This window comes from Streptomyces lasiicapitis (genome assembly GCF_014646335.1).
In the GTDB taxonomy this organism is placed as follows: Bacteria; Actinomycetota; Actinomycetes; order Streptomycetales; family Streptomycetaceae; genus Streptomyces; species Streptomyces lasiicapitis.
In genome coordinates this window covers 56,359-102,063 of record NZ_BMNG01000024.1, presented here as the reverse complement: position 1 = coordinate 102,063, position 45,705 = coordinate 56,359, and the positions used below count along the sequence as shown (strand labels likewise).

General features: G+C 71.1%; 44 protein-coding genes and 1 riboswitch (1 of these 45 only partly in view). Of the genes, 20 read left to right on the top strand and 24 right to left on the bottom strand.

Annotated features, from left to right (window positions below; genetic code table 11):
- From IEY91_RS38530 to IEY91_RS38515, 4 genes are all read right to left on the bottom strand, one after another.
- A partial coding sequence (locus IEY91_RS38530; RefSeq protein ID WP_306309953.1) for a biotin/lipoyl-containing protein occupies positions 1–208 on the bottom strand: 208 nt, incomplete at its 3' end.
- 60 nt (positions 209–268) lie between these two features.
- Positions 269–1,657, bottom strand: coding sequence for a dihydrolipoyl dehydrogenase (gene lpdA, locus IEY91_RS38525; protein ID WP_164325719.1), 1,389 nt, complete (start codon positions 1,655–1,657; stop codon positions 269–271).
- A 339-nt stretch (positions 1,658–1,996) separates the two neighbouring features.
- Entirely contained in the window at positions 1,997–3,574 is a 1,578-nt protein-coding gene (locus tag IEY91_RS38520) for a leucyl aminopeptidase (RefSeq protein WP_189177453.1), read from the bottom strand.
- Between the two features lie 102 nt (positions 3,575–3,676).
- On the bottom strand, positions 3,677–4,471 hold the full coding sequence (locus IEY91_RS38515) for an adenosylcobinamide-GDP ribazoletransferase (RefSeq protein ID WP_189177452.1): 795 nt from the start codon (positions 4,469–4,471) through the stop codon (positions 3,677–3,679).
- Between the two features lie 67 nt (positions 4,472–4,538).
- Here IEY91_RS38515 and IEY91_RS38510 point away from each other — a divergent pair, with 67 nt between their 5' ends.
- The gene (locus tag IEY91_RS38510; RefSeq protein ID WP_164325722.1) at positions 4,539–5,321 is read left to right on the top strand and encodes a G protein-coupled receptor family protein; all 783 of its coding nucleotides are present in this window, start codon (positions 4,539–4,541) and stop codon (positions 5,319–5,321) included.
- On the opposite strand, the gene IEY91_RS38505 is transcribed toward IEY91_RS38510, so the two are convergent.
- The 3 genes from IEY91_RS38505 to cobT form a co-directional block, all read right to left on the bottom strand.
- The gene (locus IEY91_RS38505) at positions 5,243–5,959 is read right to left on the bottom strand and encodes a hypothetical protein (RefSeq protein WP_164325723.1); all 717 of its coding nucleotides are present in this window, start codon (positions 5,957–5,959) and stop codon (positions 5,243–5,245) included. The two genes, IEY91_RS38510 and IEY91_RS38505, sit on opposite strands and share 79 nt — an antisense overlap.
- Positions 5,956–7,722 (bottom strand): phosphatidylglycerol lysyltransferase domain-containing protein, encoded by a 1,767-nt coding sequence (locus IEY91_RS38500; RefSeq protein WP_189177451.1) that lies wholly within the window; start codon positions 7,720–7,722, stop codon positions 5,956–5,958. The genes IEY91_RS38505 and IEY91_RS38500 overlap by 4 nt, the downstream gene beginning before the upstream one ends.
- Before the next feature lie 76 nt (positions 7,723–7,798).
- Positions 7,799–8,842 carry a nicotinate-nucleotide--dimethylbenzimidazole phosphoribosyltransferase gene (cobT, locus tag IEY91_RS38495; RefSeq protein ID WP_189177450.1) on the bottom strand — a complete coding sequence of 348 codons (1,044 nt, stop codon included), beginning with the start codon at positions 8,840–8,842 and terminating at the stop codon, positions 7,799–7,801.
- A gap of 229 nt (positions 8,843–9,071) precedes the next feature.
- Between cobT and IEY91_RS38490 the strand changes: the two genes are divergently transcribed.
- On the top strand, positions 9,072–10,157 hold the full coding sequence (locus IEY91_RS38490; protein ID WP_189177449.1) for a class I SAM-dependent methyltransferase: 1,086 nt from the start codon (positions 9,072–9,074) through the stop codon (positions 10,155–10,157).
- Positions 10,158–10,180: 23 nt separating this feature from the next.
- Here IEY91_RS38490 and IEY91_RS38485 read toward each other — a convergent pair whose 3' ends face one another.
- Positions 10,181–11,380, bottom strand: coding sequence for a bifunctional adenosylcobinamide kinase/adenosylcobinamide-phosphate guanylyltransferase (locus tag IEY91_RS38485; protein ID WP_189177448.1), 1,200 nt, complete (start codon positions 11,378–11,380; stop codon positions 10,181–10,183).
- A gap of 113 nt (positions 11,381–11,493) precedes the next feature.
- On the opposite strand from IEY91_RS38485, the gene IEY91_RS38480 reads away from it, so the two are divergent.
- Entirely contained in the window at positions 11,494–11,706 is a 213-nt protein-coding gene (locus tag IEY91_RS38480) for a hypothetical protein (protein WP_164325728.1), read from the top strand.
- A 450-nt stretch (positions 11,707–12,156) separates the two neighbouring features.
- Here IEY91_RS38480 and IEY91_RS38475 read toward each other — a convergent pair whose 3' ends face one another.
- The 3 genes from IEY91_RS38475 to IEY91_RS38465 all read right to left on the bottom strand — a co-directional run bounded on the left by IEY91_RS38475 (position 12,157) and on the right by IEY91_RS38465 (position 14,684).
- Complete coding sequence (locus IEY91_RS38475; protein ID WP_189177447.1) at positions 12,157–13,221, bottom strand: S1C family serine protease; 1,065 nt, start codon at positions 13,219–13,221, stop codon at positions 12,157–12,159.
- 87 nt (positions 13,222–13,308) lie between these two features.
- A complete protein-coding gene (locus IEY91_RS38470; protein WP_164328605.1) occupies positions 13,309–14,010 on the bottom strand; it encodes a class I SAM-dependent methyltransferase in 702 nt (233 codons plus the stop codon).
- A gap of 71 nt (positions 14,011–14,081) precedes the next feature.
- Positions 14,082–14,684: a DUF3043 domain-containing protein gene (locus IEY91_RS38465; protein WP_229697523.1), complete on the bottom strand. Its 603-nt coding sequence runs from the start codon at positions 14,682–14,684 to the stop codon at positions 14,082–14,084.
- Positions 14,685–14,960: 276 nt separating this feature from the next.
- Between IEY91_RS38465 and IEY91_RS38460 the strand changes: the two genes are divergently transcribed.
- The 4 genes from IEY91_RS38460 (at position 14,961) to IEY91_RS38445 (ending at position 18,172) form a co-directional block, all read left to right on the top strand.
- Positions 14,961–15,758 carry a PspA/IM30 family protein gene (locus IEY91_RS38460; protein WP_164325730.1) on the top strand — a complete coding sequence of 266 codons (798 nt, stop codon included), beginning with the start codon at positions 14,961–14,963 and terminating at the stop codon, positions 15,756–15,758.
- Positions 15,759–15,835: 77 nt separating this feature from the next.
- The gene (gene pspAA / locus IEY91_RS38455) at positions 15,836–16,114 is read left to right on the top strand and encodes a PspA-associated protein PspAA (RefSeq protein WP_164328607.1); all 279 of its coding nucleotides are present in this window, start codon (positions 15,836–15,838) and stop codon (positions 16,112–16,114) included.
- A gap of 124 nt (positions 16,115–16,238) precedes the next feature.
- Positions 16,239–17,495, top strand: coding sequence for a sensor histidine kinase (locus IEY91_RS38450; RefSeq protein WP_229697521.1), 1,257 nt, complete (start codon positions 16,239–16,241; stop codon positions 17,493–17,495).
- Positions 17,492–18,172, top strand: coding sequence for a response regulator (locus tag IEY91_RS38445; RefSeq protein WP_164325731.1), 681 nt, complete (start codon positions 17,492–17,494; stop codon positions 18,170–18,172). Before IEY91_RS38450 ends, IEY91_RS38445 begins: the two co-directional genes overlap by 4 nt.
- Here IEY91_RS38445 and IEY91_RS38440 read toward each other — a convergent pair.
- Complete coding sequence (locus IEY91_RS38440) at positions 18,136–19,398, bottom strand: multidrug effflux MFS transporter (RefSeq protein WP_229697520.1); 1,263 nt, start codon at positions 19,396–19,398, stop codon at positions 18,136–18,138. The two genes, IEY91_RS38445 and IEY91_RS38440, sit on opposite strands and share 37 nt — an antisense overlap.
- 79 nt (positions 19,399–19,477) lie before the next feature.
- Here IEY91_RS38440 and IEY91_RS38435 point away from each other — a divergent pair, with 79 nt between their 5' ends.
- Positions 19,478–20,014 carry a MarR family winged helix-turn-helix transcriptional regulator gene (locus tag IEY91_RS38435; protein ID WP_189177445.1) on the top strand — a complete coding sequence of 179 codons (537 nt, stop codon included), beginning with the start codon at positions 19,478–19,480 and terminating at the stop codon, positions 20,012–20,014.
- Positions 20,015–20,127: 113 nt separating this feature from the next.
- On the opposite strand, the gene nadA is transcribed toward IEY91_RS38435, so the two are convergent.
- Entirely contained in the window at positions 20,128–21,324 is a 1,197-nt protein-coding gene (gene nadA / locus IEY91_RS38430; RefSeq protein WP_164325733.1) for a quinolinate synthase NadA, read from the bottom strand.
- Positions 21,325–21,577: 253 nt separating this feature from the next.
- Here nadA and IEY91_RS38425 point away from each other — a divergent pair, with 253 nt between their 5' ends.
- The gene (locus IEY91_RS38425) at positions 21,578–21,934 is read left to right on the top strand and encodes a HesB/IscA family protein (protein WP_164325734.1); all 357 of its coding nucleotides are present in this window, start codon (positions 21,578–21,580) and stop codon (positions 21,932–21,934) included.
- Positions 21,935–22,068: 134 nt separating this feature from the next.
- Here the strand turns inward: IEY91_RS38425 and IEY91_RS38420 are convergent, their stop codons facing one another.
- Together IEY91_RS38420 and IEY91_RS38415 are read right to left on the bottom strand one after the other, a co-directional pair.
- Positions 22,069–23,673, bottom strand: coding sequence for a hypothetical protein (locus IEY91_RS38420; protein WP_189177444.1), 1,605 nt, complete (start codon positions 23,671–23,673; stop codon positions 22,069–22,071).
- A 136-nt stretch (positions 23,674–23,809) separates the two neighbouring features.
- Positions 23,810–24,034 carry a hypothetical protein gene (locus IEY91_RS38415; protein WP_373288116.1) on the bottom strand — a complete coding sequence of 75 codons (225 nt, stop codon included), beginning with the start codon at positions 24,032–24,034 and terminating at the stop codon, positions 23,810–23,812.
- A 172-nt stretch (positions 24,035–24,206) separates the two neighbouring features.
- Between IEY91_RS38415 and IEY91_RS38410 the strand changes: the two genes are divergently transcribed.
- Positions 24,207–25,181 carry a carbohydrate kinase family protein gene (locus tag IEY91_RS38410; protein WP_189177443.1) on the top strand — a complete coding sequence of 325 codons (975 nt, stop codon included), beginning with the start codon at positions 24,207–24,209 and terminating at the stop codon, positions 25,179–25,181.
- Between the two features lie 80 nt (positions 25,182–25,261).
- On the opposite strand, the gene IEY91_RS38405 is transcribed toward IEY91_RS38410, so the two are convergent.
- On the bottom strand, positions 25,262–26,641 hold the full coding sequence (locus IEY91_RS38405) for a cysteine desulfurase/sulfurtransferase TusA family protein (RefSeq protein WP_189177442.1): 1,380 nt from the start codon (positions 26,639–26,641) through the stop codon (positions 25,262–25,264).
- A 357-nt stretch (positions 26,642–26,998) separates the two neighbouring features.
- Here IEY91_RS38405 and ctaC point away from each other — a divergent pair, with 357 nt between their 5' ends.
- The 4 genes from ctaC to IEY91_RS38385 all read left to right on the top strand — a co-directional run bounded on the left by ctaC (position 26,999) and on the right by IEY91_RS38385 (position 31,490).
- Positions 26,999–27,961 (top strand): aa3-type cytochrome oxidase subunit II, encoded by a 963-nt coding sequence (ctaC, locus tag IEY91_RS38400; RefSeq protein ID WP_164325738.1) that lies wholly within the window; start codon positions 26,999–27,001, stop codon positions 27,959–27,961.
- Complete coding sequence (gene ctaD / locus IEY91_RS38395; protein WP_164325739.1) at positions 27,958–29,694, top strand: aa3-type cytochrome oxidase subunit I; 1,737 nt, start codon at positions 27,958–27,960, stop codon at positions 29,692–29,694. The genes ctaC and ctaD overlap by 4 nt, the downstream gene beginning before the upstream one ends.
- Entirely contained in the window at positions 29,691–30,089 is a 399-nt protein-coding gene (locus IEY91_RS38390) for a cytochrome c oxidase subunit 4 (RefSeq protein ID WP_164325740.1), read from the top strand. The genes ctaD and IEY91_RS38390 overlap by 4 nt, the downstream gene beginning before the upstream one ends.
- Positions 30,090–30,242: 153 nt before the next feature.
- A complete protein-coding gene (locus tag IEY91_RS38385; RefSeq protein ID WP_164325741.1) occupies positions 30,243–31,490 on the top strand; it encodes a L,D-transpeptidase in 1,248 nt (415 codons plus the stop codon).
- A gap of 18 nt (positions 31,491–31,508) precedes the next feature.
- Here IEY91_RS38385 and IEY91_RS38380 read toward each other — a convergent pair whose 3' ends face one another.
- Positions 31,509–31,913, bottom strand: coding sequence for a DNA-binding transcriptional response regulator (locus tag IEY91_RS38380; protein ID WP_164325742.1), 405 nt, complete (start codon positions 31,911–31,913; stop codon positions 31,509–31,511).
- Between the two features lie 165 nt (positions 31,914–32,078).
- On the opposite strand from IEY91_RS38380, the gene ctaE reads away from it, so the two are divergent.
- The 6 genes from ctaE to IEY91_RS38350 all read left to right on the top strand — a co-directional run bounded on the left by ctaE (position 32,079) and on the right by IEY91_RS38350 (position 39,478).
- A complete protein-coding gene (gene ctaE, locus IEY91_RS38375) occupies positions 32,079–32,699 on the top strand; it encodes an aa3-type cytochrome oxidase subunit III (protein WP_016639576.1) in 621 nt (206 codons plus the stop codon).
- 101 nt (positions 32,700–32,800) lie between these two features.
- The gene (gene qcrC / locus IEY91_RS38370; protein WP_164325743.1) at positions 32,801–33,610 is read left to right on the top strand and encodes a cytochrome bc1 complex diheme cytochrome c subunit; all 810 of its coding nucleotides are present in this window, start codon (positions 32,801–32,803) and stop codon (positions 33,608–33,610) included.
- Entirely contained in the window at positions 33,607–34,665 is a 1,059-nt protein-coding gene (gene qcrA, locus IEY91_RS38365; RefSeq protein WP_164325744.1) for a cytochrome bc1 complex Rieske iron-sulfur subunit, read from the top strand. The genes qcrC and qcrA overlap by 4 nt, the downstream gene beginning before the upstream one ends.
- Positions 34,662–36,314 carry a cytochrome bc1 complex cytochrome b subunit gene (gene qcrB, locus IEY91_RS38360; RefSeq protein ID WP_189177441.1) on the top strand — a complete coding sequence of 551 codons (1,653 nt, stop codon included), beginning with the start codon at positions 34,662–34,664 and terminating at the stop codon, positions 36,312–36,314. The genes qcrA and qcrB overlap by 4 nt, the downstream gene beginning before the upstream one ends.
- A gap of 154 nt (positions 36,315–36,468) precedes the next feature.
- Complete coding sequence (gene trpD, locus IEY91_RS38355; RefSeq protein ID WP_189177440.1) at positions 36,469–37,533, top strand: anthranilate phosphoribosyltransferase; 1,065 nt, start codon at positions 36,469–36,471, stop codon at positions 37,531–37,533.
- 161 nt (positions 37,534–37,694) lie between these two features.
- A riboswitch (SAM riboswitch) is annotated at positions 37,695–37,811 on the top strand.
- A gap of 188 nt (positions 37,812–37,999) precedes the next feature.
- Positions 38,000–39,478, top strand: a complete 1,479-nt coding sequence (locus IEY91_RS38350) for an aminotransferase class V-fold PLP-dependent enzyme (RefSeq protein ID WP_229697518.1) — start codon at positions 38,000–38,002, stop codon at positions 39,476–39,478.
- Here the strand turns inward: IEY91_RS38350 and IEY91_RS38345 are convergent.
- The 7 genes from IEY91_RS38345 to IEY91_RS38315 all read right to left on the bottom strand — a co-directional run.
- The gene (locus IEY91_RS38345) at positions 39,361–40,629 is read right to left on the bottom strand and encodes a glycerate kinase family protein (RefSeq protein ID WP_189177439.1); all 1,269 of its coding nucleotides are present in this window, start codon (positions 40,627–40,629) and stop codon (positions 39,361–39,363) included. The genes IEY91_RS38350 and IEY91_RS38345 overlap by 118 nt on opposite strands.
- Positions 40,630–40,819: 190 nt before the next feature.
- Entirely contained in the window at positions 40,820–42,244 is a 1,425-nt protein-coding gene (locus tag IEY91_RS38340; protein ID WP_164325749.1) for an SLC13 family permease, read from the bottom strand.
- 125 nt (positions 42,245–42,369) lie between these two features.
- Positions 42,370–43,032, bottom strand: coding sequence for a response regulator transcription factor (locus IEY91_RS38335; RefSeq protein WP_189177438.1), 663 nt, complete (start codon positions 43,030–43,032; stop codon positions 42,370–42,372).
- A gap of 28 nt (positions 43,033–43,060) precedes the next feature.
- Positions 43,061–44,425 (bottom strand): sensor histidine kinase, encoded by a 1,365-nt coding sequence (locus IEY91_RS38330; RefSeq protein WP_229697531.1) that lies wholly within the window; start codon positions 44,423–44,425, stop codon positions 43,061–43,063.
- A gap of 67 nt (positions 44,426–44,492) precedes the next feature.
- Positions 44,493–44,837: a small secreted hydrophilic protein gene (locus IEY91_RS38325; protein ID WP_189177437.1), complete on the bottom strand. Its 345-nt coding sequence runs from the start codon at positions 44,835–44,837 to the stop codon at positions 44,493–44,495.
- Positions 44,838–44,947: 110 nt separating this feature from the next.
- Positions 44,948–45,229, bottom strand: a complete 282-nt coding sequence (locus IEY91_RS38320) for an Lrp/AsnC family transcriptional regulator (RefSeq protein WP_164325752.1) — start codon at positions 45,227–45,229, stop codon at positions 44,948–44,950.
- Positions 45,226–45,705: the 3' portion of a rhomboid family intramembrane serine protease gene (locus tag IEY91_RS38315; protein WP_189177436.1), read on the bottom strand. It continues 252 nt past the right edge of the window; 480 of the gene's 732 nt are visible here — the last part of the coding sequence; its start codon lies beyond the right edge, outside the window — the gene reads right to left on this strand; it ends in the stop codon at positions 45,226–45,228. The genes IEY91_RS38320 and IEY91_RS38315 overlap by 4 nt, the downstream gene beginning before the upstream one ends.

The following is a 45,705-nucleotide window of genomic DNA, read 5'->3' as shown; positions in this document are numbered from 1 at the left end:
CGACCTCGACGGTCTCGTCCTCGGCGACCTTGATGGAGGCCAGGATGCCGGAGGCGGGGGAGGGGATCTCGGTGTCGACCTTGTCGGTCGACACCTCGAGCAGCGGCTCGTCGGCCTCGACGCGCTCGCCCTCGGCCTTCAGCCAACGGGTGACAGTGCCCTCGGTGACGCTCTCGCCGAGCGCCGGAAGGGATACGGAAACCGCCATGGTTTCGGTTGCTCCTTACGAATTACGAAGTCTGTGGTCGTCGCGTCCGTGGACTGAAGGTCAGTCGTGGGAGTGCAGCGGCTTGCCGGCGAGGGCGAGATGGGCCTCGCCGAGCGCCTCGTTCTGCGTCGGGTGGGCGTGGATGAGCTGGGCGACCTCGGCCGGCAGCGCTTCCCAGTTGTAGATCAGCTGGGCCTCGCCCACCTGCTCACCCATGCGGTCGCCGACCATGTGGACGCCGACCACGGCACCGTCCTTTACCTGGACGAGCTTGATCTCGCCCGCGGTCTTCAGGATCTTGCTCTTGCCGTTGCCCGCGAGGTTGTACTTGAGGGCGACGACCTTGTCCGCGCCGTAGATCTCCTTGGCCTTGGCCTCGGTGATGCCCACGGAGGCGACCTCGGGGTGGCAGTACGTCACCCGGGGCACGCCGTCGTAGTCGATCGGCACGGTCTTCAGACCGGCGAGACGCTCCGCCACCAGGATGCCCTCGGCGAAGCCGACGTGCGCGAGCTGGAGCGTCGGGACCAGGTCGCCGACGGCCGAGATCGTGGGCACGTTCGTCTGCATGTACTCGTCGACCAGGACATAGCCGCGGTCCATCGCGACGCCCTGCTCCTCGTACCCGAGGCCCTGCGAGACGGGGCCGCGGCCGATGGCGACGAGCAGCACCTCGGCGTCGAAGGTCTTGCCGTCGGCGAGGGTCACGCGCACACCGTTCTCGGTGTACTCGGCCTTGTCGAAGAAGGTGCCGAGGTTGAACTTGATGCCGCGCTTGCGGAAGGCGCGCTCAAGGAGCTTGGAGCTGTTCTCGTCCTCGACGGGCACGAGGTGCTTGAGGCCCTCGACGACCGTCACGTCGGTCCCGAAGGACTTCCAGGCGGAGGCGAACTCGACGCCGATGACGCCGCCGCCGAGGATGATCGCCGACTCCGGCACGCGGTCCAGGACCAGCGCGTGGTCGGAGGAGATGATCCGGTTGCCGTCGATCTCCAGGCCCGGGAGCGACTTCGGCACGGAGCCGGTCGCGAGGAGGATGTGGCGGCCCTGGACGCGCTGGCCGTTCACGTCCACGGAGGTCGGGGACGACAGGCGGCCCTCGCCCTCGATGTAGGTGACCTTGCGGGATGCGACCAGGCCCTGCAGGCCCTTGTACAGGCCGGCGATCACGTCGTCCTTGTACTTGTGGACGCCCTTGATGTCGATGCCCTCGAAGGTGGCCTTGACGCCGAACTGGTCGGCCTCGCGCGCCTGGTCGGCGATCTCGCCGGCGTGCAGCAGGGCCTTCGTGGGGATGCAGCCGTTGTGCAGGCAGGTGCCGCCGAGCTTGTTCTTCTCGATCAGTGCGACGTCCAGACCCAGCTGCGAGGCGCGCAGGGCCGCGGCGTACCCGCCGCTACCACCGCCGAGGATCACTAGGTCGAAAACGGTGCTGGCGTCGTTCGCCACGTCACGTCCTCCATGCATGTGCGCCGTGCGCCGGACCCCTCTTACCGGGGACGACCGGTCGGTCGGCTGGTATTCGGCCGCTCTTCTTCGGCCCTTTGGTGGGGGCCCTGTCCTGCCGAGAACCCATCTTCGCACTTGTCGGCGACAGGCGGGACGCCGGGCCGGGCGATGAGAGGGCCGATAGCCCGTCGACAGGGTCAGGACCACGTGTGGACATGCGGATTTCATTCACAGCGAAATCCGCACGTCCTTGCGTACGCGCACCGCGCTGCCGCCCGCGTACACCCATGGGTACGGCCCCGGAGCCGAGGCTTCCGGGGCCGTACCCGGCGTACGGAATCAGCCGAGGTCGCCCGCGGCCGTGCGCTCCGCGAGGCGTACCAGGGTGCGGACCGCGGAACCGGTGCCGCCCTTGGGGGTGTAGCCGAAGGGGGCGGCCTCGTTGTAGGCGGGGCCCGCGATGTCCAGGTGGGCCCAGGTGATGCCCTCGCCCACGAACTCCTTCAGGAACAGGCCCGCGACCAGGCCGCCGCCCATCCGCTCGCCCATGTTGGCGATGTCGGCGGTGGGGGAGTCCATGCCCTTGCGCAGGTGCTCCGGCATCGGCATCGGCCAGGACGGCTCGCCGACCTCCTCCGCGATCTCGTGGATCGAGGTGCGGAAGGCGTCGTCGTTGGCCAGGATGCCGAAGGTGCGGCCGCCCAGGGCCATCATCATGGCGCCGGTCAGCGTGGCCACGTCGACGATCGCGTCGGGCTTGTCCTCGGAGGCCTTCGCGAGGGCGTCGGCGAGCACCAGACGGCCTTCGGCGTCGGTGTTCAGGACCTCCACCGTCTTGCCGCTGTACATCCGCAGGACGTCGCCGGGGCGGGTGGCGGAGCCGGACGGCATGTTCTCGGCGAGCGCCAGCCAGCCGGTGACATTGACCTCCAGGCCGAGCCGGGCGGCGGAGATCACGGCCGCGAACACGGCGGCGGCGCCGCTCATGTCGCACTTCATGGTCTCGTTGTGACCGGCCGGCTTCAGCGAGATGCCGCCCGAGTCGTACGTGATGCCCTTGCCGATGTACGCGAGGTGCTTCTTGGCCTTGGTCGACGTGTACGACAGCTTGACCAGGCGCGGCGGGGCGTCGGAGCCCACGCCGACGCCGAGGATGCCGCCGAAGCCGCCCTTGGCGAGCGCCTTCTCGTCCAGGACCTGGATCTTGACGCCGTGTTCCTTGGCGGCGGCGGTCGCCACCGCCGCGAAGGCCTCGGGGTCGAGGTCGTTCGGCGGGGTGTTGATCAGGTCACGGGCGCGGTTGAGCTCTTCGGAGACGGCGATCGCGCGCTCGACGGCGGCCTTGTAGGCCTTGTCGCGCGGCTTGCCGCCGAGCAGGGCGACATCGGCGAGCGGCGCCTTGGCGGCCTTCTCGTCCTTGCCCTTGCCCTTGGCGGTCTTCGCGGCCTTGGCGTTGCCGTCGGTGGTGGCGGTCTCGCCGTTGCCCTTGTAGGCGTCGAAGGAGTACGCCCCGAGGAGCGCGCCCTCCGCGATCGCGCCCGCGTGTCCGGCGTCCTCGACGGGCAGCGCGAAGCCGGCCTTCTTGGTGCCCGTGAGGGCCCGGGCTGCGGCACCGGCGGCGCGGCGCAGCACCTCGGGGTCGTACGTCGCGTCCTTCTCGGGGACCGCGCCGAGGCCGACTGCCAGGACGACGGGCGCCTTGAAACCGGACGGGGCGGGCAGCTTCGTCACCTCGCCCTCGCCGCCCGAGGCGCCGAGGGTCTCCAGGACGGAAGCGAGCTTTCCGTCGTACGCCTTGTCCACGGACTCGGCGCCGGGGGCCACGACCGGGCCCTTGGCGCCTTTCGCGACACCGACGACGATCGCGTCGGCGCGCAGGCCGGACGCCGCGGCGGTGCTGAGAGTCAGAGCAGTCACGGTGCTGAAGTCCCTCTTTCTTTGGAGGTTTTCTTGAGTTCTTGCGGGCTTTTGGGTGGTAAGCCCGTCGCGAGCCTACGCCCGTAAGTGTTGCGGTGCGCCTCACTGTGCGTGGTGGCCGAGGGCGAGCACAAGGAGGACGGTGGTGGCGGTGGTCTCGGCGAGGCCGCCGAAGACATCGCCGGTGATGCCGCCGAAGCGGCGCACGCAGTGGCGCAGCAGGAGCCCGGCGGCGGCGCAGCCGAGCAGGACGGCGGCGGTGTGGTGGACCACGCGGGGCGCTCCGCCGGGCAGGCCCGCCGCTGCCGCCGCGACGGTGACGGCGACGAGGGCGGCGACCGCGCCCCGGGTCGGCACCGTGCCCGCGACGGCGGCGCCCAGGCCCTCCGGGCGGGCCGGGGGTACGCCCGTGCGGGCGGCGAGGGTGAGGGCGAGGCGGGCCGTGGTGGCGGCGATCAGGGCGGCCGTCGCGCCGTGCGCCCAGCTCTCGTCGTACAGCTCGGAGAGGGCCGCGACCTGCGCGAACAGCACGAGCACGAGGGTGATCACGCCGAACGGGCCGATGTCGGACTGCTTCATGACGCGCAGCGCGCCCTCGGCGGGCTTGCCGCTGCCGAGGCCGTCGGCGATGTCGGCGAGGCCGTCCAGGTGGAGGCCGCGGGTGCCCGCGGCCGGCACGGCGACCGTGGCCACGGCGGCGAGCAGCGGGCTCGCGCCGAGGGCGAGGAGCGCCGCGCCCGTCGCGGCGGCGGCCAGGCCCACGGCGAGGCCCACGAGCGGGGCGCACAGCATGCCCGCGCGGGCGGCCTCCCGGTCCCACCGCCGGACCCGCACCGGGACCACGGTCAGCGTCCCGAAGGCGAACCGGAGGCCGTCGGCGGGGGTGGGTCTGGGCATCCGGTGAGGTTACCTCCGTGCACCGCGTCCACCTGCGAAAGCCCGGGACGAAACGGAAGATGGGCCCATGAGCGACTGGTGGTACCGGAACATCGTGGAGCCGGGGAAGCTGCCCCTGCTCCTCGCCCTCGTCGCCTTCGTGGGCTCCTTCCTGGTCACCAGGACCATCACGCGCCTCATCCGCGCCGGAAAGGGCCCGTTCCGCAACATCTCGACGGGCGACGTCCACATCCACCACGTGGTGCCGGGCATCTTCCTGATGCTGGTCGGCGGCTTCTGGGCGGTCGCCGCGGGCCGGCACAGCTTCGGGTCGATGTGCGCGGCCGTCATCTTCGGCCTGGGCGCCGGCCTGGTCCTGGACGAGTTCGCGCTGATCCTGCACCTGGACGACGTGTACTGGAGCGAGCAGGGCCGCAAGAGCGTGGAGGTCGTGGTCCTCACGACGGCCCTGGTCGTGCTCATCCTCACCGGCTTCAGCCCGTTCGGCGTGAACGAGCTCTCCCCGGACGAGCGCCACGACCGCGTCGCGTTCGCCCTCAACATCACCCTGAACTGCGGCTTCGCCGTGATCGCGCTGGCCAAGGGGAAGCTGCGCGTGGCCCTGATCGGGATGGTGGTGCCGTTCGTCGCGCTCGTCGGGGCGGTCCGTCTTGCCCGGCCCGGATCGGCGTGGGCGCGGAGGTTCTACCGCAACCGCCCGCGCGCGCGGGCCCGTGCCGGACTGCGCGCGTTCCGCCACGACCGGCGCTGGGCGGGCCCCCGGCGCACGTTTCAGGACCTGATCGGCGGCAAACCGGACCCGGCGGTGCCCGAGCGTCCGGAACCGGAACGTCCGCCGCGCCCCCGGTGACGTACCGAGGACAGCAGGCACAGCACGAGAACCGCCCCGATGGCCGCCAGGTGCTCCTTGCCCGCGAGGTTGTTCTTGAAAAGCACCTCCACGACCATCAGTACGACCACCAGCGCCGCCGTGAAGTACGCCCGGTAGCGCCAGCACACGAACACCGCGAGCCCGACGACCGCCGCCGACGGGCCGGTGTCGGCGACCTGCGCGTCGGACGCGGGAAGCCCGAACCAGTTGTCGTAGCCCAACTCGATGCCCACGCGCGCGTACAGCGTGCCCGCGAGCGTCGCCACGTACCCGATGACGAGCGTGCGCCACCAGCCCAGACAGATCTCCGCGATGCCGAAGACCAGCAGGATCTGCGCGAGCGCGCCCCACACCGGCAGGTCGAGCGCGGGCACGAAGAGCGAGAGCGGCGTGCGCAGCAGGGCGAGCCACAGCGGGTCCTCCGCGCGTACGCAGCCGATGTTCTGGACGAACTGGTAGCCCCAGGACTGGTTCTGCACGAACTGGAACGCCGCCGTCAGGCAGACGGCCGCCAGCGTCATCGGGGCCGCGCGCCATCGCCGGGCGACGAGCCCGCCGCGCACGGCGGAGTACAGCGGCCCCCACTCGGCACGGGCCAGCCGGGACAGGGTGCTCATCGTCGGGACTCCAGATGTGTGCGGTGCAGCCATTTCGGCAGGCCCGGCGCCTCAAGGAAGCCTTCGGCGCGGGCGGCGGCGACGCCGATGCGCAGCAGGTCCCCGCTCTTCTCGAAGAGAAGGAAGCGGGGTTCCCAGATGGGCCGGTACTTGGCGTTGGCGCGGTACAGCGACTCGATCTGCCACCACCGGGAGAAGAAGCTGAGCAGCGAGCGCCACAGCCTGAGCACCGGGCCCGCGCCGAGCCGTGAGCCACGCTCGAAGACCGACCTGAACATCGCGAAGTTCAGTGACACCTGGGTGATCTGGATCTCTGCGGCGCGCTGGAGCAGCTCGATGACCATGAACTCCATCAGGCCGTTCTCGGAGTCGCGGTCGCGCCGCATCAGGTCGAGCGAGAGGCCCTGCGGCCCCCACGGCACGAAGGACAGCACCGCCCGCAGCTCACCTTCGCCGTCCCGGCACTCCAGCATCACGCACTCCCCGTCGGCGGGGTCGCCGAGCCGGCCGAGCGCCATGGAGAAGCCGCGCTCGGTGGCGCCGTCGCGCCAGTCGTCGGCACGCTCCAGGAGGTAGGCCATCTCGTCGGCGGGGATGTCGTGGTGGCGGCGGATGCGGACCTCGTAACCGGCGCGCTTCACGCGGTTGTAGGCCTGCCGGACGGTGCGCATGGCCCGCCCTTCCATCGTGAACTCGGCGATTTCCACGATCGCTTCGTCACCGAGCTCCAGGGCGTCCAGGCCGTGCCGGGCGTAGATGGTGCCCGCCTCCTCGCTCGCGCCCATCACGGCCGGGGTCCAGCCGTGCTCGCGGGCCTCGGCGAGCCAGGGCTCGATGGCGCCGGGCCAGGCTTCCGGGTCACCGATGGGATCGCCGGAGGCCAGCGAGACGCCGCTGACGACGCGGTACGCGACGGCCGCCTTGCCCGTCGGCGACCACACCACGCTCTTCTCGCGGCGCAGCGCGAAGTACCCGAGCGAGTCGCGCTCGCCGTGCCGGTCGAGCAGCGCGCGCAGGCGGGCCTCGTCGTCCTCCGACAGCGGGTCGACGGCCCTGCGGGAGCGGAACGCGGCGTACAGGACGGCGCAGAGGAGCACCGTGCTCAGCACGTTGATGGTGACGTTGACCCAGCCCGGCGTGGAGATCCCGGCGAACCGGGTGTCGTCGGCGGCCAGCGACACGAGCCGCATCGTGCCGTAGCGCCAGCGGTCGAGGAACGTCGAGCGGTAGTCGTCGTGGGCGTGGTTGGTGACGGTCACCAGGAACGCGGCGAGCAGGGACGTCGCGAGCAGCCCGCCGACCGCCACGGCCGCCGCCAGCTTGGGGTTCGAGCGGTCGCCCTTCGCGTAGAACTCGCGGCGGCCCACCAGGAGCGCGGCCACGAAGAGCGCGGTGAGGCCGAGCGAGACCCAGTTCTGCGCGTACTGCCTGATCTCCGCGAAGCACATCGCGAAGGCGAAGAGCAGCAGGAAGAGGCCGCTGAGCACGGAGTTGAGGATCCAGGCGGCCCGTTTCCGGCGCCGCATGGTGATCGCCAGGAACATCGTGAAGACGCCGGAGGCGAAGCCCGCGGTGAGCAGGTACGGGGTGAAGAAGTTCTCCGTGTTGTGGCGCCGCAGGTCCTGGCCGAGGGACACCCACACGGCACTGAGGAAGTTCACGAACGTGACGGCGCGCAGATACCAGACGGCCACGGCCGCCCCCCGCCGCGAGGCCACCGTGGACGCCCGAACCTGCTCTTCCCCTACCCGTGCATCTCCCATGAAACGGGATCTTATGGGGCGGTCTGGTGTGATATTGGCCTAGCGACGCTGGCGCACGCGTGCGGCGCCCCAAGCGCTACTCGGCAGGCAGTTCGGCGGACAGCGCGGCAGCCGCCCGTACCAGCGGCACCGCCAGCAGGGCGCCCGCGCCCTCCCCGACCTTCACCCCATGGGTGATCAGCGGCTCCAGAGCCATCCGGTCAAGGGCCTTCGCCTGCGCCGGCTCCCCGCTGTCGTGCCCCGCGAGCCACCAGTCCGGCGCCCGGAACGCGACCCGCTGGGCCACCAGCGCCGCGGCCGCCGACACGACCCCGTCGAGGATCACCGGCGTGCGCCGCACCGCGCACTGCAGCAGGAACCCGGTCATGGCGGCCAGATCGGCCCCGCCGACCGCCGCGAGCAACTGCGTCTGGTCGCCGAGCACCGGCCGCGCCCGCCGCAGCGAATCCCGCACGGCCGCGCACTTGCGCATCCACGCCAGGTCGTCGATCGGCGCCCCGCCCCGCCCGGTGACGACGGAGGCGTCCGTCCCGCACAGCGCCGCGATCAGCGTCGCCGCCGGTGTCGTACCGCCGACACTGACGTCGCCGAGCACGATCAGGTCCGTGCCGGAGTCGGCCTCCTCGTCGGCGAGCGCGATGCCCGCCTGGATCGCGCGCTCGGCCTCCTCCTGAGACATCGCGTCCTCGATGTCGATGCGCCCGGAGCCACGCCGTACCCGGTGCCCGGCGACCTCGGCGGGCAACTCGTCCGCGTCGCAGTCCAGCGCCATGTCGACGACCCGCACGGGCACGTCGAGCCGCCGCGCGAGCACGGCCGCGGGGCTCGCGCCGCTCAGCACGGAACGTACGAGAGCGGCCGCGCCGCCCGCCGTCCGCGCGGAGACACCGAGCTCCGCCACCCCGTGATCGCCCGCGAACAGCACGGCCTTGGGCCGCTCGATCGGCTTGACCGGGACGGTGGCCTGCGCCGCCGAGAGCCATTCGGCGAGATCGTCGAGGCGGCCGAGGGACCCGGGCGGCACGGCCTGGCGCTCCCTGCGCTCTTCGGCGTCACGGCGCACCCCGCCGTCGGGCCGCTCGATCAGGTCGGTGAAGTCGTCGAGAATCAGCGAGCTCATTCGGCGAACAGTACCGGCGGGGCCCGACGTTCGTGCGAACGGCCCCGCGCGCTCCGGCCATGCGCCGCGGGCGCGCCGCGACGTCATTGAATCGACGCGGGGCATCCCTTACGGTCCATAAAGTCTGTTTTTACCGAATTGCCGGTATCGCTTTTACGTACCGCCCCGTCCGATCGCCGATCGCCGACCGCAGGCATCCAGGAGTACGTCAAGCATCCAGGAGTACGTCATGGACCTCGCCCGGCCCGCTCCCGGCACCGGCGCCCTCCACGAGCCGCGCCGCGACGACTGCCCCTGGTGCGGCTCGCCCCGCCTGCGGGTGCGGCTGCGCACCGCCGACCTGATCCAGCGCAAGCCCGGCAGCTTCACCCTTGAGCGGTGCGCGGACTGCGCCCACACCTTCCAGAACCCCCGGCTCAGCGCCGAGGGCCTGGACTTCTACCGCCAGGGCTCGGGACGCCAGGACCTCGGCCACCGGGACTTCTGGCGGCAGGACCTGTGCCGCGGGCTCGGCGGCGGCGCGACCGCGCTGCTCACCCGCGCCGGGGCGGGCCGCGCCCGGAGCCTCGCGGGCGTGCGCGCCCTGAGCCGGTTCGACGAGCCCGAGAGCTGGCTCGACGTGGGCACCGGCCGCGCCCGCTTCCCGGCGGCCGCCAAGGACGTCCTGCCGTACACCGCCTTCGACGGCCTCGACAGCGACCCCGCGCTCGCGGAAGGCGCCCGGCGCGGCCGCATCGAGGAGGCCCACCGCGGCCGCCTCACCGACCTCGCCGGGAACCTCGCGGGCCGCTACGACGCGCTCAGCATGATCCACTACCTGCAGCGCCGACCCGACCCGCGCGCGGAACTGCGGGCCGCCGCGACCGCGCTGCGCCCCGGCGGGCACCTCCTGATCGAGGCCCCGGACCCGGAGAGCCGCTCGGCCCGCCTGCTCGGCAAGTGGTGGGCGTCCTACCGCCAGCCGCGCCACGCGCACTTCGTGCCGCTCGTCAACCTCTGCCGCGAGCTGGACGAGCTCGGCTTCACCGTCGTCGACGTCGACCGCCGCGCCCCGCACGTGCCGTCCGACCTGGGCGCGGCCTGCGCGCTGCTCCTCAACCGGCTGCTCCCCGAGGCGGACGCGCCTTGGCGGGCCGAGCCGCCGAGCCGGTCGCGGCTCACGCTGCGCCGGACGGCCTGGTGGGCGGCCTGGTGGGCGGCCACCCCGCTCCTCGCCCTCGCGTACGCCGCCGACGTGCTGCTCGCGCCCCTGCTCACCCGCACCGGCTTCGCCAACGCGTACCGCGTGATCGCCCGCAGGGAGCGGGACGCCTGAACTCCCGCTGCCCCCGGGGGATTTCAGCCCCGCAGCGTCAGGGCCTGCCCCGCCACCACGAGCAGCACGTGCTCGCACTCGGAGGCGAACGCGGCGTTGAGGCGGCCGAGTTCGTCGCGGTAGCGGCGGCCCGACGCGGTAGCGGGCACGATGCCCGAGCCGACCTCGTTGGAGACAGCGACGACACCGCGCCGGGTGGCGCGCACCGCGTCCGTCAGCTCCGTGACCCGCTTGCGCAGCGACCGCTCCCCGCCGCCCGCCCACTCGGCGTCGTCCCACGCATTCACGTCGTCCATCACATGCGTCAGCCACAGCGACAGACAGTCCACGAGCAGCGGCGGTCCGGGCTCCGTGAGCAGCGGTACGAGGTCGCAGGTCTCCGTGGTCCGCCAGGAACCGGGACGCCGCTCGCGGTGCACGCGCACCCGCTCCGTCCACTCGGAGTCGCCGCCCCGGCTCCCGCCCGTGGCCACGTACAGCACATCGGGGAAGGCCTCCAGACGCCGCTCCGCCTCCACCGACTTGCCGGAGCGGGCGCCGCCCAGGACGAGGGTGCGGCGCGGCAGGTCCGGTACGTCCTCGTACGCGCCGACGGTCAGCGTCGTGCCGTCGGGGACCGCCCGCGCGCCGGCCGCCGCGAGCCGCCGCGTCAGCTCGGGCCCGGCGGGCACCTCGTGGCCGATGTGGACGGCGAGGACGTCGGTCGTCGGGGTCACGCCGCCGGCCGCCCGCAGCCGGGCCAGGCCGTCGGGGCGCCCGAGGACGTCGGCGACGACCATCTCGTACGGGGCCTGCTCCTCGGGGAAGCCGGCGGGCGCGGCACCCGGGGGCAGGTACAGCAGGCGGTCGCCGTCGGGCCCGGTCACCTCGTAGCCGGTGCCGGGCGCGTCCGTCGCGATCGCGCGCACCCGGTGGCCGGTCAGGAGCGCCAGCTCACGGCCGTCGGGCACGCGTCCGGGCTGCGGTAGCCCGGCGGGCACCTCCACGGCGGGGCCGTCGTGCGGGTGCGAGAGCAGTACTTGGCGCACCCCGCCGAGGGAGTGCCCGGCGCGGGCGGCGGCGAAGGCGGCGCCGGGCGTGAGGTCGAGCAGCAGCACGCCGTCGACCAGGAGCGCGGTCGCGGCGCGCGCGGCGTCCCCGAGCGCGGTCGCGCACACGGCGCAGGGGCAGCCGGGGCGCGGCAGTCCTTCGGGGGCTCCGGTGCCGAGCAGAGTCAGTTCCACAGGAAGATCCTCCCGCGTCGCCCCCGGTGCCGCGCGCCCGGCTAGGCTTCAAGCGGCTCCGGTCGCCGCTCCGTGCGGCTGCCGGGACACCCACTGGACCTCGGGAGGCTGACATGGCGGCATGGACGTGGCGGTTCGAGAAGGCGGACGGGACGGAGGTCCAGCCTGCCGTGCAGCCCGAGGAGTTCACCACCCAGGGAGACGCGGAATCCTGGATCGGCGAACACTGGAAGGACCTCCTCGAGGGCGGCGCGGACCAGGTGTCCCTCTTCGAGGACACCACGGAGATCTACGGACAGATGAGCCTGCACGCCCAGGACGCGTAAGCCTGGCGGGGGCGCCTTGGGCGGGGCCCGGGGTGCCGTGACCTGCGGGTCCCGGCGGCGGCGGGCGCAAGCCGCACCCGCCCTCGCCCCCGCCGGCCGCGTGCGGCCCGTGCCTGGGCTGTAGCCCCCGCGACCGCGCGTGGCTGTGTGCGGGCCGTGCCTGGGCCGTCGCCCCCGCCGGCCGCGTGTGGCTGCGTGTCGGGCGTCCCCTTTCCGCCCCGTATGCCCCGTGCCGTCAGGCGTGCTGTCCGCCGTGCACGGCGGTGGGTGGCCCGTTCCGCCGGTCGTGCCTGTGCCCGGTGGGTGTGCAGTGCACGCGGCCCGATCCGCCGTGCCTGTGCCCGCCGCACCTGCGCCCGGCCGGGCCCCCGCGCCCGACAGCCCCTGTGCGGCACAGGCCGACCACCCTGTGCCGCACGGAGGGCCGCCAACCCGCTTGAGGCCCTCGGCCTACATCTCGCCGAGCGTGACCTCGGCCGTCTCCTCGTCGCCGTCGCGTACGTACGTCACCCGCTCCTTGTCGCCCGGCTTGTCCGCCGCGAGGGCCTCGGAGAGGGAGGTGAGGGTGGTGATCGGGGTGTCGCCGAGCACGGTGAGGATGTCGCCGGGGCGCAGGCCCGCCTTGTCCGCGGCGCCGCCGTCGCGTACGTCGACGATCGCCACGCCCGCGGGGCGGTAGTCGTCGCCGAGCACGGTGCGGGCGGTGATGCCGAGGGCGGCGCGGCCCGAGTCGGTGACCCGGCCGCTCTTCACGATCTGGTCGGCCACCGTCTTCACCATGGACGCGGGGATCGCGAAGCCGATGCCGGGCGCGGCGCCGTCGCCCATGTCGGGGTCGGTCGCGGCGAGCGTCGGGATGCCGATGACCCGGCCGTCGAGGTCGACGAGGGCGCCACCGCTGTTGCCCGGGTTGATCGCGGCGGACGTCTGCACCATGTTCGCGATCGTCGCGCCGGTCCCGCCGCCGTCGCGGCCCTCGCTGACGGTGCGTCCGGTCGCCGAGACGATGCCCTGGGTGACGCTCGACGACAGGCCGAGCGGCGACCCCATCGCGAGCACGATCTGGCCGACCTCGACCTTCGAGGAGTCCCCGAAGTCGGCTGCTTTCAGGCCCTTCGGCACGGTGTCCAGCTTGATGACGGCGAGGTCCTGTTCGGGGTACGCCGACACGAGCTTCGCGGTGAGCGGCTGCTCACCGGTGGCCGTGGTCACCCGGAACGACTTCTCGTTCCCCACGACATGGGCGTTGGTGACGATGTGGCCCTCGTCGTCGTACGTCACACCGGAGCCGAGACTGTCGCCCGCCTCGATCTGTACGACGGACGGCAGCACGTCCTTGATGACCTTCTGGTAGTCGTCCTGAAGGTCGCTCGCCGCGGCGGGCGCGGCCTGCGTGGTCGAACGCCCCGCCCTTTCACCGTCGTCCCCGTTGCCGCCGCCGGAACATCCCGCGACCAGCGCGACCAGGGCCGCGGCGGCCGACGTCACCATCACTCGCGTACGCAGCACTCTCATACGCCGAGTCTCATGCGCCGACGCCACGCCAGTCCTGCGCAGAGCGCCCAAACGGTGGGCGGGGCCCTTCGGGCGGCGGCGGGACGCTCAGTCCCGCCCTCCGCACAGGTGCAGCATGCTCGCCACCCGCCGGTACGGCTCGACCCGCCCGGCCCGCGCCTCGGCGGCAAGCAGCGCGTCGAGCTCGGGCCCCGCCTCCGGGATCTCGGTGGCCTCGGAGAAGACGCGCACGCCGTACCAGGCGACCAGCGGCGCCGCGATCCCCGCCAGCGCCTGGCCCACCGCGTCGAGCCGATGCGCACGCACCTCGGCGCCGGACTCGTCGCGGTACGTGTCCGCGCCGAAGGCGGCGAGCGCCCCGCCCCAGTCCGCGCGCAGCCCGGGCCGCATGGCCAGGGCGTCGGCGTTGCGTACGACCAGGGAAAGCAGCCCGCCGGGCGCCAGCATCCGGCCGAGGCCGGCGAGCAGCGCGTCGGGCTCCTCGACGTGCATGAGACCGCCGTGGCACAGCACGACATCGAAGCTGCCGGGCCGGAAGTGCACCCCGGTGTCCCGACCGTCGCCCTCGACGACCCGCATCCGTGACCGGATGCCCTCGGGCTCGGCGGCCACGGCCGCCCGCACCGCGGCGAGGTGGTCCGGGTCCCGCTCGACGCCCGTGACCTCGTGCCCGCCACGGGCCAGGCGCAGCGCCTGCGTCCCGCGGCCCATGCCGACGTCGAGCACGCGCAGCCGCCGTCCCACCGGGAACCGCGCCGCGATCCGCTCGTCGAGCTGCCGTCCGACCAGTTCGAGCCGGACGGCTGCACGGGCACCGGGGCCCGTGATCAGGTCCTCAGGGCTCGCGCCCTGGTCCTGGCTCAGGGCCGCGCTCCGCGCTTGCCCTTGGGCTTGGGCAGCCGCAGGCGGCGCATCTGGAGGCTGCGCATGAGGGCGTACGCGACGGCGCCCTTCCTGTTCTCGTCGGGGAAGCGCTCGGCGAGCTTCTTCTTCAGCCGGAAGACGTTGGCCACGGAGTCGAGCACGATCAGGACGATCACGACGAGCCACAGCAGCAGCGCGATGTTCTGCAGCTGCGGGATGCGGACCATGCTCAGGACGAGGATGACCACGGCCATGGGCAGGAAGAACTCGGCGACGTTGAACCGCGAGTCGATGAACTCACGGGCGAACTTGCGCACCGGACCCTTGTCCCGCGCGGGCAGGAACCGCTCGTCACCGCTGGCCAGCGCCTCGCGCTGCTTGGCCATCTGGGTGCGTCGCTCCTCGCGCGAACGCTTGGCGGCCTCCTTGCGCGTCGTCGGCGCGTTCATCACGCTGCGGCGCTGGGACTGTGCCAAGGCGCGCTTGGGGGTGGGGCGGCCCTTGGGGGCCTGCGGGTCACGGGTCTGCGCGGACGAATCGTCGGTCACCGGGGCCTTGGCTGCCGGGGCCTTCTCGTCCTTGGATCGGCTACGGAACACAAAATCCAAGGGTACGTGGTGCGGGGCATGGACCCCAGCCACATGGGGAACGATCCCGCAACACCGAGCGTCTTGATTATGTGGCTAAAGGGGCCTTGCGGGCAGTTTCCCAGGGGTGCACCTACTCCTTGCGCCGGAGAGTCGGGCAGAGCAGTCGTCCTTGGGGATGAGCGCATCCGCCCGCGAACAGTGCGGTAATGGATACAGACCCCGTACCGTGGGTTCTGTTGCAGTAGCTGGAGCTGGAAGTCCGTCAGAAGGGGGCGCGCGAAGCCCATGAGCGGTGTCATGAAGCGTATGGGGATGATCTTCCGCGCGAAGGCGAACAAGGCCCTTGACCGGGCCGAGGACCCGCGCGAAACCCTCGATTACTCGTACCAGAAGCAGCTGGAACTGCTGCAGAAGGTGCGCCGCGGCGTCGCCGACGTGGCGACCTCCCGCAAGCGTCTCGAGCTGCAGCTCAACCAGCTCCAGAAGCAGTCCTCCACCCTGGAGGACCAGGGCCGCAAGGCCCTCGCCCTCGGCCGCGAGGACCTGGCCCGTGAGGCCCTGTCCCGCCGCGCCGCCCTCCAGCAGCAGGTCAGCGACCTGGAGGTGCAGCACCAGACGCTCCAGGGCGAGGAGGAGAAGCTCACCCTCGCGGCCCAGCGCCTCCAGGCCAAGGTGGACGCCTTCCGTACGAAGAAGGAGACCATCAAGGCGACGTACACCGCCGCCGAGGCCCAGACCCGCATCGGCGAGGCCTTCTCCGGCATCTCCGAGGAGATGGGCGACGTCGGCATGGCCATCCAGCGCGCCGAGGACAAGACCGCGACGCTCCAGGCGCGGGCCGGCGCGATCGACGAGCTGCTCGCCTCCGGCGCCCTCGACGACTCCTCCGGTCTCGCCAAGGACGACATCCAGTCCGAGCTGGACCGCCTCTCCGGTGGTACAGATGTAGAGCTGGAGCTGCAGCGCATGAAGGCCGAGCTGGCCGGCGGTTCCAGCGCGTCGCAGCAGGCCATCGAGGGCGGCAAGGGCGGTCAGACCCAGCAGGGACAGCCGCAGGACACCCCCCGCTTCGACAAGCAGTAGATCGCGTGTTCTCCAGGCAGTAGGCAGCAGCATTCAGTAGCGCTGTGACCGAACCGCTCACGTCCGAGGAGGGCGTCATGATCGTACGGATCATGGGGGAGGGGCAGGTGAAGCTGGCGGACAGCCACTTCGCCGAACTGAACAAGTTGGACGACGAGCTTCTGGAGGAGATGGAGAGCGGGGACCAGGAAGGCTTCCGCCGGACCCTGCACGCTCTCCTCGACAAGGTGCGGGAGCTCGGCGACGCGTTGCCCGACGACGCGCTCGAACCCTCAGAGCTGATCCTCCCCGCACCCGACGCGACCCTCGACGAGGTGCGCGCCATGCTCTCCGACGACGGCCTCATCCCCGGCTAGCCCGTCAGGACGCCGTCGGGTCACCCGGGTCCGGCGGCAGGCACGTCAAGCCCGCGCGTCAACCCCGCTCCAGGGAACCCCCTTTCCGTTCCCCCTGCCGGAACGGCGCCGTACCGTTTAGCACGTGACCAACTTTGAACGGTGCCGCGGCTGGGCCAGAACGCACCCGTTGGCCGTCGACGCGATCCTCGCGGCCGTCGCCCTCGTCTGCATGGTCATCGGCTCCTTCGCGGAGCCCTATGGGGAGCGCGGTTCCACCTGGAACGTGCACTCCCCGGGCGGCCTGAGCCTCACCCTCATGGCCCTCGCGGCCCTCGCCCTCGTCTTCCGCCGCCGCGCCCCGTGGATCGTGCTCGCGGCCACCTCCGGCCTCTCCATCGTGGAGCTGGTGACGAGCGGCCCGCGCGCCCCGGTCGTGATGGGCGCCGTCATCGCCCTCTATACGGTCGCCGCCAGCACCAACCGCCCCACCACCTGGCGCGTCGGCCTGGTCACCATGACCGGCCTGACCGGCGTCGCGATGCTGGCCGGACCCCTGCCCTGGTACGCGCAGGAGAACCTCGGCATCTTCGCCTGGTCCGGCATGGCCGCCGCCGCGGGCGACGCAGTCCGCAGCCGCCGCGCCTTCGTCGACGCCATGAGGGAGCGGGCCGAGCGCGCGGAGCGCACCCGCGAGGAGGAGGCGCGGCGCCGCGTCGCGGAGGAGCGGCTGCGCATCGCCCGCGATCTGCACGACGTCGTCGCCCACCACATCGCCCTGGTCAACGTGCAGGCCGGAGTCGCCGCGCACGTCATGGACAAGCGGCCCGACCAGGCCAAGGAGGCCCTCGCCCACGTCCGCGACGCCAGCCGCTCCGCGCTCGGCGAGCTCCGCGCCACCGTCGGCCTGCTGCGCCAGACCGGCGACCCCGAGGCCCCCACCGAGCCCGCGCCCGGCCTCGGCCGCCTCGACGACCTCGTCGACACCTTCCGGCACGCGGGCCTGCCCGTCGACGTGGCCCGAGGAGACGCCGACCTGTCACTCCCGGCCGCCGTCGACCTGGCCGCGTACCGGATCATCCAGGAGGCCCTCACCAACGTGCAGAAGCACGCGGGGGAGCACGCCAAGGCGGAGGTCAGCGTCGTACGCGTGGGGCCGAACCTGGAGGTCACCGTCCTGGACGACGGAGCGGGGACGGACGCCCAGGCCCCCGACGACCCCGACCGCGGCGGCGGGCACGGACTCCTCGGCATGCGCGAGCGCGTCAGCGCCCTCGGCGGCCGGTGCAGCGCGGGGCCCCGCTACGGAGGCGGCTTCCGCGTCCATGCGATCCTGCCGGTCACGACCGCGAAACAGGCCGACCGGGGGCACTCCCCGGTCAAGGGAGGGACGACCGCGTGACGATCCGGGTGCTGCTCGCCGACGACCAGGCGCTGCTGCGCAGTGCGTTCAAGGTCCTCGTCGACTCCGAACCCGACATGGAGGTCGTCGGCGAGGCGTCCGACGGGGCGCAGGCGGTGCGGCTCGCCAAGACCGAGTCCGCCGACGTCGTCCTGATGGACATCCGCATGCCCGGCACCGACGGTCTCGCCGCCACCCGGATGATCAGCGACGACCCGGCGATGTCCCACGTACGCGTGGTCATGCTGACCACCTTCGAGGTCGACGAGTACGTCGTGCAGTCGCTGCGGGCGGGCGCCTCGGGCTTCCTCGGCAAGGGCGCCGAGCCGGACGAGCTGCTCGGGGCCATCCGGATCGCGGCCGCGGGCGAGGCGCTGCTCTCACCCGCGGCGACGAAGGGGCTCATCGCCAAGTTCCTCGCGCAGGGCGACGGTTCCGACAGCGACGTGCCCGCCCGCAGCGAGCGCCTGGACGCGCTCACCGGCCGCGAGCGCGAGGTCCTCGTGCAGGTCGCGGGCGGCCTCTCGAACGACGAGATCGCCGAACGCCTGGAGGTCAGCCCGCTCACGGTGAAGACCCATGTGAACCGTGCGATGGCCAAGCTCGGCGCCCGCGACCGGGCCCAACTCGTCGTCATCGCCTACGAGTCGGGCCTGGTGCGGCCGCGGGGCGAGTAGCCCCGGGCTCCGGTCCTCCGGTCGCCTCGGACTTCCGCTTCCGCCCGCACCGGCGTCACGTCCGACGCTCCCCGCGTAAGCCGCAGCGAAGCCACCGCGAGCCCGCCGCACACCGTCATCCCCACGAACAGCGGCACCGCCGTGTCCTCGCCGCCGAGGCCGACCAGTGGTGCGACCACCGCGCCGAGTGCGCTCTGGGCCGTGCCGAGGAGCGCGGAGCCGGTGCCGGAGGCGGCCGGCACCCGGGCGATGGCCAGCGCCGCCGCGTTCGCGACCACGAGGCCGAGGCCGCCGCACACCAGCGCCATCAGCGTCAGGCAGACGACCACGCCGAGGAACCCGGCCACGCTCACGGCGAGCAGCGCCGACGTACCGGCGAACATGGTCAGCAGGCCGCCGCGCAGCAGCACTTCGGGGGCGATCCGCCCCACGAGCCGGGCCCCCGCCGCACTGGACAGCGTCGCGACCACGGCCCCGCCGGAGAACGCCACCGACGAGACGCCGACGCTCAGCCCGAGGACGTTCTGGAGCAGGAACGGCGACCCGGCGATGTAGCAGAAGAGCATCCCGAAGCCGAAGGTGAAGGCCAGGGTGTACCCGACGTACGCCCGGTCGCCCGCGACCTCCCGCACCGAGGCCATGAGCCGCCCCGCGCCGCCCGCCCGCCGCCGCTCCTTCGGCAGGCTCTCCGGCACCGCCACGAGGACGCCGACGGCCACCACCAGCGAGACCCCGGCGAGCACCCAGAAGACCCCGCGCCACCCGGCGGCCCCGATCACGGCCCCGCCCGCGAGCGGCGCGAGGATCGGGGCTGTCCCGGCGAGCGTCATCAGGATCCCGAACATGCGGGCCGCCGCGGCCCCTTGGACGACGTCGGTCACCACGGCCCGGCTGATCACCACGCCCGCGGCCCCGCTGAACCCGGTCACGAACCGCAGCGCGACCAGCCACCCCAGGGACGGCGCCACGGCGCACATGGCCGTGCCCGCCGCGCACACGAAGGCGCCCACGAGCAGCGGCCCCCGCCGCCCGTACCGGTCGGAGAGCGCTCCGAACACCAGATGCCCGACCGTCATGCCGACCAGGAACGCGGTGAGCGTGAGCTGCACCCCGGACGCGTCCGTGCCGAACTCCTCGGCCATGCGCGGGAACGCGGGCAGATACATGTCGGTCGACAGCGGACCGATGAAGGACAGCAGCGCGAGCGCCGCGGTGAGCAAGGGCATGGCGAAAGAACCCTTCGAGGAGGAGTGGGAGCAGGAGTGGAGATAGTTATATAACTATAGCTATAGGTATCATGGGAGGGTGAGCGACGAGAAGCAGCAGGGGAAGCCGGGGCGTGCGGCGGCGGGCGCGCGGGGCGGGAGCGGGTGCCGTGAGGGCGACAAGGGCCTCTTCGGGCAGGCCAGGGAGCTGACCCCGGCGCTCTACACGCTCTCGCGGGTGCTGCGCTTCCAGGGGATGGACGAGGCGGGACTGTGGCGGCTTCCGCCCTCCGAGCTGGAGTTGATGCGCTACGTCCACGCCGAGCCGGGCGTCACGGTCGGGGTGCTCGCCCGCGAGTTGGGCATGCAGGTCAGCAATGTGAGCGCGACCGTGCGCGGCCTGGTCAACGGCGGTCTGCTGGAGCGCGAGAAGGACCCGGACGACGGCCGGGTCTCGCGGTTGAGGCCGACCCTCAAGGCGGAGCAGGGCATGGCCCTGATCGAGAACGCCTGGGCGGAGATCTTCGCCGACGCGCTGGCGGAACTGAGCGAGGCGCAGCGCGAAGCGCTGCTGGCGTCCGTTCCGGCGCTGGAGGCGCTGGGCGCGGCGCTGAAGGAGCGCCGCAAGGCACCGTAGGCGAGCGCTGGCCGACGCGGCCGCAAGCCCACGTTGGCCCCGTAGGCACCGTAGAACGCCGTAAGGGGCGTCCGCAATGGCGGACGCCCCTTACCGGGTGGGTGGGGAGAGGGTTACGGCAGCGCCAGCATCCGCTCCAGGGCCAGCTTCGCGAACTGCTCGGTCTCGCGGTCGACCTCGATGCGGTTGACGAGCTTGCCGTCGGCCAGCGACTCCAGGGCCCAGACCAGGTGCGGCAGGTCGATGCGGTTCATGGTCGAGCAGAAGCAGACCGTCTTGTCGAGGAAGACGATCTCCTTGTCCTCGGCGGCGAACCGGTTCGCAAGGCGGCGGACCAGGTTCAGCTCGGTGCCTATCGCCCACTTCGAGCCGGCCGGGGCCGCCTCCAGGGTCCGGATGATGTGCTCGGTCGAACCGACGTGGTCGGCCGCGGCCACCACCTCGTTCTTGCACTCCGGGTGCACGAGGACGTTCACGCCGGGGATGCGGGCCCGCACGTCCTCGACCGACTCCAGCGAGAAGCGACCGTGCACCGAGCAGTGCCCGCGCCAGAGGATCATCTTCGCGTTCCGCAGCTGCTCGGCGGTCAGGCCGCCGTTCGGCTTGTGCGGGTTGTAGACGACGCAGTCCTCCAGGGACATGCCCATGTCGCGCACGGCGGTGTTCCGGCCGAGGTGCTGGTCGGGCAGGAAAAGGACCTGCTCGCCCTGCTCGAAGGCCCACTCCAGGGCGCGCTTCGCGTTCGACGACGTACAGATCGTGCCGCCGTGCTTGCCCGTGAACGCCTTGATGTCGGCGGAGGAGTTCATGTACGAGACGGGCACGACCCGCTCGGCGATCCCGGCCTCGGTCAGCGCGTCCCAGCACTCGGCGACCTGCTCGGCCGTCGCCATGTCGGCCATCGAGCAGCCCGCGGCCAGGTCGGGGAGCACGACCTTCTGGTCGTCGCCGGTCAGGATGTCCGCGGACTCGGCCATGAAGTGCACGCCGCAGAAGACGATGTACTCCGCCTCCGGCCGTGCGGCCGCGTCCTTGGCCAGCTTGAAGGAGTCACCGGTGACGTCGGCGAACTGGATGACCTCGTCGCGCTGGTAGTGGTGGCCGAGCACGAAGACCTTGTCGCCGAGCCGCTCCTTGGCGGCGCGGGCGCGCTCCACCAGGCCGGGGTCCGAGGGCGAGGGCAGGTCGCCGGGGCACTCCACGCCGCGCTCGCTCCTGGGGTCGGCCTCGCGGCCGAGCAGCAGCAGGGCGAGCGGGGTCGGCTGTACGTCGAGCTCGGTGCGGTCCACGGCGGTCTGGGCGGTGGTCACGACACACACCCTTTCTTCTGTGACGAACGCGGCCGGGGGCCGCGTTCGAGTGGGCCGGGGTCCGGCACCACGAATCCTTTTCGTCGAATTGACGCTATCTATCATAACTGCTTCACGTCAGTTTGACGATGGCCATAGTGTCGATGTGACGCATCCCCCGTGCGGGCCTGTGTGCGAGCATGGGAATGAACACGCGTCCCCGCCGGTTGCAACCGTCGGCAAGCAGTCTCCGTACAACCCGGGAGAGAAGCAGATGTCCGTATCGGACGAGACCACCACCGTGAGCGACGGCATCCTCCTGTCCGACGCCGCCGCGGGCAAGGTCAAGGCCCTCCTTGACCAGGAAGGCCGGGACGACCTGGCGCTGCGCGTGGCCGTTCAGCCGGGCGGCTGCTCGGGCCTGCGGTACCAGCTCTTCTTCGACGAGCGCTCGCTTGACGGCGACGTGGTCAAGGAGTTCGGCGGTGTGAAGGTCGTCACCGACCGCATGAGCGCGCCGTACCTGGGCGGTGCCTCCATCGACTTCGTCGACACCATCGAGAAGCAGGGCTTCACGATCGACAACCCGAACGCCTCGGGCTCGTGCGCCTGCGGCGACTCCTTCAGCTAAGGCGAACCCTTCAGCAGAGCGGTCCACGCCCTGAGCCGAGTGGTACGTACGAAGGCGGCGGCACCCCTTGTGGGCGCCGCCGCCTTCGTCGTGCCCGGGGGCCCCTGCGCCCCTGGCACTTCCGCCGCCGGCTGCTAGGTGCGGGGCGCGGGACTCGCCTTGTGCCCGCCGTCGTCGCGCGGCACCGCCGTGCCGTCCCCGGTCACGACCTTCCGGTCGCCGAGCGGCTTGTCCAACTTCACCGACAGCTCGTAGAACTGGGCCATCGCGACGCACACGGTGCCCTTCTTCGCGGTCTCGGTGACCTTCACGGTGACCTGCCCGCCGCTTTCGTCCGCCGACAGCGCGAACGTGCTGCACACCCCGCTTGTGAAGTACGCGGTCAGCGTCCGGCCCGCCGTGCCGTAACCGTCGACCTTCACTTCCTTGGTCCGGGTGTCCGGATCGCCGGGCCTGGAGGTCGGGCCCTGCGAGGGGGCGACGGTCCCGGGCGCGCTCGGCGCCCGCAGATACTTCGGGTCCACCGCCGGGTGCGTCACCGTGTAGGCCTCCGGCGCGCCCTGCGGCTTCACCTGGAACAGCCAGGACGGCACGAGCGCGGTGCGGCCGTCCACGAACTGTGCCGCGAGGCCGAATTCGGCGTCCTCGACCGCGATCGGCTGCGGCTTCGGCGGCGTGGACGCGGGCTCGCACGGGGCGCTCTTGCCGTCGCCCGCGCCCCCGCCGCCCGGCGCGCCGCCGCCCGTGCCCCGGCCCTCTTGCTTGTCGTCCGTGTGCGGCACCGGGCTCGCGCAGCCGGCGATGCCCCCGCGCCCGTCGCCCCTGCCCGACTTGTTCAGCAGATCGAGCGCCTTCTCCGCGCCGACGACGGGGTACGTCGCGCCCTTGTCCGGCTCGGTCAAGTGGCCGCTGCCGCCCACCACTTGGCCGTCGGCACCCACCTGGACCCCGGTCGACCAGCCGTACGTCGGCAGGCCGCCCACCTCGGGGTCGGCGTTCACCACCCGTACGGAACCCATGAGTTGGCGTGCGTCGAGCTTCGCGTCGTCAAGGCCCGCGGCCTTCAGGACGGGGGCGGCCGCCTTCTTCGCGGCGGCCTCGCTCACGGCGCCGCCGGAGTCGTCGGGGGAGGGGCGGTCGGCCGCGCCGGAGCCGGACGAGCCGTCCGGTCCCGGGGCCGGACAGCGCTTGCCCTTCAGGCAGTTGTCGCTGCCGGGGGCCGCGTGCCGGGTGTAGGTCCAGGTGCCGGGCGCCTCCTGGCTGACCTTGAGCGAGGGGCCCGCGCCGTCGTTCGCCGGCCCGACCCGCCAGGCGCCGTCCTGTGCGACCGGGGTGCCGGTCAGGCCGAGAGCCTTCGCGAGGCGGCTCACCCGGTCCCGGCCGACCTCGTCGCGCACGTGGTGCACGGCCGCCGAGCCGGGTCCGTCGGGCAACTCGCCCACGGCCTTGTACGTCGCGCCGCTCGGGTCGGGCTCGCCCGGCGCGATGCCTTCGGTGCTGCCGTCGGGGCCCTGGCTCGAGCGGCCGTCGCGGTCGCCCGCGTACCCGTCGAGGGTGAGCGGAGGCGGATCGCCGCCGTCACCCGCCGACGCCTTGCGGCCCCCTTCGTCGGACGACGCCGACAGATACGCCACGCCGCCGCCCACGAGCAGCACCGAGGCCGCGACCGAGGCGACCATCAGCGCCGACCGCCGCCGGTGTCCGTCCCGCTGTCCGTCCTGCGTCTGCTCGCCGCTCACCGCATCGCTCCTTAGAACGCCCAGCCGTCCCGGAAACCCCACCCATGAGGTTTCGGCGTACACCCCGTCCCCTCTGTAGGGGACAGCGGTGGGACGCGACGGGGGAGCGCACGGTTCCCTCAGCGCACGCCGGAGCTCAGTCCCCGTACTCCGACATGCCGTCGATGACACGCGCGGAGGCGGCAGGGACCGTGACCCCGTGGATCAGCGACGGCGGCACGGGCGCCGCCGGAACGACGGGCACCACCCAGTGCGGGACCATGCGGGCGCAGTCGCCGCGCAGCGATTCCAGGTTCTCCGGGTTCTCGAGGCTCTCGACGCCCTCCAGGGGTTCCGTGGCGTGCTCGGCGGGGTGCCGCAGAGGGCTGCGCTGAGAGCTGTGTTTCGGGATGACGGCCATAACGGAACCGTATGCACCGCTAAGCCGATGAAGAAAGACCTACTATTGGGTATTTTTGGCCAGTTCAATGTTGGGTGTTCGACCGGATAGCGTTAACCGTCAACCCCTCGCCTCGCTGCAGGAGCTTCCAGCCGTGCGAATCGCAGTCACCGGCTCCATCGCCACCGACCACCTCATGACCTTCCCTGGTCGCTTCGCCGACCAATTGGTCGCCGACCAGCTCCACACGGTCTCCCTCTCCTTCCTGGTCGATGCCCTCGACGTCCGCCGCGGCGGCGTCGCCGCCAACATCTGCTTCGGCATGGGCCAGCTCGGCACCGGCCCGATCCTCGTCGGCGCGGCAGGCGCCGACTTCGACGAATACCGCGCCTGGCTCGACCGGCACGGGGTGGACACCGCCTCGGTCCGCATCTCGGAGACGCTGCACACGGCCCGCTTCGTGTGCACCACGGACGCCGATCACAACCAGATCGGCTCCTTCTACACCGGCGCGATGAGCGAGGCCCGCCTCATCGAGCTCAAGACCGTCGCCGACCGCGTCGGCGGCCTGGACCTCGTCCTGATCGGCGCCGACGACCCGGAGGCGATGCTCCGCCACACGGAGGAGTGCCGCTCCCGGAAGATCCCCTTCGCCGCGGACTTCTCCCAGCAGATCGCCCGCATGGGCGGCGACGAGATCCGTAATCTCCTGGAGGGCGCGACGTACCTGTTCTCCAATGAGTACGAGAAGGGGCTCATCGAGTCCAAGACCGGCTGGAGCGACGCCGAGATCCTCGCCAAGGTCGGCCACCGCGTGACCACCCTCGGCCCGAACGGCGTCCGCATCGAGGCCGTCGGCAAGGACCCGGTCGAGGTCGGCGTGCCCGAGGAGAAGGCCAAGGTCGAGCCGACGGGCGTGGGCGACGCGTTCCGCGCCGGCTTCCTCTCCGGCCTGTCCTGGGGCGTCTCGCACGAGCGTGCCGCCCAGGTCGGCTGCATGCTCGCCACCCTGGTCATCGAGACCACGGGCACCCAGGAGTACGAGCTGCACCGCGCCCAGTTCATGGAGCGCTTCACCAAGCAGTACGGCGACGAGGCCGCGGCCGAGGTCAAGTCCCACCTGCCGTAGCGCGACGCGGCGGGGTGCGGGGATGATCCACTCCCGCACCCCGCCGCTGGGTCCTGCGCCCCGACCGGGGGACCGTCCGGCTACACCAGCCGCCGCACCACGTACGCCACCCCGTGCTCCCGCTCCCGCGGCCCCACGTACTCCTGCTTCTGCGTCCAGCACCACGCCGGGATGTCCACGGCCGCGACCTCGTCGTCCGACAGGACGGTGACCGTGCCGCCCACCCGGACCCGGGGGAGCGCCTTCGCCAGCTCGATCACGGGCAGCGGGCAGCGCTCGCCCAGGGCGTCGACGGTCAGCTCGTCCAGCGTGCCGGTGGCGGCGGAGGCGACGGGCGCGCCCAGCTTCTCGCGCACCCCGGCGACCGCGCCCGGCAGCACGTCGAGGAAGCGCTCGACCTCGGCGGCGTCGGCGCCGAACGGCAGCGAAACGCGTACGTTGCCCTCACTGACCACGCCCATCGCCTTGAGCACATGGCTCGGCGTCAGCGTGCTGCTGGTGCAGGACGACCCGGACGACACCGAGAAGCCCGCCCGGTCCAGCTCGTGCAGCAACGTCTCCCCGTCGACATAGAGACAGGAGAACGTGACCAGGTGCGGCAGCCGCCGCACCGGATCGCCGACGACCTCCACGTCCGCCACCAGGCCCGGCACCCGCGCCCGGATCCGCTCCGTCAGCTCGCGCAGCCGCCCGGCCTCCGCCGCCGCCTCGGCCCGCACCGCCCGCAGAGACGCGGCGGCCGCCACGACCGCCGGAATGTTCTCGAACCCGGGCGCGCGCCCCGACTCCCGCTCGTCCACCGGCCCGCGCGGCGCGAACCGCACCCCCTTGCGTACGACGAGCAGCCCCACCCCCGCCGGCCCGCCCCACTTGTGGGCGCTCGCGGCCAGCAGCGACCAGCCGCCGTCCACCCGCCCCCACGGCAGCGACTGCGCCGCGTCCACCAGGAGCGGCACCCCGTCCGCCCGGCACACCTCCGCCACCTCGGCGACCGGCTGCTCGGTGCCCACCTCGTGGTTGGCGGACTGCAGACACGCGAGCGCGGTGTCCTCGCGCAGCACGGCTTCGTACGCCTCCGGGCGCACCGCCCCCGTCCGGTCCACGGCGATCTCCGTCACCGTGCCGCCCGCCGACTCGTGCGCGGCCGCCGCGTGCAGCACCGCCGAGTGCTCGACGGCCGACACCACCAGATGCCCACCGACCCGCCGCCGCCCGGCCAGCGCCCCCGCGACCCCGTCGTGCAGCGCCCGCGTCCCCGATGGAGTGAACACCAACTCGTCCGGCCGACACCCCACCGCCTCCGCGGCCGCCTCCCGAGCGGCATCGAGCAGCAACCGGGCCCGCCGCCCCTCCCGATACAGCCGCGCGGGATCGGCCCACCCTTCATCAAGAGAGGCCATCAGCGCCTGCCGGGCAACGGGATGAAGGGGAGCGGCGGAGGCAACGTCGAAGTAGGACACACGGCAAAACTAACGTTCGGGTCAGGAGTGCGTACGTAAGGGGCGCGAGGCTGTGACATTGTGCGGCTCCGCCGCGTGGGCGCGAGCAACCACAGAGCACCGGCACCCGCCGAACAAGAGATCCCGCCGAGCCGGAGGGCGCCCGAGCCACCGTCAGATACCGGCCGACGGACGGGCATCCCACCCCTTCAGAGTGACCCGCGGCGCGTTAGGCACCCTCCCCGCGCGACCCCAAATAGCGTCCAGTAGGGTTTGGTCCGCATAAACATCCAAACCCCTGCCCGACGCAGGGCGGCGACCCGACCACCGAGAAGGCCGCAGCCAACAGCGCGGGCGAGACTCTCGGGAAGGCGCTACGTGAGTCCCAACGGCTCCGACCGCTCGCCGCGGCGCCCGATGCGGCGGAAGCTGCTGCAGGCATTGACTGCGGGCCTGGTCCTGGTAACCGCCACCGGTTGCACATACAAGGACTTTCCCCGCCTTGGTATGCCGACCCCGGTCACGGAGGAGGCTCCGCGGATCCTCTCCCTCTGGCAGGGCTCGTGGGCGGCTGCGCTCGCCACGGGCGTGCTGGTCTGGGGCCTGATCCTGTGGAGCGTCATCTTCCACCGGCGCAGCCGCACCAAGGTGGAGGTTCCTCCGCAGACGCGTTACAACATGCCCATCGAGGCGCTGTACACGGTGGTCCCGCTCATCATCGTCTCGGTGCTCTTCTACTTCACGGCACGTGACGAGTCCAAGCTCCTCAAGCTCGACGACAAGCCCGCCCACACCATCAACGTGGTCGGCTTCCAGTGGAGCTGGGGCTTCAACTACATCGAGAACGTGCCGGGCGCAGGCAAGGACAACGCCAAGACGTCCAAGGACCTGGACGCCATTCCGGAGCGGTTCCGCAAGGACTTCCCGGCCAACGCCAACGGCGTCTACCAGGTCGGTACGCCCGGCGAGCGGAACCCGCAGAACGGCAACCCGGGCCCGACCCTCTGGCTCCCCAAGGGCGAGAAGGTTCGCTTCGTCCTGACTTCGCGTGACGTCATCCACTCCTTCTGGGTGGTTCCGTTCCTCATGAAGCAGGACGTCATCCCGGGCCACACCAACGCCTTCGAGGTGACTCCCAACAAGGAGGGCACCTTCATGGGCAAGTGCGCCGAGCTCTGCGGCGTCGACCACTCCCGGATGCTCTTCAACGTCAAGGTCGTCTCTCCCGAGCGCTACAAGCAGCACCTCGAGGACCTCGCGAAGAAGAACCAGACCGGATACATCCCGGCCGGCATCGAGCAGACGCGCCACGAGAAGAACCGGGAGACGAACAACCTGTGAGCATCCTCAACGAACCCCAGGGTGCCGCGGCAGCAGACGACTCGTACGAGGACGAACTGCCGGTCAGGCGCAAGCAGCCGGGAAACGTCGTCATCAAGTGGCTGACCACCACTGACCACAAGACGATCGGCACGCTCTATCTGGTCACGTCGTTCGCGTTCTTCTGCATCGGCGGCGTCATGGCGCTCTTCATGCGCGCCGAGCTCGCCCGCCCGGGTACGCAGATCATGTCGAACGAGCAGTTCAACCAGGCGTTCACGATGCACGGCACGATCATGCTGCTGATGTTCGCGACGCCGCTGTTCGCGGGCTTCGCGAACTGGATCATGCCGCTGCAGATCGGCGCGCCCGACGTCGCGTTCCCGCGGCTGAACATGTTCGCCTACTGGCTGTACCTGTTCGGCTCGCTGATCGCGGTCGGTGGCTTCCTCACCCCGCAGGGTGCGGCGGACTTCGGCTGGTTCGCCTACTCGCCGCTCTCGGACGCGGTCCGGTCGCCCGGCATCGGCGCCGACATGTGGATCATGGGTCTGGCCTTCTCCGGCTTCGGCACGATCCTCGGCTCGGTCAACTTCATCACGACCATCATCTGCATGCGCGCACCCGGCATGACGATGTTCCGCATGCCGATCTTCGTGTGGAACGTGCTGCTCACGGCCGTGCTCGTGCTGCTCGCCTTCCCGGTTCTGGCCGCCGCGCTCTTCGCCCTGGAGGCGGACCGCAAATTCGGCGCCCATATCTTCGACGCCGCCAATGGCGGGGCCTTGCTATGGCAACACCTCTTCTGGTTCTTCGGCCATCCAGAGGTGTACATCATCGCCCTACCATTCTTCGGAATCATTTCCGAAGTCATCCCGGTCTTCTCCCGCAAGCCGATGTTCGGCTACATGGGCCTGATCGGCGCGACCATCGCCATCGCCGGTCTTTCGGTGACGGTGTGGGCGCACCACATGTACGTCACAGGCGGCGTACTCCTACCGTTCTTCTCCTTCATGACGTTCCTGATCGCCGTGCCAACAGGCGTGAAGTTCTTCAACTGGATCGGAACGATGTGGAAGGGGTCCTTGTCCTTCGAGACCCCGATGCTCTGGGCGGTCGGCTTCCTGATCACCTTCACCTTCGGTGGTCTGACGGGTGTCATCCTGGCCTCGCCGCCGATGGACTTCCACGTGTCGGACTCGTACTTCGTGGTCGCGCACTTCCACTACGTCGTCTTCGGCACCGTGGTGTTCGCGATGTTCTCCGGATTCCACTTCTGGTGGCCGAAGTTCACGGGCAAGATGCTCGACGAGCGGCTCGGCAAGATCACGTTCTGGACGCTGTTCGTGGGCTTCCACGGCACGTTCCTGGTCCAGCACTGGCTCGGCGCCGAGGGCATGCCCCGCCGGTACGCGGACTACCTGGACGCGGACGGCTTCACCGCCCTGAACACGATCTCGACGATCTGTTCGTTCCTGCTCGGCCTGTCGATACTGCCGTTCTTCTACAACATCTGGAAGACCGCCAAGTACGGCAAGAAGGTCGAGGTCGACGACCCCTGGGGCTACGGCCGTTCGCTGGAGTGGGCGACCTCGTGCCCGCCGCCGCGGCACAACTTCCTCACGCTGCCGCGCATCCGTAGTGAATCCCCGGCGTTCGACCTGCACCACCCGGAGATCGCCGCGATCGACCAGCTGGAGAACGCCGGTCACGGCGAGAAGGCTCTCGCTGGCGGCAAGGAGGCCGGCAAGTGAAGGTCCAAGGCAAGATGTTCATCTGGCTGAGCGTCTTCGTGCTGGCCATGGCGATCGTCTATGGCTGGTGGTCGAAGGAGCCCGCCGGTACCACCGCGCTCTTCCTGGCCTTCGGCCTGTGCATCATGATCGGCTACTACCTGGCCTTCACGGCCCGGCGGGTCGACGCCTCCGCACAGGACAACACCGAGGCCGACGTCGCGGACGAGGCCGGCGAGGTGGGCTTCTTCAGCCCGCACAGCTGGCAGCCGCTGTCCCTGGCCATCGGTGGCGCGCTCGCCTTCATGGGCGTCGTCTTCGGCTGGTGGCTGCTGTACTTCTCGGCCCCGATCATCCTGATCGGCCTGTGGGGCTGGGTCTTCGAGTACTACCGCGGTGAGAACCAGACCCAGTAGGGCTGGTCTGGTTCGGCCGCACCGCAGGGCCCCGGGGCCCGGACGCTCCTGACGGAGAGTCCGGGCCCCGGGGCCTTTTCGTTGCGCCGTCCGGGGGAACTCGTACGGGTCACTCGGCGCGCCGTACTTGATGAACCTTCATACCGTGTGCTCATGAGCAATTCACCGCGTATCCGCACGGTACTGAGCTGCACGTCGCTGGTGGTCGCCCTCGGTGCGGGGGCCACGGCCTGCGGCAGCGACGGCCATCCGCTCTCGGCCAAGCCGTACGACGCGGCGAGCCAGATCGCGTTCAACGGGCCCGCGGGCAGCCAGAAGGCCGACCCCGACAAGCCGCTCGAAGTCACCGCCCAGGGCGACGACGGACGCATCACCGATGTGACCGCCACCGACGCCATGGGCCGCTACGTGGCGGGCGAACTCTCCGCCGACGGCTCCCGGTGGCACAGCACCGCCCCGCTGGCCGCAGGCGCCCACTACACGGTGCGCGTGAGCACCGAGGACGACGAGGGCTCACCCGGCCGCAAGGTCCTCAACTTCGCCACCAACGAGGCCGCCAAGAAGAGGCAGCTGAAGGTCACCTTCGGCCCGGAGGCGGGCAAGTACGGCGTCGGCCAGCCCGTCACCGCGAAGCTCAGCGCCAAGGTCAAGGGCAAGGAGGCCCGGGCCACCGTGGAACGGGCCCTGACGGTGCGCTCCAAGCCCGCCACGGAGGGCTCCTGGCACTGGGTGGACAGCCAGACGCTGCACTACCGCCCCAAGGACTACTGGCCCACCAACGCCACCGTGGACGTCCACAGCAACCTGGACGGCATCAAGGTCAGCGACAGGCTCTGGGGCGCCGCGGCCAAGCCCCTGCAGTTCACCACCGGCGACAAGATCGTGGCCGTGACGGACGCCGGCTCGCACTGGATGACGGTCTACCGCAACGGCGAGGAGATCAACTCCATCCCCGTGACCACCGGCAAGCCCGGCTACTCCACGCGCAACGGCATCAAGGTGGTGCTCGGCAAGGAGTACGTCGTCCGCATGACCAGCGCCAGCATCGGCGCCTCGGACTTCTACGACAAAATGGTCTACTACGCGACGAGGGTCACCGACAGCGGTGAATACGTCCACGCGGCCCCCTGGTCCGTGGGCTCCCAGGGCGCCGCGAACACCAGCCACGGCTGCACCGGCATGAGCACCGGCAACGCCGCCTGGTTCTACGAGACCGTCCGCCAGGGCGACATCGTGAAGGTCGTCAACAGTTACGGCGCCGACATGGACCCGTTCGGGAACGGCTTCGGAGACTGGAACGTCCCCTGGAAGAAGTGGCGCGAGGGCAGCGCACTGCTCAAGGGCACGAAGGAGGGCCGCACGGCCGTGGACGCGGCCCGCCTGCGCCCCGAGTCCGTCTGAGCCCCGCAGGGCCCCGAGCTAGCCCGCGGTGAGGGCCGACTTGCTGCGCAGCAGGTCGGCCAGCGCCGCCGCGAACTCCACCGGATCGACCGGCAAGGTCACCGCGGCCTCGGCCCGGCTCCACGTGGCCAGCCAGGCGTCCTGCGGCCGCCCGATGAGCACCAGCACGGGCGGGGCCTGGAAGATCTCGTCCTTGATCTGCCGGCACACCCCCATGCCCCCCGCAGGGGTGGCCTCCCCGTCGAGCACGCACACGTCGACGCCGCCCCGGTCCAGCTCCGTCAGGACCGCCGGGAGCGTCGCGCACTCCAGGAAGCGCACCTCCGGGACGTCGGAGGCCGGCCTGCGCCCGGTGGCCAGGCGGACCTGCTCACGGGTGTTCGCGTTGTCGCTGTAGACAAGGACCGTGGCGGTTGGCTGCATGGTTCCTCCGCTTCGTCGAGGTGATCTCGCGCGGATGCTACTCCTCCCGACACCTCGTCAACACCGGTTCGGACACCGCTCCGATGGGCCATACGGGCAGGACACACCCCGCAGACACTCCGAACGGCACCCCCCGGGGTGAGGGCGGGATAAGCGACCGACATAATGTCGGTCGTGGCGACAGCAACGACAGTAGATACCGGGCACGCGCACCCGCCGGTCAATCGACCGAACCTCACCAGCGTCGGAACCATCATCTGGCTGAGTTCCGAGCTGATGTTCTTCGCGGCCCTCTTCGCGATGTACTTCACCCTGCGATCGGTGACCGGTCCAGATCACTGGAAGGAAATGGCGTCAAGCCTGAACTTCCCGTTCTCTGCGACGAACACCACGATCCTGGTGCTCTCCTCCCTCACCTGCCAGCTCGGCGTGTTCGCCGCCGAGCGCGGGGACGTGAAGAAGCTCCGGATGTGGTTCATCGTCACCTTCATCATGGGTGCGGTCTTCATCGGCGGTCAGGTCTTCGAGTACACGGAGCTGGTCAAGCACGAGGGCCTCTCGCTCTCGTCGGACCCGTACGGCTCAGTGTTCTACCTGACCACCGGTTTCCACGGACTGCATGTGACAGGCGGACTCATCGCCTTCCTGCTGGTCCTCGGCCGTACCTACGCGGCTCGGAGGTTCACTCACGAGCAGGCGACCGCTGCCATCGTCGTGTCCTACTACTGGCACTTCGTCGATGTCGTCTGGATCGGCCTCTTCGCCACGATCTACATGATCAAGTAATCGGTACCGGGGACCGTGGCGGCCCGGCCGCCCCGACGCACCCGACGTACCGACACATTCCAGAAGCATCGACGCAGAAGATCCTGACACCGGGGTAATCCGTGAAAAAGCTCTCCGCACGACGACGCCATCCGCTGGCGGCGGTCGTCGTCCTACTCCTCGCGCTGGCGGCCACCGGGGGGCTGTACGCCGTGTTCGCTCCGGCGGACAAGGCGCAGGCCGACGAAACCGCTCAGTCCCTCGCCATCGACGAGGGCAAGAAGCTCTATGCCGTTGGCTGCTCCAGCTGCCACGGAACCGGCGGTCAGGGCAGTTCCGACGGTCCCAGCCTGGTGGGCGTGGGCGCCGCCGCTGTCGACTTCCAGGTCGGCACCGGCCGTATGCCGCTCCAGCAGCCGGGCGCCCAGGCGCCCAAGAAGAAGGTCATCTACAACCAGGCGCAGATCGACCAGCTCGCCGCGTACGTCGCCTCGCTCGGCGCGGGACCCGACATCCCGACGAAGAAGCAGGTCAGCCCCGAGGGCGCCGACATCGCCAAGGGTGGCGAGCTGTTCCGTACGAACTGCGCGCAGTGCCACAACTTCACCGGTGAAGGCGGCGCGCTGACGCACGGCAAGTTCGCTCCCAGCCTCGAGGGCGTCAGCCCCAAGCATCTCTACGAGGCCATGGAGACCGGCCCGCAGAACATGCCGTCCTTCCCCGACACGACGATGCCGGAGAAGAGCAAGAAGGACATCATCGCGTACCTCGACGCGGTCAACAGCGAGAAGACCGAGAGCCCCGGCGGTCTCAAGCTGGGCGGTCTCGGACCGGTCAGTGAAGGCCTCTTCGCCTGGATCTTCGGCCTCGGCGCGCTGATCGCGGTCGCCGTGTGGGTCGCCGCCCGGACCGCAAAGGCCAAGAAGTCATGAGTAGCCAAGAGAATCCAGCAGAGAACCTGCCCAGCGAGCAGGAATCCGCGCACGGCGCGGTAGCCGTGGCCGACGAGGCCCACCCGTTCGCGGACCCGGGGCTGCCGCCCCACGAGCACCGCGTCCAGGACATCGACGAGCAGGCCGCCCGGCGCTCCGAGCGCACGGTCGCGCTCCTGTTCACGATCTCGATGCTGGCCACCGTGGCCTTCATCGCCTCGTTCGTGGCCTTCCCGGTCGACAAGAGCGTCTACATCTGGCCCATCGGCCACATCAGCGCGCTCAACTTCTCCCTGGGCATGACCCTCGGCGTGGCCCTCTTCTGCATCGGCGCGGGCGCGGTCCACTGGGCCCGCACCCTGATGTCCGACGTGGAGGTCGCCGACGACCGGCACCCCATCGAGGCCGAGCCCGAGGTCAAGGCCAAGGTCCTGGCCGACTTCGCGGAAGGCGCGAAGGAGTCCCAGCTCGGCCGGCGCAAGCTGATCCGCAACACCATGTTCGGCGCGCTCGCGATGGTCCCGCTGTCCGGTGTCGTCCTGCTGCGTGACCTCGGTCCGCTGCCGGAGGACAAACTGCGGCACACCCTGTGGTCCAAGGGCAAGCTGCTCGTGAACATGAACACGAACGAGCCGCTGCGCCCCTCGGACATCCCGGTCGGCTCGCTCACCTTCGCCAAGCCCGAGGGCCTGGAGGAGCACGACCACGACTTCCAGACCCAGATCGCCAAGGCCGCCCTGATGATCGTCCGGATCCAGCCGGACAACATCAAGGACAAGCGCGAGCTGGCGTGGTCGCACGAGGGCGTCGTCGCGTACTCCAAGATCTGCACCCACGTGGGCTGCCCGATCTCCCTGTACGAGCAGCAGACGCACCACGCGCTCTGCCCGTGCCACCAGTCCACCTTCGACCTCTCCGACGGCGCCCGAGTCATCTTCGGCCCCGCCGGTCACGCCCTTCCGCAGTTGAAGATCGGCGTGAACGAGGAGGGCTACCTCGAGGCGCACGGCGACTTCGACGAGCCCGTCGGTCCTGCCTTCTGGGAGCGCGGATGAGCACCGAGAACACCACGGCGACGGCGGCCCCTGCCGCCGACTCACGCAAGAAGGCGCCCGCCGGTGAGCGGGTCGCCGACTGGGCCGACGGCCGACTTGGGATCTACTCCCTGGCCAAGGCCAACATGCGCAAGATCTTCCCGGACCACTGGTCCTTCATGCTCGGTGAGATCTGCCTCTACAGCTTCATCATCATCATCCTCACGGGTGTGTATCTGACGCTGTTCTTCCACCCGTCGATGAACGAGGTGGAGTACCACGGCAGCTACGTGCCCCTGCAGGGCCAGCTGATGTCCGAGGCGTTCAACTCGACCATGCACATCTCCTTCGATGTGCGCGGTGGTCTGCTGATCCGGCAGATCCACCACTGGGCGGCGCTGATCTTCCTCGCGGCCATGTTCGTGCACATGATGCGCGTCTTCTTCACGGGCGCCTTCCGCAAGCCGCGCGAGGTCAACTGGCTGTTCGGCTTCCTGTTGTTCGTCCTCGGCATGTTCACCGGATTCACCGGTTACTCGCTGCCGGACGACCTGTTGTCAGGAACAGGTGTCCGCTTCATGCAGGGCGCCGTCCTGTCGGTGCCGATCGTCGGAACGTACCTCTCGATGTTCCTGTTCGGCGGGGAGTTCCCCGGCGGCGACTTCGTGGCGCGGTTCTACTCGGTGCACATCCTGCTGCTGCCGGGCATCATGCTCGGGCTCGTGGTGGCGCACCTGATCCTGGTCTTCTACCACAAGCACACGCAGTTCGCGGGCCCCGGCAAGACCAACAAGAACGTCGTCGGCATGCCGCTGCTGCCGGTCTACATGGCCAAGGCCGGAGGCTTCTTCTTCCTGGTCTTCGGCATCATCGCGGCCGTCTCGGCGATCGCGACGATCAACCCGATCTGGGCTCTCGGGCCCTACCGTCCGGACCAGGTGTCCACCGGCGCCCAGCCCGACTGGTACATGGGCTTCTCCGAAGGCCTGATCCGTGTCATGCCCGGCTGGGAGATCAACGCCTGGGGTCACACGCTCGTCCTGGGTGTGTTCATCCCGTTGATCATCTTCCCGCTGGTCCTGGTGGCCATCGCGGTCTACCCGTTCATCGAGGCCTGGGTCACCGGGGACAAGCGCGAGCACCACATCCTGGACCGCCCGCGCAACGCCCCGACCCGCACCGCCTTCGGTGTGGCCTGGATGACCTGGTACTTCGTACTGCTGGTCGGTGGTGGAAACGACCTGTGGGCCACGCACTTCCACCTGTCGATCAACGCCATCACCTGGTTCGTCCGGATCTTCTTCTTCGCCGGACCGGTCATCGCGTTCATCGTCACCAAGCGGATCTGCCTCGGCCTCCAGCGCCGCGACAAGGACAAGGTGCTGCACGGACGCGAGTCCGGCCTCATCAAGCGCCTGCCGCACGGTGAGTTCATCGAGGTGCACGAGCCGCTCAACAAGGAGCAGCTGCACACCCTCACCGCGCACGAGCAGTACGAGCCGCTCGAGATCGGCCCGACGGTCGACGAGAACGGCGTCGAGCGCAAGGTGAAGGGCTCGCAGAAGCTGCGGGCGAAGCTCTCCAAGGGCATGTACGGCGAGGACACCCAGATCCCCAAGCCGACCGCCGAGGAGTACAAGGAGATCACGAGCGGCCACGGCCACCACTGATCACCGGAGCGCGGTGACGCGCTGACCTGAAGGTCGCCACGGCAGGAGCCCCGTCCAGGGCATGGACGGGGCTCTTTGCCGTGCTGAGGGCTGGATAGGGTGGACCCACCCCAACAAGCTTGGGATGTCTTCGTCTACGAACCCAGGAGCGGCCATGAGCGCTGTGACCCCCGCAGGAGGCGACACCGCGGCGGCCCGTTCCTGGCCCGACGTGCTGAACGGGCTGCTCGACGGGCGCGACCAGAGCGCGGACGACACGGCCTGGGCGATGGACCGCATCATGCGCGGCGAGGCCACCGACGCGCAGATCGCGGGCTTCGCGGTGGCGCTGCGGGCCAAGGGCGAGACGGTCGAGGAGATCTCAGGACTCGTCCGCGCCATGTACGAGCACGCGCACACCATCGAGGTGCCAGGACCGAGCGTCGACATCGTCGGCACCGGCGGCGACGGCGCCAAGACCGTGAACATCTCCACCATGTCGGCGATCGTCGTCGCCGGGACCGGCGCGAAGGTCGTCAAGCACGGCAACCGCGCGGCGTCCTCCGCGAGCGGTGCCTCCGACGTCCTGGAGAAGCTCGGCGTCAACCTGGAGCTCACCCCGCAGCGGGTCCGGGAGGTCGCCGAGGAGGCCGGGATCACCTTCTGCTTCGCCGTGAAGTTCCACCCCGCGCTGCGGCACGTGGCGCCCGCGCGGCGCGAGCTCGGCATCCGGACCACCTTCAACTTTCTCGGTCCGCTGACCAACCCGGCCAAGGTGCGGGCCCAGGCCACCGGCGTCGCCGACGCCCGGATGGCGCCGATCCTCGCCGGCGTCCTCGCCGAGCGCGGCTCGTCGGCGCTGGTGTTCCGCGGGGACGACGGCCTGGACGAGCTGACGACCACGGCCACCTCGCGGGTGTGGGTGGTACGGGACGGGAGCGTCCGCGAGGAGGCCTTCGACCCCCGGGACGTCGGCATCGACCTCGTCCCCGTCGAGGCCCTGCGCGGCGCCGACGCCTCGTACAACGCGGAGGTCGCACGGCGCCTCCTGGACGGCGAGACGGGGCCCGTACGGGACGCGGTGCTCCTGAACGCGGCGGCGGCGCTGGTCGCCCTGGAGCAGGGCGAGGGCCCTCTGGCGGAGCGGATCCGCCGGGGGATGGCCCGGGCCGCTCAGGCCATCGACTCGGGCGCGGCCAAGGCCGCGCTCGCGCGGTGGGTGGCGGCCAGCAACAAGTAGCGCGTGCGGTGGTTGGAAGGAGGCCTGCGGCCTCCTTCCTCCGCCGCGGCGGCGTTCAGCCCCCACCGGGCTGAACGGCGGTGCCGCGCAGGCGCAGCCCGTACGTCCGGGATTCGGACGGTCAGTTGCGTCTGCGCGATCATTTGGCATACTTCTCGGCAGGTCATGAGCGACAGCGACTAGGCCCCAGCCCGCTGTCCGGCAACCCTCCGTCCGTGGCGGGGTGCCCTGGGTGAAGACCAGGCGGTGGACAGCAAGGTTCGCCGCAAGCGCGGACCCCTTTTGAACCCTGGGGTCCTGGTCCTCAAGGGAGCAGTCTCGTGAGCAAGCGAATGCGATAGGGCGTCGACGCCCCTTTTCCGCGCACCTTTTCGCACCTCCTTCTCCTTCATCGCTGAGCCGATCGCCGTCGTACGTCGTACGCGCGTCGCGCAGCGAATTCGCTTGCCTCTCACGGGAGTTCGCCATGTCTGCCACCACTGTCGCCGCCGACCCCGCCGTCTGTGCCCCGCTGCCCGTCCTCGGCCGCGACGTCACCGTCCCCCTCGTCACCGGCGGCGAGGTCACGTACGCCGCGCTCGACTACGCCGCCAGCGCGCCGGCCCTGCAGCGGGTGTGGGACGACGTGGCCGCGTACGCGCCGTACTACGGCAGCGTGCACCGCGGCGCGGGCTACCTGTCGCAGCTGTCGACCGACCTGTTCGAGAACGCGCGGAAGACCGTCGCCGAGTTCCTGGGCTGCCGCGAGGGCGACCAGGTGGTGTTCACGCGGTCGACCACCGACTCGCTGAACCTGCTCGCCGCCGCGCTCCCCGCCGACTGCCAGGTCTTCGTGTTCGAGACCGAGCACCACGCCTCGCTGCTGCCCTGGCGCGACGCCCGCGTCACCTACCTCGACGCCCCGCGCACCCACGACGAGGCCGTCCACACCCTGGAGCGCGCCCTCGCCGACCGCGACCCTTCCCCAAGCTCTCAACTTCGTTCGAGCAGGGGAGGCCCCACTGGGCCCGCCCTGGTCTGTGTCACCGGTGCCTCGAACGTCACCGGCGAGCTGTGGCCGGTGCGCGAGCTGGCCGCCGCCGCGCACGCGCACGGCGCCCGCATCGTGCTCGACGCCGCGCAGCTCGCGCCCCACCACCCCGTGGACGTACGGGAGTTGGACGTCGACTGGATCGCCTTCTCCGGCCACAAGCTGTACGCGCCCTTCGGCTCCGGCGTGCTCGCCGGGCGGGCCGACTGGCTGCAGGGCGCCGAGCCGTACCTCGCGGGCGGCGGTGCCTCGCGGAAGGTCGCGCGGCGCGCCGACGGGGGAGTGGACGTCGAGTGGCACGACACTGCCGCCCGGCACGAGGCGGGATCGCCCAACGTCATCGGGGCGTACTCCATCGCCTCCGCCTGCAAGGCCCTCGACGAGGCCGGGTTCGACGCGCTGGTGGCGCGGGAGCGGCAGCTGATCGGCACGGTCCGCGCGGGGCTCGCGGCGGTGCCGCAGGTGCGGGTGCTCTCGCTGTTCGGGGACGACGCGCCGCGCGTGGGCGTCATCTCGTTCGTGGTGGACGGCTGGAACAGCTCGCACTTCGCCGCCGCGCTGTCGGCCGAGTACGGCATCGGGGTGCGCGACGGCCTGTTCTGCGCGCACCCGCTCGTACGCACCCTGCTCGGCGGCGAGTCCGACGAGCCCGGTGAGTGCGGCGCCCCGGAGGCCGCGCCCGGCGAGCGCTCGCTGAACGCGATCCGGGTGAGCTTCGGCGCGGGCACCCCCGACGAGCACGTGGAGCGCTTCGTACGCGCCGTCAAGGAACTGGTGAGCGACGGCGCGCGGTGGAATTACCGCACCGAGGACGGGCGTTGCGTGCCGGACACCGGCGTGGCGGAGACGGGTGTCGCGGAGACGGGTGCGGCGGACAACGAGGCGGCGGGCGGCGCGGACGCCGTCGCTGCCTGACGCCGTAGCCGGGACCCCAGGACGATCATGCGCAGGGCGCGTTCCGTCGCGTCCGTGAGGAACTCGCCGCCCCGGTTCAGCGCCTCCGCGAGCGACACCGGGGCGGGCAGGATCGCGCTGTAGGCGTCCACGCCCAGGTCCCGCACCTGGTGCGCGCCGTCCCCGATGGTGCCCGCGAGCACCAGGACCGGGCGGCCGAACAGCTTGGCGCGGCGGGCCACCTCGGCCGGCACCTTGCCGTGCGGCGTCTGGTGGTCCAGGGCGCCCTCGGCGGTGACGACCAGGTCGGCGCGGGCGAGCCTGGCGTCCAGGTCGAGGTGGTCGAGCAGCACGTCGAAGCGGGGCAGGAGCTGGGCGCCGAGCGCGGCGAGCCCCGCGCCGAGGCCTCCGGAGGCGCCGGTTCCGACGCCGCCGTAGAGGTCGGTGGTGACGTTCAGGTCGCGGGTCAGGACGTACGCCCAGTGCTCCAGGCCCGCCGCGAGCTCCTCCACCTGTGTCGGCGTCGCGCCCTTCTGCGGGCCGAAGACGCGGGCCACGCCGCGCTCGCCGCACAGCACGTTGTGCGGGTTGCAGGCCACGAGCAGCTCGGTCTCGGCGAGGCGCGGGTCGAGGCCGGTGACGTCGATGTGGTGCAGCCGCATCAACTCCCGTCCTCCGTACGGAAGTTCCCAGCCGTCCGCGTCCAGGAGCCGGGCGCCGAGGGCCTGCAGTGCGCCCGCGCCCCCGTCCGAGGTGCCGGAGTCGCCGCAGCCCACCAGGATGCGGCGCGCGCCCGTGTCCAGGGCGGCGCGGATCAGCTCGCCCACGCCGTACGTCGTGGTGGCGCCCGGGTCGCGCAGGTCCCGTGGGACCAGGCTGAGGCCCGCCGCCGCGGCCATCTCCACGACGGCGGTGCCGGAGCCGAGCAGCGCGAAGTGGGTGCCGATGCGCTCGCCCACCGGGCCCGTCGCGGGCAGCGCCACCAGGCGTCCGCCGGTGGCTGCGGCCAGTGCCTGCGCGGTGCCCTCGCCGCCGTCGACCAGCGGGATCAGGTCGACCTCCGCGTCGGGCACGACGCGCCGCACGCCGTCGGCGATGGCCTCGGCCGCGGACTGGGCGGACAGGGACTCCTTGAAGCCGCTGGGCGCGACGGCGAAACGGGTGAGGGGCATGGACGTACTCCTTGGGAGGCGTGAACGAGGGGGAGGGCGAGGCGGGCGTCGAGGGGAAGGGGAAGTGGGTGTCGAGCGGGAGGTGAAGTGGGTGTCGAGTGGGAGGTCGAGGGGAGCCGCGAACGGCAAGGCGTAGCGGGCATCGAGTGGGACGGCGACGGAGGGCGGCGAGCAGGAAGGCGAAGGCGGCTCAGCGGACGACCGGCACGCCGAGCAGCGGCCACACCGCGAGCGCGAACAGCAGCACCAGGGCGGCCGTCAGGGGAGCCAGCACGGCGGACAGGCGCAGCAGGTCGCGCGGCGTGTAGGTGGGCGTCCCCGGTATCTCGGCGAAGAGCGTGACCGGCTTCGCTGACGCGGGCAGGGTGTGGCAGAAACCGGCGGCCGCCGTCGACGCGAGCGCCGCCGCGACCGGGTTCACGCCGGCGCCCACCGCGGCCGCGACCACCAGCGGCACCAGGACGGAGGAGCGGGCCGAGCGGGACTGCAGGACCAGATGCGCCGCCGTGCTGACGGCGATGACGGAGGCCAGGAACAGCCAGGGCGACAGGTCGACGGGAAGCCCCGACACCAGCCACTTCGCCGCCCCCGAGTCGGCGAGCGCCACGCCCATCGCCATCGTCGCCGCCATGAAGAGCAGCAGCGACCACGGCACGGTCCTCAGCGCGTCCTTCAGGCGTACGGTGCCGAGCGCGGGTGAGGACGCGACGACCGCGCCGATCAACGCGACGACGGCGGGCGGCACTTGGTGCAAGGGCTCGCTGCACCACAGTGCGACGACGGTGGCCAGGAGCAGGGCGCAGCGGGTCTCGGCGGGCTCCCAGGGGCCGGTGACGGGCTGTTCGGTGTCTTCTACGTGCGCCTGTATGTCGTCGGCGGTGATGTGGATCGGGCCCTTCCGGTCGGCCCGCCGGGTCGTCGTCCACAGCACGGCCTCGGCCGCCAGATGGGACGACGCTATGGCCAGCGGCAGGCCGAGCAGCAGCCACTGCGTGAAGCCGATCCGCTCGCCCGTGCTCTCCCACAGCACGGACACGGTGATCAGATGCGCGCCCGCGCCGATCAGGGTCGCGACCGCCGACAGCAGGATCACGGTCGGGAAGAGCAGCGCCAGCATCACCACAAGCCGTTTGCGGTCGGCCAGGACCTTCGCGAGCGCGAGGAAGACGGGCAGCGCGAGCGCGGCCCGGCCGGAGGTGGCCGGCACCGCGAAGGCCGTGACGACGAGCGCGGCGGTCGTCAGATGCGTCAACTGCCGTACGCTGCGCGCCCCGCTGACCAGGAACGCCGCCGCCCGCCCCGCGAGCCCGCTGCGCGCCACGGCGGCCGCGAGCACGAACGCGCAGATCAGCAGCCACACCGTCTCGTCGCCGAGGGTCCCGAAGAGGGTGTCGCTGCTGATCACACCGGTCGCGGTGAGGGCGAGGCCCGCGCCGAGCGCGATGTACGTGTCGTCGATCGGCGTGCCGATCCAGGCGCAGGTGGCGAGCGCGAAGACGGCGAGCGTGAGGCGGGCGTCACCGCTCAGGCCGGGGAAGTTGCCCGGCACCACGAGGAGCGCGCACAGGCTCAGCGCCAGGCAGAGCAGAATCGTTTGCCGCAGGGTCAGTGTCACGGCATCCAGAGTTCAGGTGCGCCGTGAGCCCTCAATGAGCCGAAGATGAAGGGAACTTCACCGGGCCGGTTGTGAGGCCGGGCCGGTCGTGGGGCCGGGCCAGGAGGCGCCCCCGGCCCCACGGTTCACGCCGGCAACCGGTACCCCATCCCCCGCACCGTCTCCACCCGCTCCGCCCCCAGCTTCTTGCGCAGCGCCCGCACGTACACGTCCACGATGTTCGAGCCCGGGTCGAAGTCGTAGCCCCACACGTGCGACAGGATCTGCTCGCGCGAGAGGACCTGCCCGGGATGGCGCAGGAACAGCTCCAGGAGCACGAACTCACGCGCCGTCAGATCCACCGTCCGCTCGCCCGAACGGGCCCTGCGCGTACGCAGGTCGAGCGTCACCTCGCCACTGCGGAGCACCGTCACCTCCGGCGCGCGGGCCGCCGTGCGCAGCCGCAGCCGCACCCGCGCGAGCAGTTCCTCGAAGCGGAACGGCTTGGTCATCCAGTCGTCCGCGCCGCCCTCCAGGCCCGCGACGGTGTCGCCCACGGAGTCGCGCGCGGTCAGCACGATCACCGGCGCCGACACCCGCGCCTCGCGCAGCTCCCGCAGGACGGTGAAGCCGTCCCGCCCCGGCAGCCCGATGTCGAGCAGGATCAGGTCGAAGCCGCCGGTCAGGGCGTAGTCGTACGCCGAGTCGCCGTCGCCCACGATGGTCGTGGTGAAGCCGTTGGCGCGCAGTCCCTTGTCGACGAAGGAGGCGATGCGCTCCTCGTCCTCCACGATCAGGACGCGATTCATGTCCGCTCCCCGGTGGTCGGTGCAGGGCTCACGTCTGGTCCTCCAGTACGAGTACGAAAGTGGCGCCGCCGCCCTCGGTGGCGCGCAGGCGGACCTCGCCGCGGTGGCCGTGGGCGATCGCGCGGACGATCGAAAGGCCGAGTCCCGCGCCGCTGGTGCGCGCCCCGCGCCGGGACGTGCCGCGCCGGAAGCGTTCGAAGATGACCTCGGCGTCCTGTGCCTGGACGCCGGGGCCGCTGTCGGCGACGTACAGCTCGATCCGTCCGTCCGTGACGCGCGAGCCGACGCGGATGCGCTGGCCCGGCACGGTGTGCTGGACGGCGTTCTGGGCGAGCTGGACCATCGCCTGCGTGATGCGCTGGGGGTCGAGGCGGGCCTCGCTGTCGGCGGTCTCGGCCAGTTCCCAGCGGCGCTCGCCGAGGGTGCGGGCCTTCACGAAGACGTCGGCGGTCAGCTCGGCGAGCTGCACCGGCTCCGGCCTGATGAAGTCCGGGCGCTCGGCCTTGGCGAGGAGCAGCAGGTCCTCGACGATGCGGCTCATGCGGTCCAGTTCGTCGGTGACGAGCCGGACGGTCTCCTCGCGCTCGGACGGGTCGTCGCCCATCAGCTCCAGGTGGCCGCGGACGATGGTGATGGGGGTGCGCAGCTCGTGCCCGGCGTCGTCGACGAACTCGCGCTGCGCGGCGAAGGCCCGCTCCAGGCGGTCCAGCATGCCGTTGAAGGTGTCCGCGAGCGCGGCGATGTCGTCCTTGCCGTGCACGGGGATGCGCCGGGTCAGGTCCTGCTCGGTGAGCTGGGCGGCGGCGGTGCGCACCACCCGTACGGGTTTGAGGATGCGCCCGGCCACGGCCCACGCGATGCCCGTCGTCAGCACGAGCGCGACGCCGGAGATGGCGAGCAGGATGCGGAACACGTCGTCCGCCTTGGCCTGTTCGGCGGCCGGGTGGAAGGCGACGACGAACGCGGCCTCCGGCTCGTCGCCGTGCCGGGCCACCTCGACCTTGGCCCAGCGCAGCTCGCCGCCGGACGGGCGGTCCAGGGTGCCGGTGGAGCCGCTCGCGGCGAAGATCGCGCGGCGGGCGCCGGGGTCGCGGTGCAGCGGGTGGCGCACCGACAGTTCGCGGGGCTGGGTGTACTGGGCCGGGCCCGCGCCCTCGCGGCGCACCAGGCCGATCAGCTCCTCGCCCGGGTCCGCGTACTGCCGCTCCAGGAAGACCTGGAGCAGCCGGCGCGGATCGGAGAAGCGCTCGCCGGTGTCCGGGTCGACGCCCCGGTCCACGAAGTTGGTGAACTCGCCGGTCTCCTGCGTGAGGAGGCGGTCGACGCGGTGGTCGACGTCGCGCAGCAGGATCGAGCGGGTGGTCGCGGCGACCGCGGCGAGGGCGACGGCCATCACCAGGAGCAGCCACAGCAGGATGCGTACGCGCGCGGAGACGCGGCGGTGCGCGGCACCGGGCGGCTCAGCCGTCGTCGCCCGGCCCGTCGTCGGCGTCGTCGTCGCCCGCGGAGCCGGGCTTCCCGATCGATCCGGGGGAGGGGGTTGTGCTGCCGTCGTCGTCATCGTCACCCGAGTCGCCCGTGTCGTCCGTGCTGTCGTCGCCGACCGGGGGCGGGGAGATCACCTGGTCGCTCGGTGTGGGCTGCGGTTTCGTCGGCGCGGTCGACGGCGAGCCGCTGTCCAGCTCGACCTTGGGAGGCACCTTGGGGGACGAGGGGCTGTCGGTGAGGGCGTAGCTGGTCACGGCGATGCCCAGCGGAATCGCCACGACGGCCGCCAGGGCCGCGATGCGATGGGAGAAGACCATGGCAGCGATGGTGGGCGGCGTACCGATTCATCAGGATGAGCCGCGGATGAAGGAACGCTCATCCGGGGCGGCGGGTCCGGATTCCGAGGGAGTCCCAGGGATTCCGGGGATTACGAGTCCAGGCCGATCGCGAACGCCGCCTCCAGGTCGTGCTGCGAGTACGTACGGAACGCCACGTGCGTGTCCGTCCCCTCCACGCCCGGGATCTTGCTGATCTTGCCGGGGATGACGTCCGCGAGGTCGTCGTGGCGGGCCACCCGGACCATCGCGATCAGGTCGTACGTACCGGTCACGGAGAAGACCTCGCTGACGCAGTCGAGGGCGGCGATCGACTCGGCGATCTCGGGGATCCGGTCCACGCTGGTCTTGATGAGCACGATCGCGGTGATCACGGCTGACTGTCTCCCTCGGTGGCCGTTCCAGAGGCTTTCACTCTACTTGGCCTGCGACCACGCCCCCAGGCGTAGACGAACCCCAGGGAGAACCCCACCAGGTGCGCCAGATACGCCACCCCGGGACCGTCGCCCTCCTGCCCCGCCGCGGCCCACTGCAGCGCCACCCAGAACGGCAGCACCACCCATGCCGGAAACCGCAGCGGCAGGAAGAACAGGAACGGGAAGAGGCTGGTGACCCGTGCCTTCGGGAAGAGATAGAGAAAGGCGCCGAGCACGGCTGAGATCGCGCCCGAGGCGCCCACGAGGGTCTGGCCGGAGTCCGCGTGCGCGATCGCGTAGGCGAGCAGGGCGAGGCATCCGCAGCCGAGGTAGAAGAGCCCGTACTGGAGGTGGCCCATGCGTTCCTCGACCATCATTCCGAACACGTACAGGAACAACATGTTGCCGAGCAGATGCAGCCAGCTCCCGTGCAC

What these genes read in the sequence shown, in the direction of transcription:
- IEY91_RS38515 (WP_189177452.1), bottom strand. Translation starts at nt 4,471, where the DNA reads ATGCCCAGACCCACCCCCGCCGACGGCCTCCGGTTCGCCTTCGGGACG.
- IEY91_RS38510 (WP_164325722.1), top strand. Translation starts at nt 4,539, where the DNA reads ATGAGCGACTGGTGGTACCGGAACATCGTGGAGCCGGGGAAGCTGCCC.
- IEY91_RS38505 (WP_164325723.1), bottom strand. Translation starts at nt 5,959, where the DNA reads ATGAGCACCCTGTCCCGGCTGGCCCGTGCCGAGTGGGGGCCGCTGTAC.
- IEY91_RS38500 (WP_189177451.1), bottom strand. Translation starts at nt 7,722, where the DNA reads ATGGGAGATGCACGGGTAGGGGAAGAGCAGGTTCGGGCGTCCACGGTG.
- cobT (WP_189177450.1), bottom strand. Translation starts at nt 8,842, where the DNA reads ATGAGCTCGCTGATTCTCGACGACTTCACCGACCTGATCGAGCGGCCC.
- IEY91_RS38490 (WP_189177449.1), top strand. Translation starts at nt 9,072, where the DNA reads ATGGACCTCGCCCGGCCCGCTCCCGGCACCGGCGCCCTCCACGAGCCG.
- IEY91_RS38480 (WP_164325728.1), top strand. Translation starts at nt 11,494, where the DNA reads ATGGCGGCATGGACGTGGCGGTTCGAGAAGGCGGACGGGACGGAGGTC.
- IEY91_RS38475 (WP_189177447.1), bottom strand. Translation starts at nt 13,221, where the DNA reads ATGAGAGTGCTGCGTACGCGAGTGATGGTGACGTCGGCCGCCGCGGCC.
- IEY91_RS38460 (WP_164325730.1), top strand. Translation starts at nt 14,961, where the DNA reads ATGAGCGGTGTCATGAAGCGTATGGGGATGATCTTCCGCGCGAAGGCG.
- pspAA (WP_164328607.1), top strand. Translation starts at nt 15,836, where the DNA reads ATGATCGTACGGATCATGGGGGAGGGGCAGGTGAAGCTGGCGGACAGC.
- IEY91_RS38440 (WP_229697520.1), bottom strand. Translation starts at nt 19,398, where the DNA reads ATGCCCTTGCTCACCGCGGCGCTCGCGCTGCTGTCCTTCATCGGTCCG.
- IEY91_RS38425 (WP_164325734.1), top strand. Translation starts at nt 21,578, where the DNA reads ATGTCCGTATCGGACGAGACCACCACCGTGAGCGACGGCATCCTCCTG.
- IEY91_RS38385 (WP_164325741.1), top strand. Translation starts at nt 30,243, where the DNA reads ATGAGCAATTCACCGCGTATCCGCACGGTACTGAGCTGCACGTCGCTG.
- IEY91_RS38380 (WP_164325742.1), bottom strand. Translation starts at nt 31,913, where the DNA reads ATGCAGCCAACCGCCACGGTCCTTGTCTACAGCGACAACGCGAACACC.
- ctaE (WP_016639576.1), top strand. Translation starts at nt 32,079, where the DNA reads ATGTCGGTCGTGGCGACAGCAACGACAGTAGATACCGGGCACGCGCAC.
- qcrA (WP_164325744.1), top strand. Translation starts at nt 33,607, where the DNA reads ATGAGTAGCCAAGAGAATCCAGCAGAGAACCTGCCCAGCGAGCAGGAA.
- qcrB (WP_189177441.1), top strand. Translation starts at nt 34,662, where the DNA reads ATGAGCACCGAGAACACCACGGCGACGGCGGCCCCTGCCGCCGACTCA.
- trpD (WP_189177440.1), top strand. Translation starts at nt 36,469, where the DNA reads ATGAGCGCTGTGACCCCCGCAGGAGGCGACACCGCGGCGGCCCGTTCC.
- IEY91_RS38350 (WP_229697518.1), top strand. Translation starts at nt 38,000, where the DNA reads ATGTCTGCCACCACTGTCGCCGCCGACCCCGCCGTCTGTGCCCCGCTG.
- IEY91_RS38345 (WP_189177439.1), bottom strand. Translation starts at nt 40,629, where the DNA reads ATGCCCCTCACCCGTTTCGCCGTCGCGCCCAGCGGCTTCAAGGAGTCC.
- IEY91_RS38335 (WP_189177438.1), bottom strand. Translation starts at nt 43,032, where the DNA reads ATGAATCGCGTCCTGATCGTGGAGGACGAGGAGCGCATCGCCTCCTTC.
- IEY91_RS38330 (WP_229697531.1), bottom strand. Translation starts at nt 44,425, where the DNA reads ATGGCCGTCGCCCTCGCCGCGGTCGCCGCGACCACCCGCTCGATCCTG.
- IEY91_RS38325 (WP_189177437.1), bottom strand. Translation starts at nt 44,837, where the DNA reads ATGGTCTTCTCCCATCGCATCGCGGCCCTGGCGGCCGTCGTGGCGATT.